This window comes from Xanthomonas arboricola pv. juglandis (genome assembly GCF_001013475.1).
GTDB lineage: Bacteria > Pseudomonadota > Gammaproteobacteria > Xanthomonadales > Xanthomonadaceae > Xanthomonas > Xanthomonas arboricola.
Map to the genome: position 1 here is coordinate 193,111 of NZ_JZEF01000005.1, position 56,356 is coordinate 249,466.

Genomic DNA, 56,356 nt, shown 5'->3' on the forward strand with positions numbered 1-56,356 from the left:
CGGGCCGGCGTACTGCAGCTGCGCACGCTCCAGATCGTCATGCCGGAAGCCGTCGATATCGCCCAGCGCACTGAGCAGGTGCGCGCCCTGCATCGGGCTGAGCAGATCCAGCGGCACGGTCTCTTCCAGCCCGCGATCCTGGAACCACCACTGCAACGGCCGCTGCTGCCTGGCGAAATCCTGCAGGTTGCGCGAGGCCCAGATGCCGTAGCCGGTGACGAACAGCGCGTGGTTGCTGTCGAACGGGTCGATCGCCAGCGCGCCCATCCAGTGCGGCGAGGCCTGTGCGGTCCACGGCGCTGCGCTGTGATCGAACTGCGCGCCCGCCAGCAACGGCGTCCAGCTGCGCCCGCCGTCGACGCTGCGGAACAGCTCATCGCGCGGGCTACGGAGGCGGAAGGTGCTGGCCAGCAGCACCTGTGGCTGTTGCGGATCCACCGCCACCGCGCCCCAGCCGAAGCCATCGCCGCTGGCCGGCTGCGCGATCGGGCTGATCTCGCTCCAGCGCCCCTGCGCCGGGGTGTATTTCCACAGCGCGCCGCCGGCCATCAGGTCCGGCCCGGGCTGGTCGCCGTAGCTCAGATACCACTGCCCATCGCTGCCGCCGGCCATATGACTGGGACGCAGGCCCTTGGGCTGCCCGGCCACCGCCGACCAGCTGCGACCGGCGTCGTCGGAGACATACAGACTGGTCTGCGCGGTGGACACGCCGACATAGATGCGCGGGGTCGGACGGCCCGGGCGGCCGCTGGCGGCATCGAAGACCACAAAGGCGATGCCCACCGCCTGCTCGCGTCCGACATGATTGCGCGCCGTCGCGCCCGCCATTGCCTCGGCGGTAAATGCATCCACCCGCGCCCAGTGCGCGCCGCGATCGTCGCTGCGCCACAGCCCTGCATCGCGTGAGCCCAGCAGCAGCACACGGCCATCGTGCGGGTCCACCGCCAGCCGTTCGCCATTGGAACGGCCCAATTGATTGCCGCCGAGTTTGAACGGCAACTCGGCACGCTCGAAACTGCGGCCGCGATCGAACGAGCGCAGCACCGCGGCATTGCCGGCGCGCTCGTGCATGTAAGTACCTGCGGCCAGATACAGCGCCTGCGGGTCGGCAGGATCGACCGCGAATGCGTCGATCCCCATCAGGTTCCAGTCGTCGGCACCCAACCAATCGGTCAGTGCGATCCACTGCTGCGCACGCGCATCCCAGCGGTACGCACCACCGACATCGGTGCGTGCATACGCAAGGTCGCGCTCGGCGGGATGAAACAGCACACCGGTAACGAATCCGCCACCGCCGATGGCGACGCTGCGCCATTTGTAAGGCCCCTGCACCGCCGGATCGGCGGCCTGCAGCGGCAAAATCGAAAGCGACAACAGCACCAGCAGTGCCAGCCATACACGGACCGGCCACATCGCTGCGGTAACGCGGCGCACAGTAGGCGGATCGATCACAGCGATCATTCCTCCGGCTCCTCTTGCGATCGACGGCCTGCCGTCGATAGGAAAAACACCGGCCCGACGGGCTGCCTGCACAGCTCGCCGGACCGGAGACGCACTTCCTACGGCGCGTTCTACAGGCTGGCCCGCAATGTCAGGCCATACCGACGATCGTTGATCACGAAGTCACGGTAGCGCGACTCGGTGCCCAGATAGCTTTCGCGACGGGTATCGAGCAGATTCACGCCATCGAGCGAAATCGACCACACATCATTGATGTTGAAACGCAGCGAGGCATCCAGCTGGCCGAAGCCCTTGTTGTAGACCGGCAGGTTGCCGGTGCCGTTGCCCGCGGTGGTCACCAGCCAGTCGCTGCGCCAGTTGTAGGCCACACGGCCCTGGAAGCGCGAGGTTTCGTAGCTGAGGATCGCGTTGTAGCTGTTCTTGGACAGGCCTTCCAGCGGCACGGTCAGCGCCTGGCCATTGGTGTCGGTGGCAGTGGGGCTCGGCGCCTCGCTGTCGACATAGGTGTAGTTGGTCTGCAGGCCGAAGCCGCTCAACCAGCCCGGCAGGAAGTCGAAGAACTGCGTATAGCCCAGTTCCGCACCGCGGATCTTGCCGGCATCGCCGTTGACCGGACGGGTGATCTGCCAGACCTGACCGTCGTAGACCTCGTTGAAGACGGCATTGGCGATGAAGCCTTCGACCTTCTTGTAGAACAAGGTGCCGTACATCATCGAGCCCTGGCCGAAGTACCACTCCAGCGCGGTATCGAACTGGTCGGCCTTGACCGCTTCCAGACTGGGGTTGCCCGCGGTACCGGTGAAGGTCGAGGCACCGTTGGAGGTACCGGTGCTCAGGCTCAGGTTCGGGTTGAGCCGGTCGAAGGTGGGGCGGGAGATGCCGCGCGAGGCCGCAAAACGCCACTGCAGCTGATCGCTCAGCATCCAGCGCAGGTTCAAGCTGGGCAGCACGTCGGTATAGGTCTGCTGCGCATCCACCGGGATCAGTCCGCCGCCTTCGCTGTCGGTCCCGGTGCGCACGCCCTGCGAGCCCACCTCGGTCCGCACCACGCGCACGCCGATGTTGCCGTCGAACGGAATCGAGTCGCTGTCCACGCCAAAGCGCAGCACGCCATAGGCCGCGTAGGTCTTCTCGTTCTGCGTATTGATGTTGTTGGGCGCAAACTCCAGCGGGCTGGCACCGAAGGTGGCCAGGGTCTGCTCGTAGTTGGCGACTGCCGAGTCGGCAGCCGTCAGCGTGCGGCCAAAGGTGCTGCTCTCACCGCGGAAGAAGTCGGTGATCGGGTTGGTCACCAGGCCGATGGTCGGGTACTGCGAGAACGGCGTACCCGAGCAATCGTTGATGCACATGAAGCGATAGATATTGCCCTTGGTCTCGGCATCGCGGTCGGTGTAACGCACACCGGCCTTGAAGCTGCGCACGAAGTCGCTGTCGAAGGCCAGGTCCATGTCGGCGCGCCAGGCGAACTCGGTGCCCTCGTTGTCGTCCTTGTTGTCCAGGTGCCAGCGCCAGCCGTCGTAGTTGTTGGCATCGGCCAGATAGCCTTCCGCGCCGCTGGCATCGGTCACCGACAGGCGCGGCAGATCGCCACGGAAGTCGACGTTGAACTGCGGGCTGGTGTCCTGCCCGGTGGCGATGATGTAGCGCGTGCCCTTGGTGGTGGCATCGACGTACTGGAAGTCGGTGCTCAGGGTCAGCTTCTCGTTGACCGTCCACTTGGCACCCAGCGAGTAATCGGTGGTCACCGAATGCCGCTCGGTCAGGCTGGTGTTGGATTCGGTCGGCACGTTCTGGAACGAGCCATTGACGAACTCGTTGCGGTCGTTGACCTGAATGCCCGGCAAGCCCTGCATCGGGTTGGCGCCGGTCAGGGCGAAGAACGAATAATCGTGCCAGCTGAAGTCGTAATCCGAACGCAGCACCTGCGTATAGATCTCGACCGAATCGTTCGGACGCCACTGCATCGCGAACGCACCGGTCTTGCGCTCGCGCTCGCCGATGGTGGTGTTGATGCCGGCACCATGCGGCACCGACACGCCCTGGCCTTCATAGCCCGGCAGATCGGTCTGCGTGTACCACGGCTCGATCGAGATGGTGTCCTGGCGGAACGGGCTCTTCTGCTGCGAGTAATTCACCAGCAGGCCGATCTCGCCGATGCCGGTCTGCCAGCGATCGCTGAACAGGCCCGAAAACGCCGGCTTGCCGTCGTCGGCCAGGTCGTAATAGTTGTACTGGACGCTGCCGGCGATCTTGCGGCCGTCGTAGTCGAACGGCAGGCGCGTGCGCAGGTCGACGGTGCCGCCCAGGCCCCCTTCGATCATGTCGGCCGAGGGATTCTTGTACACGTTGACGCCGCCGAGCAGTTCGGCCGACACGTCCTCGAAGCTCAGGCCACGGCCATCGTTGGCGGTGAAGATGTCACGGCCATTGAGTTCGGTGCGCACCTGGGTCAGGCCGCGGATGGCGATCGAGCTGCCTTCGCCGTAGTTGCGCGAGATCTGGATACCGGAAATGCGCTGCAGCGCCTCGGCGACGTTGTTGTCGGGCAGCTTGCCGATGTCCTCGGCAACGATGGAATCGACGATCTGCTCGGCGTTCTGCTTGACCAGCTGCGCCTTGGTGACGCTGCTGCGCGTGCCGGTGACCTGCACGGTGTCGAGCTGCTGGGTGGTGGCGTCCTGGGCCGGGGCGGCAGTGGTGGTCGCGTCCTGCGCGTAGGCCTGCGCGCTCAACAGCGTGGCCACACTGAGGGCCATCACGGAGCGGCGGAAATCACGGATCGAACGCTGACCCACAGTCCGGCCTGCCGGAATGTGGCGATGTTGCACTGACATGGTGCTCCCTCCCAGGACGCATGTACTTCTAGTTTTTAGCGGGCCGGTGCGCGAACGCCCTGCCCGTCGTTGGTGCTGGCCCGCATCCGCCCACGACCGGTAGGCCGGGCGGGTGCGATGCGTGGTAATCCTGACGAGGCTTACCTAGCGGCTGCGGCCGGAGCATAGGGCGGCGCCGTTGTGCCACACCAATGAAATATTCCTGGAAAGGTATTCGTAAAACCTATAGCAACGCCGACAAACCCGCTGGGTCTGGCATTGCGGATCCGGATGGCCGGATCGGCCAAAGCGGGCTCAAGTCTGCGAGCCCGCACACAGCGGTTTCGTGATGGCCTTCGCTTACCAGTTCATGCGCAGCACCAGCGAATAGCGCCGGTCGTTGACGAACGAGGAGCGCGTATACAGACGCGGATCCACCTCACCGCCTTCGTACGAGGTCGGCCCCATCAGCACCCTGGTCACCGTGTTGGTCAGGTTGTTGGCCTGCACGCCCAGTTGCAGGTGCTCGTTGAAGCGGTAGAAGAACGAGCCGTCGAGCTGGCCGTAGTCGTCGGCCCAGGTCGGCAGACGGGTGGACGCATCGCTGGTGGTCAGCAGGTAACGCGAGCGCCAGTTGTAGGCCAGACGCAGCGACAACGGGCCCTTTTCGTAGATACCGGCCAGGTTGTAGCTGCGCCGCGACAGGCCTTCCAGCGGCAGCTCGACACCGGTGACGGTGGTATTGGTGTACGGGTCGGTGGCGGTGTTGGCGCCGCCCTGGCTGTCGACGAAGGTGAAGTTGGCATTGACGCCGAACCCGCTCAGCCAGCCCGGCAACTGATCGAAGAACTGGGTATAGCCCAGCTCCGCGCCGCGGATGGTGCCCTCGTCCATGTTGTACGGGCGCGTCACCAGCCAGGGGCGGTTGTCGTAGATCTCGCTGCGGGTCTGGGTGGAGAAGTAATCCTTGACCTTCTTGTAGAACAGCGTGGCGTACAGCATGTCGCTGGTGTCGAAATACCACTCCAGCGCGGTGTCGAACTGGTTGGCCACCATCGGCTTGAGATTCGGGTTGCCGGCGGTGCCGACAAAATCGGTCGCCTGGCCGGCGTCGTTGGTTTCCACGTTGAGCAACACATACGGCTGCAACTGGGTGTAGTCCGGGCGCGCCATCGCCTTGGAGGCGGCAAAGCGCCACTGCAGGCTGTCGGTGAAGCGCAGACGCAGGTTCAGGCTGGGCAGCACGTTGGTATAGCTGCCCTGGGAGTCGTTCTCGAAGTACTGCCCGGTATAGCGCGCCTGCAGTTCCGGCGAGACATTGAGCCCGGCCAGGTTCTGGAACTGGCCAAAGCCTTCGGCCTGGGTCTTGGTCTGCACCACGCGGATGCCGATGTTGCCGTCCACCGGCACGCCCCAGGCCTCGTCGTTGCCGAAGTACAGCGCCGCGTAGGCGGCCTGGGTGCGTTCGTGCTGGCGGTTGGTGTCCTGCGGCTGATAGGTGTCCGGCGCCCAGCCGTAGCCGCGCAGCGCCACGATCTGCTGGATCATCTGCGAGGCGGAGCGGTAGTTGTTGACAAGGCTGCTGTTGGGCACCACCAGCGTGGTCGGCACGTTCACCCCGCCACGGAAGAAGTCGGAGAAGGTGAACAACGACGACTGGTCGGTCATGAACTCGGACATATTCGCCAGGCCGTTACTGGTGCCCGGAATGGCGGCCCAGTTGTCGGAGATCACGCCCCAGTTGTAGCCGGAATTCTTGTTGATCTGATTGCGGTCGGTGGCGCGCATGCCGAAGCGCGCAAAGCGCAACCAGCTGCTGTCATCGAAGGTGTATTCCAGATCCACGCGCGTGGACAGCTGCCGCCCGCGGTTCTTGCCCAGATGGTCCATCGCCGCCGCCCAGAAGTAGTTGGACGGGTCCTGGGTAAAGCCCGGATTGGCGATCTGCACGCTGGGATATTTGCCCGACACGTCGTACGACAGGCCCGGCAGATAGGTCGCACTGAACACGGTGAAATCCAGCTGTTCGTTCTCCGACTCCACCAGCTGCATATCGCCCTTGATCTGCAGGTTGTCGTTGAAGAAATGGCTGAAGCCCACCGACATGTCGGTGGTGGTGGTGCGCTGTTCGGAATAGCGGTTGTCGGTATTGAAGCGCACACCATCGCCGGTGAGCACCCCGCGCCACGAGCTGGATACCGGCGAGCCGCGCAGGAAGGCGCCGCGATCGTCGTAGTCGAAGGTGGTGCCCGGTGCCGGCGTGATGCTGTTGTTGCTGTCGTTGAAGAACGCGGCGCGCTCCTGCCAGTTCATCTCGTAGCGCGAGCGCAGGAACTGCGCATAGATCTCGGTGGCATCGCTGGGCTTCCACTGGAACGCCGCCGCGATCCCGTCGCGCTTGCGCTCGAAATCCAGCTGACGCCAGTTCACCCCGCCCGGCACGAACACTTCGCTGCGCCCGCTGCCGGCCAGCACAGCCTCATCGGTCCGCCGCACGTACGGCTCCACCTGGATGCCGTCCGAGCGCGTGGCCAGCTCCGAATGCGCGACATCGATCATGAAGCCCATTTCGCCGATGCCGGTGTTCCAGCGGTCGCTGAACAGGAACGAGGCCGACGGCTTGTACTTCTTGCTCATGTCGCCGTAGTTGTAATCGACATTGCCGCCGACGATCCGGCCCGGATTGTCGAACGGCATGCGCGTACGCAGATTGACCGTGCCGCCCAGCCCGCCTTCGATGATTTCCGCCGAGGGGTTCTTGTAGACGTCCACACCGGCCATCAACTCGGCCGGCACGTCTTCGAAGCTCAGCCCGCGGCCGCTGGCGGCGCTGAAGATGTCGCGCCCATTGAGTTCGCCGCGCACCTGGGTCAGGCCGCGGATCATCACGCCGCTGCCTTCGGCGGAGAAATGGTCCGGATCGCTGCGTGCGGCGAAGTGATCGATGGTCACGCCGCTGACGCGCTGCAGGGTTTCGGTGACGCTGCGGTCGGGCAATGCGCCGATGTCTTCGGCACTGACCGAATCCACGATCTGGCTGGCATCGCGCTTGATTACCTGCGACTTGATCAGGCTGGCGCGCACGCCGCGCACTTCCACCGTGTCCAGATCCACCGCGCTGGTGCCGCCATTGGCGCTGGAGGCGGCCTGCGACGACTGCGCCTGTTGCGCATAGACGGGGGCAGCGAGCAGCAACCCGATGCTGACGGCCATGGCCGAATGACGCAAACGCGGGGTACGACGTGCGTGCACGCCCGTCCCTGCCGAGGCATGGCTTGAAAACTTGTACATCTGAATCCCTCCCAGGACGCAAGACGACTGAAGACTGGTTGTCGCGGCGCCGCGACGCGGCCCGCGTGATCACGGCGGAGCCGGCACGGACGCCTGCCCCTCCCTCTATCTGACGGTTTGCCCGCCGATCACCTGCCCGACTTCACGTGCGCTTCAGCGTGCGATCTGGCTCACAGATATAGGCGCGTGGTCTAGCGCCAGCCAATGAAAAATTCACAGCCTGGTATGCCGTGCCGGAATACAAATGGAAGAGCCCGCTTAACCAGTGGATTCCGGCCCGCGCAGACCGGGGTACAAACGCCGCGCGGTGGTGCGCAGCGCCTGCAGAATGCGCTCGGCTCCGGGCGGCAGGATGTAATCGCGCCGCCGGATGATGCCGAACGACTCCATGCGGACGCCCAGCTCGATCGGCAGCACGGTCAGCAGCTTGGCCTGGATCAGCGGCGCCACCGATTCCACCGGCAAGGCGGTCAGCATGTCGGTGCCACGCAACAGCGTGGAGGTCACCGGCAGCGACGAGGTCTCGATCGCGTTGGTCGGCGTCTGCACGCCGTGCTCCATGAACATCGAATCCAGCCGCGCGCGCAGCACGCTGTCGGCCGGCGGCAGGATCCAGCCGTGCCGCACCAGATCCGCATGCTGCAGGCCGGCCCGGCTGGCCAGCGGGTGGCCGGCACGCGCGATCACCGAATGCGGCTCATCGGCCAGCGGCTCGAACTCCAGCTCGCCCACGCCCTCCGGCCCCAGGATGCGGCCGATCACGATGTCCAGCTGGCCGTCCAGCAACTTGGCCACCAGCGGGCGGCTGTAGTCCATTTCCACCCGCACCAGGATGTCGGGGAACTCGCGCTTGACCTCGGCGATCGCCTGCGGCACCAGGTTGGTGCCCGGATTCACAACGGTGCCAATCGAGGCCTGGCCCATGCGCCCGGCGCGCAACGCGGCGATTTCCTCTTGCGCCCGACCGATCTCCGACATCGCCGCACGCGCACGCCGGATCAGCACATGGCCGTACCAGGTGGGCTCCACCCCGCGGGCATGCCGCTCGAACAGTTTCACCCCCAGCATGTCTTCCATTTCCGCCAGCAGCTTGGAGGCGGCCGGTTGGGTCATGCTGGCGGCCTCGGCCGCGCGCAGCACCGAGCGTTGTTCGTGCAGATGCAGCAGCAGCAGCAGCTGGCGCGTCTTGAGGCGGGCAGCGTTGAACCAGGGAGTGCCGGAATTTGCCATGGGGTATCGCCACGCAGCTGTATTCGTAGGAGGAATAGAATATGCCGAAAATTTCATTTGCAGCACATATCTCCCCGCGCGAGGCTATCGAACGCCGCAGCAGGAGCCCCTACCTCCCGGGCGCGGCCAGAACAGACGTGACCCATCTTCCACGAGATGGCAACACGCACGCCATGATTGCGGAGGTGGACGACGATGACGGCAACTTGCCGGCCAATTGCAGGCCGTTGGAGTGCGCACGCAAGTGCCGCAGCCACCTCGTCGCGACCGCCTGTCGCCCTCCGTGCGCTGCCGTGCAGCGCTGCAACTTCCCCCGACGCTGGCGCCCATCCGGGCGCTGACGGCCGCTTTCCGCTCTATCGCGAGTAACACGATGACCTCAGACACCACCGCCAGCCTGTTCGCCCTGCCGCTGATCGCCATCCTGCGTGGCATCACGCCGGAAGAAACGCTCGACCATGTCGGTGCACTGATCGACGCCGGCTTCGACGCGATCGAGATCCCGCTCAATTCGCCGCGCTGGGCCGAGAGCATCGCCCTGGCCCAGCAGACCTACGGCGAGCGCGCCTGGATCGGCGCCGGCACCGTGCTGCGCAACGACGACGTCGACACCCTGGCCGAGATCGGTGCGCGCTTCATCGTCACCCCGAATACGCGCCCGTCATTGATCCGCCATGCGGTGTCGCGCGGGCTCACCGTGGTCGCCGGTTTTGCCACCGCCAGCGAGGCGTTCGACGCCATCGATGCCGGCGCCACGATCCTGAAGCTGTTCCCCGCAGCCACCTATGGCGCCGCGCATGTGCGCGCGCTGCGCTCGGTGCTGCCCAAGCACATTCCGGTCTACGTGGTCGGCGGCGTCAGCCCGCAGACCCTGGCCGGCTTCCTTGCCCAGGGCGCCGCCGGCGCCGGCATCGGTGGCGAACTGTACAAACCCGCGCAATCGCTCGAAACGACCCAGACGCATGCACGCGCCTTCGTGCACGCTTACCAGGAACTGCAAGGATGAAGATCACCCGCCTCACCACCTACCACGCCGCACCGCGCTGGCTGTTCCTCAAGGTCGAAACCGACGAGGGCATCACCGGCTGGGGAGAGCCGGTCATCGAAGGCCGCGCGCGCTCGGTGGAAGCCGCCGTGCACGAACTGGCCGGCTACGTCATCGGCAAGGATCCGGCGCGCATCAACGACCTGTGGCAGACCATGTACCGCGCCGGTTTCTACCGTGGCGGCGCCATCCTGATGAGCGCCATCGCCGGTATCGACCAGGCCTTGTGGGACATCAAGGGCAAGGCGCTGGGCGTGCCGGTGTACGAGCTGCTGGGCGGGCTGGTGCGCGACCGCATGAAGACCTATCGCTGGGTCGGCGGCGACCGCCCGGGCGCAATCATCCAGCAGATCACCGACTACCGTGCGCTGGGCTTTGACACCTTCAAGTTCAACGGCACCGAGGAAATGAAGCTGATCGACAGCGCCCGCGCGGTCGATGCGGCGGTGGTCAAGGTCGCCGAGATCCGCGAAGCCTTCGGCAACAGCATCGACTTCGGCATCGACTTCCACGGCCGCGTCGGCGCGCCGATGGCCAAGGCGCTGCTGCGCGAGCTGGAGCCGTTCAAGCCGCTGTTCGTCGAAGAACCGGTGCTGGCCGAGCAGGCCGAGTACTACCCGCGCCTGGCCGCGAGCACCTCGATTCCGCTGGCGGCCGGCGAGCGCATGTTCTCGCGCTTCGAATTCAAGAACGTGCTGTGCGCCGGCGGTATCGGCATGGTGCAGCCGGATCTGTCGCATGCCGGCGGCATCACCGAGTGCGTCAAGATCGCCGCGATGGCCGAAGCCTACGATGTCGGCTTCGCCCCGCACTGCCCGCTCGGGCCGATCGCGCTGGCCGCCTGCCTGCACGTGGACTTCGTTTCGCACAACGCGGTGCTGCAGGAACAGAGCATCGGCATCCACTACAACGAAGGCGCCGACCTGCTCGATTACGTCATCAATAAAGACGATTTTCAGTGTATCGATGGCAGTATCGCCGCGCTGCCCAAGCCCGGGCTCGGTGTGGAGATCGACGAAGACATGCTCAAGCGCGCAAACGAAAATCCGCCGGACTGGCGCAACCCGGTCTGGCGTCACAGCGATGGCAGCATCGCCGAATGGTGAGCACGCCCGAACACACCGCCGTGCTGGCGGTCGACAGCCGCTGCACGCATGGCGAAGGCGTGCTGTGGTGTGAGCAACGTGAAGCGCTGTACTGGGTGGACATCAGCGAGAAGCGGCTGTGGCGGCATCATCCGCACAGCGCACACACGCAGTACTGGACGCTGCCGGACCGCCCCGGTTGCCTCGGCCTGATGGACGATGGCCGCGTGCTGATCGCGCTGGCCAAGTCGATCTGCATCGCTGACCCCGACAACGCCGACGCCGACACGCTGCCGCTCGAGCACCTGGCCGATATCGAAGCCGACAACCCGCATACGCGCAGTAACGACGGCCGCGCCGACCGCAACGGCAACCTCGTGTTCGGCACCATGGATGAGCACGACCACAAGGCCGCACGTGGCGCGATGTACCAGTTCTCGCTGCGCCACGGCCTGCGTGCATTGCCGCTGCCGGGCGTGTCGATCCCCAACTCGATCTGCTTCAGCCCCGACGGCCGCACGCTGTATTACTGCGACTCGCTGCGCCCGCAGATCCTGCGCTGCGATTACAACGCCGACACTGCGCAGACCAGCAACGTGCGCGTGTTCACCACGCTGGATCGCGACGATGCCGAGCCGGACGGCTCCATCATCGACAGCGAAGGCCATCTGTGGAATGCGCAATGGCGCGCCTGGCGCGTGGTGCGTTACCGCCCCGACGGCAGCATCGAGCGCATCGTGCAGCTGCCGGTCAAACACCCCACCTGCAGCGCCCTCGGCGGCGCCGCGCTGGACCGCCTGCACGTGATCAGCTCGCGCCTGGACCACAGCGCCGAAGAACTGGCGCGCACGCCGGAAGCCGGCGGTCTGTACGTCTGCGACGTGCCGATCAAGGGCCTGCCCGAGAGCCGGGTGGCCAGCGCATGATCGCCATCGACTGGGGCACCAGCAGCCTGCGTGGCTACCTGCTCGCTGCCGACGGCACGGTGCTGGAGCAACGCCGCGGCAGCGACGGCATCCTGACCTGCCAGGGCCGCTTCGCCGACGTGCTGAGCACGCTGATCGACGGCTGGGACGGCCCGCTGCTGCTGTCGGGCATGATCGGCAGCCGCAATGGCTGGGTCGAGCAGGCCTATCTGCCCTGCCCGGCCGATACCGCCGCCCTGGCGCAGGCGATGCGTAGCTACGCCGACCTGCTGCCCGGACGCACGCTGTGGTTCGTACCCGGCGTAAGCACCGGCGAGCAGCACGGTGTGCCCGATGTCATGCGTGGCGAGGAAACCCAGCTGGTCGGCCTGATCGCCGCACTCGGCGACGGCGAGCACGTCGCCTGCCTGCCCGGCACCCACAGCAAATGGGCGCAGATCGCGCACGGCCAGCTGACCGGTTTCGCCACCGTCATGACCGGCGAGCTGTATGCGGTGCTGCGCCAGCACAGCATCCTGGGCAAGCTGATGCAGGACGACCCTGCGGACCTGGACACCGATGCCTTCGCGCAAGGCGTCGACCGCAGCGCCGCGCCCGGCGGCCTCAGCCACCACCTGTTCGGCGCCCGCACGCTGGGCCTGTTCGACCGCCTCACCGCCACCGCGCTGCCGTCCTACCTCTCGGGCCTGCTGATCGGCCACGAACTGCGCGAGCAGCGCGGCAGTCACGCCACCGTGCACCTGGTCGGCAGCCCCGGCCTGGCGCAGCGCTACGCGCTGGCGCTGGCGCAGCTGGGCGTGCGGACGCAGCTGCATCGGGAAGATCTGGCTGCGACGGGATTGTTCGCGCTGGCCAGGCAGCGCGGCTTGGCCTGACCGGAGACGGTCAGGACCGCGCCGAGCGGCCAGGGCTGGCGGCCGACAAATCCGGGCCAACCCCACACCGGCCACCGGACTGCTTTAGAATTGACAGGCTAAACGCCGGATTCCGCCATGCCTTTTGTTGTCACCGAAAACTGCATCAAGTGCAAATACACCGACTGCGTCGAGGTCTGTCCGGTGGATTGCTTCCACGTCGGCCCGAATTTCCTGGTCATCGACCCGGATGAGTGCATCGACTGCACGCTGTGCGAGCCGGAATGCCCGGCCAATGCGATCTACCCGGAAGACGACGTCCCGGCAGGTCAGGAAGGCTTCGTCGCGCTCAACGCCGAGCTGGCCAAGGCCTGGCCGGTGCTGACCGTGCGCCAGGAGCCGCTGCCCGATGCCGCCGAGTGGGACGGCAAGCCGAACAAGTTGCCGCTGCTGCAACGCTGAGACAGCGCCTGGCAGCATCCAGCCGGGCGATAACGCAGCAACCAAGCGAAAGCACCGCATCAGAATGCAAAACGGGCGCCCGAAGCGCCCGTTCTGCTGTCTGCGATTGCTGCAGCGGCCTCAGCCGCCCAGCTTGCCCTTCAACGCCGTGATGACCGCCACCGGCGCTGCCGCAGTGGCCGGCATGCCGCGCGGATCCACCGCCGACACATAGCTGCCAGCTTCGACCTTCACCACGCGTACCAGGAAGCTGGAGCCTTCGTAGCTGACGTCGTAGGAACCGAGCATCTGCGCCTTGCTGGCGATGGTCAGGCCGGGAATGTCGGCCAGCGCCGCGCCGACCTTGGCGAACACCTCGTCGCGCTCGCCCGGCGTGGTGAAACCGCTGTTGGCGCTGGCGGACGGCGGCGCCGAAGTGTTCTGCTGCGCGCTTGATGCCAGCGTCGGCACCTTCATCGCACCGGAGGTGTCGGGCAGGTTCAGATCCGGCGGCACTTCCAGCGGACGGGCTTCCGGGGCCAGCGCGTAGTCACCGCGTGCGCCCTTGTGGAACCAGCTGCAACCGCTCGTGGCGGCGACGGTGGCGGTCGCCAGCAACGCGAGCGAGAGCACGCGGACGGGGGAAACGGAATGACGCATCGATAGATCTCCTGGGTCAGGCCGCGAGCATTTCGCGGCTGGAAAGCGCTTCCAACGCAACAGCGTCGGCGGCAAGGCGGTCGGCGGCAGGCTGGTGCGCCGCTGAAAGAGGCAGTAACGGCAAACGCAGGCCGTGCCCGATCCCGGCCCGCTGCAGCAGCGCCTTGACCGGGATGGGATTGGATTCGATCCCGCAGAAACTGTGGTACTCGCTCAAGCGTGCGTCCCACGTGGTGGCCGCCTCGCGCTGGCCATCGCGGGCCAGATCGCACAGCCGCCGGTACGCCGACGGCAACGCGTTGGACGCCACCGAAATCAGCCCGTCGGCGCCGGACAGCATCGCCTGCGCGGCGCTGCCATCGTCACCACTGAGTACCACGAAGGACTCGCTGCGCAGCGCCACCAGCGCGGCGACGCGCTCCGGCTCGCTGCGCGCTTCCTTGATGCCGACGATATTCGGATGGCCGACCAGCGCCGCAACCGTCTCCGGCAACAGGTCGCATCCGGTGCGGCCGGGCACGTTGTACAGCACCACCGGCAGCCCGCCGTTGTCGGCAACCGCCTGGAAATGCGCCTGCAGGCCGGCCTGGGTCGGACGCACGTACGGCGGCGTCACCACCAGCGCGTACTGTGCACCCAGCGCCGCGGCGCGGCGCGTCTGCGCGATGGTCTTGGCGGTGCCCGACAGGCCGGTACCGGCCAGCACCGGCACACGTCCGGCCACCTGCGCGACGGCGGCACGCAACAAGGTGTCGTACTCCTCGTCGCTCAATGCCGCAGCCTCGCCGGTGGAGCCGGCGACGACGATTCCCTGCACGCCGCCGTGCAGTTGCTGTTCCAGCAACCGCCGCCAGGCATCCAGGTCGAGTGCGCCGTCCGGACCGAAAGGGGTCGCCAGCGCGGTGATGATGCCGGAAAGGGACAAGATTCTGCTGCTCTTACGTGACAGGAAAGGCCCGCGCGCACGCGGGTTGTGGCCGCCTGCATGTTACTTGCGGCGCGAAACCACGGGCAAGTATGCTGGTCACCGCCAGGGCGCCTGCCCGGGCGGCCATTCAGCCTGATGCAATGCCGGAAGCCCCTTTGACCGACTCGACTCCCCGGCCTTCGCCGACCGAAAACCACCTCCTGATCAACGCCTACACGACGCATCCGGAGTCCCCCCTGTTGCCCGTCACCCGCCGCATCGCCGACAGCGGCTGCAATCTCGTGGACGCCCGCCTGGCCACGGTGGGGCGCGATGTCTCGGTCACCGCCCTGGCCACCGGCTCCTGGGATTCGGTCGCCAAGCTCGAAGCGATGCTGACCAGGCTCGAGCGCGAGGAAGGCCTGAAGCTGGTGTGGTACCGCACCGGCCCCAAGCAGACCCAGTCCAACCTGCTGCCCTACATCGTCGAAGTCATCGCCGCCGACAAGCCGGGCATCCTGTTCCAGCTGGCCGATTTCTTCGACCGCCAGGGCATCACCATCGAGAACCTGCAGAGCACGCGCTACCGCGCCATGCAGACCGGCGCGGAGATGTTCTCGGCGCAGGTGACGATCGGCGTGCCGGCCAACATGCACATCGCCGCGTTGCGCGATGATTTCCTGGAATTCTGTGATCATCTCAATCTCGACGCGATCATGGACCCGATGAAGTTCTAAGGCAGACGTTCCGATGGCCATTGCCCTTTCCGCACTGAAACAGATGTTCGAGCACATCCGCTCCGAGACCGACTGGAATCTCGACGGGCCGTTGCGCTGGGAATATTTCTTCGCCGACCCGGCGCAGCAACCGCTGCAACACCTCGCCGAGCAACTGACCCAGGACGGCTATCGGGTCATCGACATCTTCCTCGGCGAACGCGACGAAGACGATGGCGACGACGAAGAGTCGTACTTCCTGCACGTGGACAAGCTGGAACAGCACACCATCGAGTCGCTGAATCAGCGCAATGCGCAGTTCGATGCGCTTGCCAAACGTTTCCATGTGGCTGCTTATGATGGGATGGACGTCGGCCCGGCTTGACCGCGCCGTACGCCCCTCCACTTAGGGCTGAGCAACGATGACCGACGCTGTATTCGAACTACCTGCTGCAAGCTTCGACCTGCCACTGTCGCTGTCCGGCGGCACCAGTACCACGCTGCGCGGCTACGCCGGCAAGTGGGTGGTGCTGTACTTCTACCCGAAGGACAGCACGCCCGGCTGCACCACCGAAGGCCTGGATTTCAACGCGCTGCTGCCGCAGTTCACCCAGGCCGGCGCGGTCGTGCTGGGCGTCTCGCGCGACTCGGTGAAGTCGCACGACAATTTCTGCGCCAAGCAGGGATTTACCTTCCCACTGGTCAGCGATGGCGACGAGGCCCTGTGCCGCGCCTTCGATGTGATCAAGGAAAAGAACATGTACGGCAAGCAGGTGCTCGGCATCGAGCGCAGCACCTTCCTGCTGTCGCCCGAAGGGGTGGTGGTGCAGGCCTGGCGCAAGGTCAAGGTCGCCGGCCACGCCGACGCCGTGCTGGCCGCGTTGAAGGCGCGCGCCAGACAGTGACGCCCCCTGGTTTCCCGTGTCCTCCATCACCCTGCCCTGCAGGCGTGATGGCTCGCCCCTGCTCCATCACTTGGAAGACCCAATGACCCGAGGCAAGCGCATCTACGTGCTGGACACCAACGTGCTGATGCACGATCCCACCGCGCTGTTCAAATTCGAGGAACACGATGTGTTCCTGCCGATGCAGGTGATCGAGGAACTCGACAACGCCAAGAAGGGCACGTCCGAAGTCAGCCGCAATGCGCGCCAGGTCAGCCGCTTCCTGGACGAACTGCTGGAGAACACCAACGCCGAGCAGATCCAGGCCGGCATCCTGCTCAGCCATCCGCAGGGTATCCAGCTCAAGGGCCAGGCCGCGATCGGCCGGCTGTATTTCCAGATCCATCCGATCGATCCGGGCCGCACCTTCGGCGCGATGATCCCGGACAACAAGATCCTGGCCTCGGTGCTGGCGCTGTGCGAGGAGCATCCGGATGTACCGGTCATCCTGGTGTCCAAGGACATCAATCTGCGCATCAAGGCCTACATCAGCGGCCTGAATGCGGAGGACTACCAGAACGATCGCGCGCTGGACGACTTCAGCCTGCTGTTCACCGGCGCCATCGAGCTGCCGGACAACTTCTGGGAAAAGCACAACCAGGACCTGCGCAGCTGGAACGAGCGTGGCCGCACCCATTACGAGATCGTGCTGGCCGAGGACGAAGACTGGTATCCGAACCAGTACCTGTACCTGCCGGGCGAGGACGAAGTGGAGCTGCGCGTGGCCAAGGTCGGCGGCGGCAAGGCCACGCTGTGCCTGGTCGACGATTTCCGCAGCGGCCAACATGCGGTCTGGGGCATCGTGGCGCGCAACCGCGAGCAGAACTTTGCGCTCAATGCCTTGATGGACCCGGAAATCGACTTCGTCACCCTGCTCGGCACCGCCGGTACCGGCAAGACCCTGCTCGCCCTGGCCGCCGGCCTGGCGCAGACGATGGATCAGCAGCGCTACCGCGAAATCATCATGACCCGCGCCACCGTCAGCGTCGGCGAAGACATCGGCTTCCTGCCCGGCACCGAGGAAGAAAAGATGACGCCGTGGATGGGCGCGCTGACCGACAACCTGGAAGTGCTCACCCACAACCAGGACGGCGGCGCCTGGGGGCGTGCGGCCACCAACGACCTGCTCGCCAGCCGCATCAAGATCCGCTCGATGAACTTCATGCGCGGGCGCACCTTCCTGTCGCGCTACCTGATCCTGGACGAGGCGCAGAACCTCACCCCCAAGCAGATGAAGACGCTGATCACCCGTGCCGGCCCCGGCACCAAGATCGTGTGCCTGGGCAACGTCGAACAGATCGACACGCCCTACCTCACCGAAACCACCTCCGGCCTGACCTATGCGGTGGATCGCTTCAAGGCCTGGCCGCACAGCGCGCATATCACGCTGCGGCGCGGCGAGCGTTCGCGCCTGGCCGACTTCGCCTCGGAGGTGCTGTGATGCACAGGCTGCGCGGCGCGGCGGCGCTCGCCGTGATGGCACTGGCCGGCTGCGCGACCGCGCCGCCGCCAGCGAGCGTGCCGACCAACCTCAAGAACGGGCAGTCCTGGGTCATCACCCGCCAGGGCATCGCCGAGCAGGTGCTGGACACCTGCTCGCGCGACAGCCCGGCGCGGCATCCGGGCCAGGTCACCGGCTACTGGACACCGAGCCAGCAGCAGATCGAGCAGCTCGAATCCAGGCAGGACGCATTGACGCCGACCATCCCCGAGCCGCGCGATTTCGATCGCCAGTACGTGGGCGTGGTGGTCCAGGGCCAGCAGCTGATCTACATCAACGCCTTCAAACTCCCGAACGATCCGCCGGTGAAACCGGCCAAGGAAGCGATCCGGGTGTGCGATGGCGGTAGCGCCTTCTGGGGTGCGCTGTACGATCCGCAAACCGGCGCGTTTTCGCAGATCGCCGTCAACGGCACGCCCTGACCGGCAATGGGAATCCTGCTGCCGCGCTGGGTCTGGATCGGCGCGGTGGCGTTGTCGGGCGTGGCCGGCATGGTCAACGTGGTCGGCTACCTGGGCTCCGAGCATCAGGTGGTCAGCCACCTCACCGGCACCACCAGCCTGCTCGGCGTGGCCCTGGTGCAGAACAGCGCACCGGAGATCGGCTTTCTCTGGGGCATCCTGATCGCGTTCTGCGCAGGCGCCATGCTCAGCGGCCTGATCATCCAGGACGATGTCTTGCGGTTGGGACAGCGCTACGGCGCGGCGCTGCTGCTCGAAGCGCTGCTGTTGCTGGCCGCGATCCCGCTGTTCAAGCTGCACCATGTCGGCGGCGCGCTGGTCGCCGCAGGCGCCTGCGGGCTGCAGAACGCCATGGCCACCACCCTCAGTGGCGCCGCGGTCCGCACCACGCACCTGAGCGGCATGTTCACCGACCTGGGCATCGGCCTGGGGCACCTGCTGCGCGGGCGCCCGCTGCAGGTGCGCCGGCTCACGCTGAGCGGGCTGATCATCGGCGGCTTTCTCGGCGGGAGCATGCTCGGCACCTGGCTGTTCCAGCGCTGGCACTACGACGCGCTCTACCTGCCGGCCGGCCTGACCGGAGTGACCGGTGCCGGCTACGTTGCCTCCCTGCAATGGCGTCGCTGGCGCACGCGCTGATCCGCACATCCGTCAGGCAGCAGTGCAGAATCCCCCCATGACCACGTCCAGCACGCTGTCCGCCCTGACCATCGCCGGCTCCGATTCCGGCGGTGGTGCCGGCATCCAGGCCGACCTCAAGACCTTCGCCGCGCACCGCGTGCACGGCTTGTCGGCGATCGCCGCATTGACCGCGCAGAACACCCGCGCCGTCACTGCCGTGCATATCCCCCCGGTCGCGTTTCTGCGGGCGCAGATCGATGCCTGCTTTGCGGACTTCGAGATTCAGGCGGTCAAGCTCGGCATGCTCGCCAATGCCGAGGTCATCCATTGCGTGGCCGATCTGCTCGAAACCCACCGCCCACCGTTCGTGGTGCTCGACCCGGTGATGGTGTCCACCAGTGGCGCCCGCCTGCTCGAAGACGCCGCGCTGGAGGCCGTGCGCACGCGTCTACTGCCGCTGGCCACGCTGATCACACCCAATACGCCCGAAGCCGAACTGCTGACCGGCCGCCGCATCGACGATGCCGATGCCGCCGAGCACGCCACCGCCGCCCTGCTCGAACTCGGCGCCAATGCGGTGCTGCTCAAGGGCGGTCACCTGCACGAAGGCGCGCGGGTGATCGACCGCTTCGATGACGGCGTCACCCAGGACGTGTTCATGCATCCGCGCCTGCAGGTCGATGCGCATGGCACCGGCTGCAGCCTGTCGGCGGCCATTGCCGCGCAGCTGTGCCAGGGCCTGTCCCTGCTCAACGCCTGCGAAGCGGCCATCGACTACGTTGCGCGCGCCATCCGCCTCGGCCACAGCCCAGGGCACGGCGAGGTGCTGGTGCTGGACCATTTCGGTGCCGCGCCCAGCCCATGAGCGTGCAGGCCAGCACGCTTGCAGCTACCGCAGCGGATGGACATGCCTGGCAGGTGCTGCGCCACGCACCGGCGCGGCCGATCGCCAGCCTGCTGTGGCTGCCGGCACTGGGCGTTGCCGCCCGGCACTACCAGCCGTTCGCGCACGCCCTGGCCGGCGCCGGCATTGCGGTGTACCTGCACGAGTGGCGCGGCAACGGCAGCAGCACCCTGCGCCCCTCGCGCGAGCACGACTGGGGCTATCGCACGCTGCTTGCCGACGATATCCCTGCCAGCCGCGCGCTGCTCGACCTGCATGACCCGCAACTGCCGTGCGTGCTGGGCGGCCACAGTCTCGGCGGCCAACTGGCTTGCTGCCATGCGGCGTTGCAGCCGGCCCGGATTGCGCAGCTGTGGCTGGTCGCCAGCGGCTCGCCGTACTGACGCAATTTCCCGGTGCCGATGCGCTACGGCCTGCCGCTGATCTTCCGGCTGCTGCCATGGCTGGCACGCACGCAAGGCTTGCTGCACGGGCGAACGCTCGGTTTCGGCGGCACCGAGGCGCGCAGCCTGATCGCCGATTGGGCGCAGGTCGGTCGCAGCAATCGCTATCGCGCGGCAGGCACATGGTGGGATCTTGAGCAGGCGCTGGGCCAACTCGATCTGCCGATCAGCGCAGTGACCCTCGCACGCGACCGCTTCGGCCCGCCCGGCGCCTTGCAGGCCTTGCTGCAGAAAATGCCGCAGGCACGTGCCGAACGTGTTGCCTTGGACGATGCGCAACTGGGCGCGCGCAGCGATCACTTCGCATGGATGAAGACGCCTGCCGCCGTGGCCGCTACACTGCGCAGGCGTCTTGGCGATGAGGGTAGCGACAATCGAATGTCACAAAGGGATTGACGAGGACTCCGGGCATCCGCATAATTCCGCTCCTGACGACGCGCCCGTAGCTCAGTTGGATAGAGTACCTGGCTACGAACCAGGCGGTCGGGAGTTCGAATCTCTCCGGGCGCACCATCTTCAGAACAATAAGAGACAGCCTTCAACCGCTGTCTTTTTAGTTACAAGGGTCCGATCGCATTGCGAAGGATCTGCAAGTTAGAAATGCAAGTCAAAACAAGATAATGCGCCCGTAGCTCAGTTGGATAGAGTACCTGGCTACGAACCAGGCGGTCGGGAGTTCGAATCTCTCCGGGCGCACCAATCTTGAAGAAAACGACCAGCTTGCTGGTCTTTTTTTTGCCTGTCGTTCGAGTGCACGGCGTGGCAGCGCTGTTACCACGCAGCGAACGCAAAGCAGCAGGCGCCAAAGACCAGCACGCGCGCCGCAGGACATCGCGTCACTGCGGTCAGGCCATCGCGCCCAGCACATCATCGGTACGGGCAACCACCGCCACCGGCAGCAGCGAGGTCACCGGATGCCCGGCGTCGCGCCATGCATCCAGCCCACCCAGCAACGGCAGCACGTCGCGATATCCGCGCTCGCGCATCCGACCGGCCAACCACGCCGCCGACACCTCGTCCGGACACGCGCAATAAATCACCACACTGCGATCGCGCGGCACGCTGGCCAGGATCTGCGCAAGCTGACGCTCGTCGGCAAACACCGCGCCGGGAATCGTATACGGCTGCAGATCGCGATGGCCCGGCGCACGGATGTCCAGCACCGTCGGCCGTAGCGCTTCGTCGCCATCGAGCAGCAGCACCAACTCGTCCACCGCGATACGCGCGTGCTCCAGCGAACGCAGCAAGGCATGCCGCCGCCACCAACGCCAGCCGACATAGCAGGCCAGCAACACGCCCAGCACGACCACCGCACCGGAGCCCAGATCCGACAGCAACGCGAGCACGTCCTGCACCTGATGCGCGAACAGCGCGCCCAGGCTCAGCCCGACGAACGCCCACAGCGACGCACCCAGGGCGTCGTAGCGCAGGAATGCCGCCGGGCGCACCCGCATCGCACCGGCCATCGGCACCGAAACCATCGACAGACCGGGCATGAACTTGGCCACCGCCAATACCCGCACACCCCAGCGCGAGAAGAACCGCTCGGTCTTCTTCATGCAGGTATCGCGCGACAGCGACAGCCGGCACAGCGACTGCAGGGTGCGATTGCCGAAACGGCGGCCGGCCAGATACCAGGCCAGGTCACCGAGCAGACTCGCCAGCACCGACACTGCCAACGCCATCAATCCGGCCAGCCAGGCGTCACTGCCGCCCTGCAGCGCGTAGCCGGCACCGACCAGCACCAGGGTCGGCAGCGCCGGCACCGGCAAGCCCAGCGACAACGCCAGCACGTTGGCAAAGACCAGCGCCAATCCGTACTGTTCGATCAAGCCTTGCATGCGGCAACCCTGCGCGACGGCGAGGGCCCATTATCCGCCCTTCCTCACGCACGCGACTGCCCGGCGGCGACGGAACGATACGTTTCGGCAAGCGACTGCAACCAGCCATCGAACAGTCCATCGCGGCGCAGTGCGCGCCGCCACCAGCCCAATGCCTCGCCCTCCTCGCCCGGCCGCCATGCCAGGTAGAAGGTTTCATCAGGTTTACGGGGCTCCACCTCCAGCGCGCACAGCCGGCCGTCCTGCAGTGCGCCGCGCGCATACGGCTCGGGCAGAAAGCCGTAGCCGGCGCCGGCCAGCTGCAACTGCAGCTTGGCCTGCATGTCCGGCACGGTGAGCACATCGCGCGCGGAGAGCAGGCCGACCGTGCGTGGCAGCAGACGCCGCGCCGAATCCGCCACCGCGATCGCACGGTGTTCGGCCAGCTCGGCCGCGCCCAGCAGGCCGGCGCCCGCCAGCGGATGCGTGGAGGCCACCGCGAACACGAAGCCCAGCGTGCCGATCGTCTCGGCGACATAGCCACCACCGCTCGGCCCCTCGCCCGCCGCCACGATCAGGTCCACGCGCCGATCCAGCAACGCCTCCCAGCTGCCGGACAAGGATTCGCTCACCACGCGCAGGCGGGTGCTGTCGGCCACCGTGTAGAAGTCCAGGATCTGCGCCTGCAGCAAGTCCACAGGCAGGATCGCATCCAGCCCGATCGCAAAGTCCGACTCCCAACCCGACGCCACCCGCCGCACCCGCACCTCCAGCTCCTGCGCAGCCCGCAGCAGCTGCCGCCCTTCGCGCAGCAGTTCGCGCCCGGCCTGCGTCGGTGTCGCCTTGGGGCCGACCCGCTCAAACAGCTGCACACCCAGATCGTCCTCCAGCTTGGAGACCGTGTAGGAAATCGTCGACGGCACCTTGAACAACACCTTGGACGCGGCCGTGAACGAGCCGCGGCGGTCGATCGCATCCAGGATCTGCAACGCTTCCAGGCTGATTTTCATTGTTCGATTTTTTCGATGATAGCGGCCAAATCTACTCGCTTTTTGACGCCGGCGCGGAGGTAGAGACTAGCCATCAAGCCGCCGGGACACCGATTCGTTCCCTGGCGACACCAACCCTTTCAAGGAGAAGCAGCATGTTGAATGTCCGCAAGAGCGAAACCCGTGGCCGCGCCGAACATGGCTGGCTGTCCTCGCGCCATACCTTCTCCTTCGCCAGTTACCACGACCCGCGCCACATGGGCATCGGCCCGCTGCGGGTGATCAACGAAGACAAGGTGATCCCGGGCGAAGGCTTCGGCACCCACGCCCACCGCGACATGGAGATCATTTCCTACGTGCTGGGCGGCGCACTGGAGCACAAGGACAGCATGGGCACCGGCTCGGTGCTGCACTACGGCGATGTGCAGCGCATGAGCGCCGGCAGCGGCGTCAGCCACAGCGAGTTCAACCACTCCGCCAGCGAACCGGTGCACTTCCTGCAGATCTGGGTGATGCCCGAGCGCAGCGGCATCGAGCCCAGCTACGAGGAGAAGCATTTCGATGCCGACAGCAAGCGCAACCAGCTGCGTCTGATCGCCTCGCCCGGTGGCGAGCACGGCTCGCTGCGCCTGCATCAGGATGCGCGCCTGTATGCCTCGATCCTCGATGGCGAGGTGCGCCTGCAGCAGCCGCTGGCCGACGGCCGCATCGGCTACGTGCAGGTGGCGCGCGGCAGCCTGAGCGTCAATGGCCAGGCGCTGTCGGCCGGTGATGCGCTGCAGATCACCGACGAGCCGGAAATCGTGCTGGCCGATGCACGCGATGCGGAAGTGCTGGTGTTCGACCTGCCGAAGTAAGCGGCACCAGCTCAGCGCGCAGCGTGCCGCCGACAAGCCGGCACGCTGCACACTGGAGATTTGCCGATATCAAAAAGCCCGCTTCCGGCGTAATGCTGTTCACTTAAGCGGAGCAGCCTTCCGATCTACCGGATAGCGGGTCTTCGAGATCTTCACCGTCCTTGGCCGGGTAGGCCTTGGACGGTGATCGAGGAACAGGCTCGCGATGCCTGAGCGAAGCTGGGATAAGCGTCTTCCTGTGGCGGAAGCTGGATTGGCTGCGGCCATCACGATGAGTTGCACTGCGATGTACTGGCAAACCGGTTTGAATCGGATGTCCGAAGGCGTTTTGCCAAACGCCTCCGCTGCCTGACCGGCTTCACGTCGAATGATGTTGTAAGCCAGCAGCAACCCCCAGACCTCCTGGTACACCAAGTCGATCTTCTTGCTACGTAAGGTCGTCGCGTTGTGCTGCATCGAGCTTTTGATGTCGCGCAAACTCAGTTCGATTTCCCATCGCTCCTGGTAAAGCAGTGCGACAGACTTGGTGCTGTAAGTGGTGACAGGCAACGAGGTCAGCACCGACTTTCTCTTCCCCTGATGCAGATAGCTCACTTCACGTACGTCCCAGTGCGTGGGAAGCGCTGGATTGCGTTTTCTGGCCTGCGGCGAGACACGCATGCGCAGTAACCGATCATCAGTGCCATAACGCGTGATTTCCTCAGCCACCAGGCCTTTGCGTGCTGGTGTCAGCCAGTGGCGTGCAGTGCCAGTGTTGGCTAGCGAAAGCAACAGATCAGCGCTCCAGAATCCTTTGTCGAACAAGGTGACCGAATGGTCGGGAATGGAGTGTAGAAACGGCTCGCTCAAGCGAATTTCGCTGCGCCGGTACGGACTGAGCTGGGCATTGAGCAAGACATGCGAGCGTACGTTCATCAGTGCAACCAATCGCAGCATGGGAAATGGTGTCTGACGGTCCGTGCTGGTATTACCGGAACCAAAATGTTCGCGCAGTTCTTCAGTGTCTGGCGTCCGCAGCAGCGCGCCATCCACGGCAAAGACCTGCAATCCCTGCCATTCATCGCCTTTGTAGCGTTCGCATCCCCACTGCGCCCCAGTCGTTGCAAACAGGTGGTGGACCGGGTCGGCGCCCAGTCGCGCGCGCGCCTGACTGACACCGCTGCGAGCCAACAGATCTTCTGAGGCCAGCCCTTGTGCGCAGATGTTCAAACGACGTGCGACCTCGTGCACCGGTTCGTCACGGAACAACGCCATGCCCAGGACAAGCCACAACACCTGATCACTGGGAAGACGCCGACGCCGGATGCTGGCCTTGGAAGACAGTTCCAGCGCGCTGGCCACCCACTCCACCGGAATATTCTGCGTAAACGTGCTCAGGTCGGAGAAGTTGAACAGATCGCCAAGGTCGAACAGCTGCTGTTGAAGGGACACAAAAAATCCGATACCAGAGGTCTGATACCAGATTTTCGGTAACTCAATTGCTTAAGTGAACAGCATTACGCTTCCGGCGGGCTTTTTTTGTGCTCAAGTAACGCTGATTGCAGAACGCCTGCGATGACGCTGCAACGCTTGACGCAACGCATCGCCAACGCCAACGCCGCGCAGTACTGCATCACTGCGCGAGATCACGCGGCCTGCGGCCTGGCAGGCCTGGCAAGCGACTTGCTAGGGGTCTCGCTGCGCACCGCCGCTATGGCGCCATCGCCATCACCATCACCATCACTATCGCCATTGACCAGGGCAAACAGCGCGTCGGCATCGGCTTCCAGCACACGTGCAGAGCGCGCCAGATCGCCGACCATCTGCGCCTGGTCGCGCGCCTGCACACCGACCGATTGCAGCGCGGTGTTGGCGGTGGAAATATCCCGCGCCTGCTCCTGACTGGCAGCGGCAATCTGCTCCACGGTGGCGGTGACCCGCAGCACCGAACCGACCATGTCCTGCATCACCGCCCCGGCCTGCTCGGCCAGGCGCGAACCGTCGCCCACCTGGTCGGTCGCGTTGTCGATCAAGCCACGAATTTCCTTTGCCGAGACACTGCAGCGCTGCGCCAGGCTACGCACCTCGGTCGCCACCACGGCAAATCCACGCCCCTGCTCGCCAGCGCGTGCCGCTTCCACGGCTGCATTCAAGGCCAGAATATTGGTCTGGAACGCGATGCCGTCGATCACCTCGATGATCTGGCCGATACGGTCGGTGGCCGCGCGAATGCCCGCCGTGGTCTTGACCATGTCGGCGATGACGGTGGCGCCGCGCAGCGCCACATCGGCCGATGCCTCGGCCATGCGCTGCGCCGAACCGGCGCTGTCGGAATTGCTGCGCACGGTTTCTGCCAGCTGATCGATGGTGGTCGAGGTCTGCGCCACGGCTGCCGACTGCGTTGACGAGCGGCTCACTAGGTCCTGGTTGCTGACCGAAATATGGTGCGCCTCGCGCTGCACGTTCTGCGCAATGCTCATGGTCTGCTGCATCAACTGACGCATGCGCTCGGCCGAGCGCACCTGATCGGTGACATCGGTGGCGTACTTGACCACCTTGTACGGACGACCGGACACATCCAGGATCGGGTTATAGGACGCCTGGATCCACACCGGACTGCCGTCCTTGCGCAGCCGGCGGTAGCGGCCCGCATCGAATTGCCCACGCGCCAGCTTCGCCCAGAAATGCCGATAGTCTTCGGAGGCACCGTAGTTTGCGTCCACGAAGATGCGGTGATGCTGGCCGATCGCCTCCTCGGCGGAGTACCCCAAAATGGCCAGGAAGTTGTCGTTGGCACTCAACACGCGCCCTTGCAGATCGAACTCGATCACGCCCATCACCTTGTCGATGGCCTGGATGCGACCATCGGCGTCGGCCGAATCGATCACCTGACGGGTCACGTCGGTGGCGTACTTGACCACCTTGTAAGGCCGCCCGTGCTCGTCGAGCACCGGGTTGTAGGACGCCTGGATCCACACCTCGCTGCCGTCCTTGTTGAGGCGCTTGTAGCGCCCCGCGTCGAACGCGCCGCGCCCGAGCTTGTCCCAGAACGCGCGATAGGCCGCCGACTGACGCGTTTGCGCGTCCACGAACATGCCATGGTGCTTGCCGCGAATCTCATCGAGCCGGTAGCCCATCACCGCAAGGAAATTCTCGTTGGCATCGAGCACCGTGCCATCCAGCGAAAACTCGATGACCGCCATGACCTTGTCGATCGCATCGATGCGGCCTTCGAAGTCGGCGGTCTGGCGGACCTGCGCGGTGATGTCGGTGGCGTACTTGACCACCCGATAGGCCTTGCCCGCGCGATCCAGCAACGGATTGTAGGAGGCGTTGATCCATACCTCGCGCCCGTTCTTGTCCAGCCGGCAGAATCGCCCGGCGTTGAAGTCGCCGCGACGCAGCGCCTGCCAGAACTGTCGATAGCTTTCGCTGTCGCGGTCGCTGGGGGTCACGAACATGCGGTGATGCTGACCGACGACTTCGTCCAGCCGGTAGCCCATCAGCGACAGGAAGTTCTGGTTCGCGTGCAGGATGCGGCCATCCAGATCGAACTCGATTACCGCCATCACCCGGTCCACCGCATCGGCCTTGTGCTGCAGCCCACGGCTCAGTGAAGAAAACAGGCGTCCAAGCAGCGGCGGCAGGCGCATCGGGGTGAGATCCGAGAGAGGTGTCACAGCCTTAGCGACCCGTGCCCGGCTTACTTGAATCGCTGCCCGCAGCGCGTTCGTGGCAGTTCAGATGCTGCGGCCCGCACAGCCGCCGGCGTTGCGCCAGCAATGCCAATGCAGACCGTCACTGAACTGCCGGCACAAATGAAAACGCCCGCAAATCAGGGATTTGCGGGCGTCTAGAACACTGGCGGAGCGAGAGGGATTCGAACCCTCGATAGAGTTTTTGACCCTATACTCCCTTAGCAGGGGAGCCCCTTCAGCCGCTCGGGCATCGCTCCAGTTTTTTGCGTCCTGCCGCGGTGTCCGTTGCAGGCCGCGAAGAATACCGGGTAAGAGGGGCTAACGTAAACCCTTTATGACGATCAATTCGAAGAATCGTCGCCCTGATGCGCACCGGAAGCGACCGGCTCATCCCCACGCTGGATCCGCTGATAGATTTCTTCGCGGTGTACAGCAACATCTTTCGGTGCGGTGATGCCGATACGCACCTGATTACCCTTGACGCCGAGTACGGTCACAGTGACCGAGTCGCCGATCATCAAGGTTTCGCCTACCCGGCGAGTGAGGATCAACATTTTGCAAATCTCCTGGAACCGGTGGGTTTCCCACCAGCATCGGCGGCCGACTGACGAGGCGCGCTCTAGGTAAAGGGAATAGACCGGAAATGGTAGCGGGACACCCTGCCAACCAGCAAGGCATACCAGGACAAGTGTTCAGCCCAAGTGTTGCTTGACCCAGGAGGCCACGCCTTCCAGCGCGGTCGCAAGGGCGGGACCATCCTCGCCACCACCCTGGGCGAGATCCGGACGACCGCCGCCCTTGCCTCCGATCTGACTGGCGATATGGCCAAGGAGTTCCCCCGCCTTCACCTTGCCAGTTGGGCTGCCGTTCACGCCGGCCACAAGCGCAACCTTGCCGCCAGCGGCGCCTGCCAACACGATGACCGAGTCGCCCAACTGCTGCTTGAGGCGATCCATCGCATCGCGCAACGCCTTGGCATCGAAGCCCTCCAGACGCACGGCGACCACCTTGACGCCTGCCACATCGACCGCGCCGGAACCCAGGTCTGCAGTTGCGCCGGAGGCCAGCTTGGCCTTGAGCGACTCCAGCTCACGCTCGAGCCGCTTCTGACGTTCGGTGAGCGCGCGAACCTTGTCGACCACCTCGGTGGCATTGCCGCCGAGCAGGCTGGCCGCCTCGAGCAGACGTCGCTCCTCATCGGCGACATGGTCCAGCGCGCCCTGCCCGGTCACCGCCTCGATGCGACGCACGCCCGAGGACACACCGCCTTCGGAAGTGATCTTGAACAAGCCGATGTCGCCGGTGCGGGTGACATGGGTGCCGCCGCAGAGCTCGGTGGAATAGCCGCCCATCTTCAGCACGCGCACGTTCTCGCCGTACTTTTCGCCGAACAGGGCCATCGCGCCGAAATCCAGCGCCTCCTGCATGGCCATGTTGTGCACTTCCACGCTGTGGTTGGTGCGCACTTCGGCGTTGACCTTGCGCTCGATCACGGCGAGCTCTTCGGGCGTGATCGGCTGGAAGTGCGAGAAGTCGAACCGCAAGCGGTCCGGTGCAACCAGCGAGCCCTTCTGCTGCACATGCGTGCCCAGCACCTCGCGCAGGGCCGCATGCAGCAGATGCGTGGCCGAGTGGTTGAGGATGGTCTTGCCGCGACGCTGCACGTCGATGCCTCCTGCCAGCACATCGCCCAATGCCAGCGCACCTTCGGTGATGCGCCCGACATGGCCATGGAACTGGCCGGCAAACTTCTGGGTGTCGGTGATCTCGATGGAGACATCGCTACCGCTCAGCTGGCCGCTATCGCCAACCTGTCCACCGGACTCGGCATAGAACGGCGTCCGGTCGGTGAACACGATGACTTCGTCGCCGGCTTCCGCACGTTCGACCGGGCGGCCCTGCTTGAGCAACGCCACGACCTTGAGCGCATCGGCGTCATAGGCCTCGTAGCCCAGAAACACCGTCGGCGACATGGTGGCGACCAGATCGGCCGGCAATGCGACGCCGCCACCGAACTTGCCGGCGGCACGCGCGGTCTCGCGCTGACGCTCCATGGCGAACTCGAAGCCCTCCATGTCCACGCGCAAGCCGCGCTCGCGTGCGATGTCGGAGGTGAGATCGACCGGGAACCCGTAGGTATCGAAAAGGCGGAACGCATCGGCGCCGGGAATCACTTCCTGCGCGCGCGCGGCGACGTCGTCGAAGATCTTCATGCCGGCGTCCAGCGTTTCGGCAAAACGCTCTTCCTCGGCCAGCAGTGCGCGCGCGACGGTCTCCCGCGCGACCACCAGTTCGGGATAGGCCTCGCCCATCAGCTCGACCAGGGTCGGCACCATCTTGCTGAAGAACGGCTGGCGTACCCCCAGCATCCAGCCGTGACGCAGCGCACGCCGGATGATCCGGCGCAGCACATAGCCGCGGCCTTCGTTGGACGGCAGCACACCGTCGACGATCAGGAACGAACAGGCGCGGATGTGATCGGCGATCACCCGCAGCGACTTGTTCTCCAGATCGGTGACGCCGGTCAGCGCGCTGGCCTTGCCGATCAAGGCCTGGAACAGATCGATCTCGTAGTTGGTATGCACGTGCTGCAGGATCGCAGCCAGGCGCTCCAGGCCCATGCCGGTGTCCACGCACGGCGCCGGCAGCGGCACCAGGGTGCCGTCGGGCTGGCGGTCGAACTGCATGAACACCAGGTTCCAGATCTCGATGAAGCGGTCGCCATCCTCGTCCGGGGAGCCCGGGGGGCCACCGGCGATATGGTCGCCGTGGTCGAAGAAGATCTCGGTGCAAGGACCACACGGGCCGGTATCGGCCATCTGCCAGAAGTTGTCCGACGCGTACGGCGCACCCTTGTTGTCGCCGATGCGCACGATGCGGCTTTCCGGAATACCGATCATGTCGCGCCACAGCGCGAAGGCTTCTTCGTCGGTGTGGTAGACGGTGACCAGCAACCGCTCGGCCGGCAGCTTCCAGACCTGGGTCAGCAGCTCCCAGGCCCAGCTGATGGCGTCCTTCTTGAAGTAGTCGCCGAACGACCAGTTACCCAGCATCTCGAAGAAGGTGTGATGGCGCGCGGTGTAGCCCACCGAATCCAGATCGTTGTGCTTGCCGCCGGCACGCAGGCAGCGCTGTACGTCGGCCGCGCGCAAGTAGCTGCGCTTCTCCGCGCCGAGGAAGACGTCCTTGAACTGGACCATGCCGGAGTTGGTGAACAGCAAGGTCGGGTCGTTGCCCGGCACCAGCGGCGCGGATGGCACGATGGTGTGGCCCTTCCCCTCGAAGAACGCGAGGAAGTCACTACGAATCTGGGAAGTGCTGAATTTGGCAGGTGCGTTCATGTGCTGGCATTGGGCGGGCGGCAGTCCCGGTCACCCAATGAGATGTGGGCGCAGATGAGCGGAACAACCTGAAACCACGAAGGGTAGCAGGCCTGACGCCCTCAGTCCTCAAGGTCGAAGCGCGTGGCGCTACGAATGCTGTTGCCATCGAAACCACGCCGGGCCAGCAGATCGGCGGCCTTGCGCCGTTGCGGCAGATCGGTGGGGCCCTGGTCGCCAAAGCGACGCCGGATCAGATCGCGCGCGTTTTCGGTCCAGTCGCCCTCAAATGTCGCCATTGCGGCGCTGATGGCATCGCTGTCCAGGCCATGGGTTCCGAGCTCGGCGCGGATATGCAGTGGGCCGTAGCCCGAGCCTGCGCGATTGCGCACGACCGAGGCCGCAAAACGGGTGTCGTCCTGCCACCCCTCGTCAGCCAGGCGCTCCACGGCCGCCTGTGCAGCGTCCGGCTCGATACCGCGTGCCAGCAGCTTGCGGTTCAATTCCTTGCGCGAATGCTCGCGCCGCACCAGCAATCCCAGTGCGCGTTGGACCGGCGTCTGTTCCTTGAACCGGCGTCCCCGCTTTGGCGCGGGCTGTTGCTCGTCCATCGTGGGTGTCCCGAGTACCAAAACCACACAGCATCAATGCGCCGTCCATGGCGCCTGCCCTCCTGGCCTTCAATAGATCTACCGCGGGAAGCGACGGCACTGACTCCGCCGTCCCCGCGATAGAAAACCTGCCACAGCCATTAGTGCTGCCGTTCTGCCATCAGGCGGACGCGGCCGGCAGGGGGAACCGGGGATGGCCCACGCGGACGTCCCGGTTCGCGCTGCCGCCGAGACACCGGCCTGATGACGGCTGGGCTCGCACTGCCTGGCTGCTGTTATTCCTTCTCGACGTCGTCGCCGGCTTCGCGCGGCGCTTCGGCCGGCTGGAACTTCTCGCGCAGCTCGGCTTCCAGCCGCACCGCAACCTGCGGGTTGTCGCGCAGATAGCCACGCGCGTTGTCCTTGCCCTGCCCAATGCGTTCTTCGCCGTAGCTGTACCAGGCGCCGGCTTTCTCGACCAGCTTGGCTTCCACGCCCATGTCGATCAGCTCACCCTCGCGGCTGATGCCTTCGCCGTAGAGGATTTCGGTCACGACCTGCTTGAACGGAGGCGCCAGCTTGTTCTTGACCACCTTGATCTTGGTCTGGTTGCCGATGATTTCGTCGCCCTTTTTGATCGCGCCGATACGACGGATGTCCAGACGCACCGATGCATAGAATTTCAGCGCGTTGCCGCCGGTGGTCACTTCCGGGCTCTGGCCCGGCATCATCACGCCGATCTTGTGGCGCAGCTGGTTAATGAAGACCACCAGCGTGTTGGAACGCTTGATGTTGCCGGTCAGCTTGCGCAGCGCCTGACTCATCAGGCGGGCCTGCAGGCCCGGCAGCTGGTCACCCATTTCGCCTTCGATTTCCGCCTTCGGGGTCAGCGCGGCGACCGAGTCGACCACCACGATGTCCACCGAACCGGAACGCACCAACATGTCGGCGATTTCCAGCGCCTGTTCGCCGGTATCCGGCTGCGACAGCAGCAGGTCGTCGACATTGACGCCCAGCTTGGCGGCGTAGATCGGGTCCAGCGCATGCTCGGCGTCGATGAAGGCAGCGGTGCCACCCTTCTTCTGGCACTCGGCAATCGCCTGCAGGGTCAGGGTGGTCTTGCCCGACGATTCCGGACCGTAGATCTCCACCACGCGGCCCTTGGGCAGGCCGCCGATCCCCAGTGCGATGTCCAACATCAGCGAGCCGGTCGGAATGACTTCGACGGCCTCGATCACACGGTCGCCCATGCGCATCACCGAGCCCTTGCCGAATTGCTTCTCGATCTGGCTCAGTGCGGCGGAAAGGGCGCGCTTCTTGTTCTCATCCATCTGGGTGATCCTTGTCAGTGATTTCGGTGTAGGGCTAATGTAGCGGCGGTGTATCGCACAGACTGAGACTGGCTGCGACACACTCAGATTAGGGAGGCGGCCATGGCAATGGCAGCGGGAAATCCTGCGGCACCGGCTCGGGATAACGCCAGTGAGGCCATCGGCGCAGTACTCAACGATTCGGCCTCAACAGCCCGCAGTACAGGCCCTCGATCGCGAAATCCTGATCCGGCAACACTTCGATCGGCGCGTAGTCCGGATTGCGCGGCAGCAGGCGGATGCGGTCCTTGCCGATCTTCAACAGCTTGACCGTGATCTCCTCATCGATGCGCGCCACCACGATCTGCCCCGAGCGCGCGTCGCGGGTGCGGTGCACCCCGATCAGGTCGCCGTTGAAGATGCCTTCATCGCGCATCGAGTCGCCCTGCACCTTGAGCAGATAGTCCGGCGACGGCGAAAAGAACACCCGGTCCAGCACCACGAAGTCGTCCGAGCCGATATCCGCGCCGATCGGCAGGCCTGCGGCCACGCGTCCCAGCACCGGCAGACGCAGCACATCGTCGCGCATCGGCTCGTTTGCAGCGGCAGGCGGGGTGCGCGGCTGGGCGCCCTGCCCGGCCAGACGAATGCCGCGGGCCTGGCCGGGGACGCGACGGATCGCACCGGCCTGCTCCAATGCCTCAAGATGGTATTGCGCGCCGCGCACACCCTTGAAGCCGAAGGCGCGGGCGATCTCGGTCTGCGAGGGCGGTACGCCGTCGGCATCGATGCGCTCGGCGATCAAGGCCAGGATTGCTTGCTGGGTATCGGTCAGGTCCATGGTTAGTAGTATTACTACTAACTGACGCCTGCGCAATAGCCGTGTCGTGCGCCATGCGCAGTCCAGCAATCGGGGGTCAGCATGTGCCGCGTCTAGCGGCGGCTGCGCCAGATGGAGAACAGGATCCAGACGCCGCACAGGGCTGCACCGATAAACCCGCCGACGCCCAACGCGAGCAACCAGCGGCTGGCACTGCCGCCGACACTGTTCATGACGATCGACGAGCCGATCACCAGCGCGGCAGTCACGATCCCCATGGTGAGCCGGTTGGCCGCGCGATCGACCTGCTCGCCGAACTCGCGCAATGCACGCGTTTCGATCTGCAGTTGCAGCTTGCCGCGCCGTGCGGCCTGCAGCAGCCGTTTGAGATCGCGTGGCAGATCGCCGATCAGGTCGATCGCGCCGGTCACGGTGCGACGGCTGCGCCGCAGCATTGCGCTGGGTGCATAACGCTGCAGCACAACGCGTTCGAGATACGGGCGCGCCTCGGTGGCCATGTCGAAATCCGGATCGAGCTGGCGCCCCATGCCTTCGAGCGTGAGGAACGCCTTGATCATCAGCGCCAGATCCGACGGCAGGGTCAGCCCGTGATCGCGCAGGATCGAGGTCACATCGCCCAGCATCGCGCCGATGCGCAGTTCCTTCAGCGGCACCCCGCGGTACTCGTCGACGAAGGCACCGATATCCTGCTGCAGCCGCGACTCATCGACCTCCAGGCTGGTACCGGCCCATTCCAGCAGTACGTCGATGACCGCTTCGGCGTCGTAGCTGACCATGCCATGCAGCAGTTGCGCGACCTGGAAGCGGCGCTGCTCGGAAACGCGCCCGACCATGCCGAAATCGATGACGGCGATGCGCCCGTCGCGCAGATAAAAGATATTGCCCGGATGCGGGTCGGCGTGGAAACAGCCATCCTGCAGCACCATCTTCAGCACGATCCCGGCGCCGGTGCGTGCGAGCGCCTTGCGGTCCAGGCCGGCCGCATCCACGGCGACCAGATCCCGCCCCGGGATGCCGTCGATGAATTCCTGCACGTTGAGCGATTCGCAGGTCCACTGCCAATAGACGGACGGCACCACCACCTGGGGGTCGTTGACGAAATTGGCTGCGATGCGCTCGGCATTGCGGCACTCGGCGGCGAAATCGAGCTCGCGCCGCAGGGAGACGGTGAATTGCTGCACCACTTCGGCGGGGCGATAACGCTTGAGATCGGGCGCACGCGTTTCCACAATTTCCGCCAGGCGTGCCAGCAGGCGCAGATCCGCATCGATGACATCGCCGATGCCGGGGCGGCGGATCTTCAGCACCACCGGTGTGCCATCGGCCAGCCAGGCGCGATGCGTCTGCGCCAGCGATGCCGCAGCCAGAGGCTGTTCGTCCAGCCGTGCGAACACGCTTTCCGGCTCCGCGCCCAATGCTGCGACCAGTTGCGGGCGGATCTGTTCGAACGGCAACGCAGGCACTGCGTTCTGCAGCTCGCTCAGCTCTTCGATCCACTCCGGCGGCAGCAGGTCCACACGCGTGGCCAGCACCTGCCCCAGCTTGACGAAGGTCGGCCCGAGTTCCTCGAGCGCGCGCCGCACCCGCGTCGCGGCGGACATGCGCAGGCGGCCCTCGGCGTTATGCCAGTGCAGCAGCTTGCCGGCACGGTCGAGCACGTCGGCCAGCCCGATGCGCCGCACCACATCGCCGAATCCGTAACGGATCAGCACCGCAGCGATTTCCTGCAGCCGCCCCAGGTCCCGAACGGTGCCGAGCGCTTCCCACATCAGCACACCGCCTGCGATTGCGCTGCGGCAACGGGCCGCATGGCGTTAACGTGCATCGCTGCATGTGTGCGCTCCTTGCAAACGCCTGTTGACCATGCACGACCACGCGCAACGGCTGTGGCTGCATGATCGCTCGCGCGCAGGACGGCGCGGTGGCCGGCCGCCGCAGGCCTCGGCTGCCGCGCGCCTGCGCGCCGATCATCCAGCAATGCCAGGACAGCGCCCGCAGATCGGCGCAGCAACGACAACGACAACGCATGAGCAAAAAGCGGAAGCATCGGCACGCAGGTTGGAAACGAGACCTCGTTTGTAGCCGATCTGCACGTGCCTGTCGCGTCATGAATACCTGCGGGCTTAGCCGAGGTTGCGCTTGCGCATGCATCTTGCTGCCTTGGCACTGCCGTGCTTGGGCCTTCGAGACCTAATACCGCAACCGCAAGGTGAGCCCATACGTGCGCGGCGCACCCAGAAATGCATTCCACGAACCCGCCTGTAGCGGCGCATCGATGACGATCTGGCGATAGGTTTCGTTGCCGAGATTTTCTGCCCACGCTTCCAGCATCCAGCGCTTGTCGTCGGCGCCGATGCCCAGCCGTGCATTGAGCACCGCATAGCCCGGTTGCGCCTTCTGCGGATCCAGATCGGAGCCGGCGTTGTACTCGGAAACATACTTCGCGCCGACATTGAACCGGCCGGTCATGCGATTGCCGAGCGCGTGCTCGTAGCTGACCGAAAGATTGGCCGACCAGCGTGGCGCAAAGCTCAGACGACTGCCCGGCAGCAGTGCCAGATCGGCGTCCGGCAGCGGATCGTCGCCATACGCGGTATCCGTGTAGCTGAGCCCGCCCTGCACCATCAGGCCGGGCATGGCGCCCTGCCACAGCAGTTCGGCATCGATGCCGCGCGACACCACGCTGGGAATGGCGCGCACCACGAAGCTGGTCCCGAGGAAATTGTTGAGCTGAAAGTCGCTGAAGTCCTGATAGAACAGCGCGGCATTGAGCAGCAGGTTGCCACCGAGCCAGCTGGTCTTGGCGCCGAGCTCGTAACTGTCGACGAATTCGCCGGGAAACGCGGTGTCGTCCACCGGCAGGATGCCTTGCACGCCGCTGGACAAACCATCGGAGGACTGCACGCGATCCAGGTTGAAACCGCCGGCCTTGTAGCCGCGTGCGGCGGACACATAGGTCATCACCGCATCGCTCCAGCGGTACGCCAGCTTCGCCGTTCCCGACCATTCGCGCTCGGTGCGGCGTTGCTCGGTGCGACGGCCGGCATGGGCGACGTTGGCCCAGGGCAGACAGGTGAAACCGACCACTTGTGGTGCGATTGTCGGCGCTGCCGACGCAGGCACGCCACGCGCGACCAGCGCGGCCCCGATACGCCGCAATGCGGCCGGATCGAGCTGACCGTTGGCCGCGAAGTAACTGGCGCACGCCGGGCTTCCATCGGGATTTTCGAACCTCGACTGCAATACCTTGTGCTCGTAGGTGTAGCGCAGCCCAACCACCACATCCAATGCATCGGTGGCATGCCAGGTGTTGTTGGTGAACAGCGCGGCACTGGTGCCATCCTGCCGAAAGCGATCGTGGCTACCCTGGCCGCGAAACAGCGTGCCGGCCGGCAAGCCGGTGGCATCCGCGAGAAAGCGCGTTGCATCCGCACGGGTGGCCAGCGCCGGATCAACCCGTGCAAGCAACACGCTGGACAGATACGGCTCGTAGGCACTGCCGAAGCGATAGGACTCGTTGCGATGCAGGGTTTCGTCGGCGTAGAACGCACCGACCATCCAGTCCAGACGCTCGCCCGATCCGGCTAGGCGCAGTTCCTGGCTGAAGGTCTTGAACCGGGTCAGCATCTCGTCCTCGCGCGGCGCGCGGTAGAGGATGTCGGCCGCACTGTAGTCGAAGTCCAGGCCGTTGATGGATGTCCAGTCGCGCAATGCGGTGATCGAGGTCAGCACCGCCTTGCCCAGCCACGGCGTGGTCCAATCCAGCTGCGCCGACACACCCTTGTCCTGGATATCCTGCGCGGTGCTGCGATTGCTGTAGGCACGCCTGCCTTGCGGGTCTGCACGCGCAATCGTGCCCTGCCCGCCTGGTGCCAGCGCATCGATCAGTGCTGCGGTCGGCCCACGTTCGGTGGTGACGGTGACGCAGCAGTTTTCCTCGCGGCGGGTGTAGTCGGCAGCCAGATTGATGTCCAGGTCGGCGCCGGGTTCCCATAACCACTGCACGCGCGCAGTGCGCAGGTTCTGATCCCCGTCGTCGCTGGCGGTGCGCGGGCCGGCCCCGGTGACCACCTGTTCGAAGCCGTCGCGACGCCGCCTGGCCGCATAGACGCGCAAGGCACTGGTGTCGCCCAGCGCATCGTTGAAGGCGCCGGCAATCCCGAGCGCGCCATAGTTGCCCACGGTGATCTCGGCATCGGCGCTGCGGGTAAAACTGGGCCGACGCGTCACCACGTTGATGACGCCGGCCGAGGTGTTCTTGCCGAACACGGTGCCTTGCGGCCCCTTCAACACCTCGATGCGCTCAAGCTCGCCGAGGTCGGCAAAGCCCACGCCGTTGCGTGCGCGCGCCACCCCATCGATGACCACACCGACCGAGGATTCGAGCCCGGCGTTGTCGCCCACCGTGCCGATGCCGCGAATGCGCGCGGTGGTCTGCGCAGCGCTCTGACTGCTGGTCACGATCAAGCCGGGCACCAGCACCTGCAGTTCCTTGATGTCGTGCACGCCGCTGTCCTGCAGCAGTTGCTCGGGCAATACCGAGACCAGCACCGGCACGTTCTGCAGCGATTCCTCGCGCTTTTGCGCAGTCACCTTCAGGGCCGCCAGCGTTGCCGGCTCGTTGCGCTGTTGCTGCGTGGCCGTTTGCGCATGCAGCGGCGATGCCTGTGCGGCGGCGAAGAGCACCAGCGCGAGCCCGGTGCTGCGTTGCTGTTGCATGCGCATGCCTGTCCCCCGACAAAGAGCCCGCGATGCACTGCGGCGAGCGCCGCAGGTCGCGTGAGGCCACACCTTAGCGAGTGAACGGGGTTGGACAACACCGCTGGCAGAAGCTGCGCAGCGCGCAGCGAACGCACTGCGGTGAAAGCTGCATTGCAGCCATGCATGAACTGCGCAATCGCTGGCTGTCGGAGACAATCAACGCGGCCAGCGTCGCACTGCGTGCAGCATAGGCGCGCGCGCGACTTCTTCCTTACGGAGACTAGAGCAGTGCGCTCAAGCCCTGCAGCGCGGCAACCACGGTCTGACGCCGCACTGCATCGCGATCGCCAGCGAACTGGAACAACTGCGCAGTGGCATAGCCGCCGCGCCGCTTCCAGCCAATCCATACCGTGCCGACCGGCTTGTCCTCACTGCCGCCACCCGGGCCGGCGATGCCGGTCACCGCCACCGCGATGCTCGCACCGGAATTGACCAGCGCACCCGACACCATTTCGATCACCGTTTCGCGGCTGACCGCACCATGCACTTCCAGCGTCTGCGGCCGCACCCCCAGCAAGGCCTGCTTGGCCTCGTAGCTGTAGGCGGCCATGCCGCAATCGAACCAGTGCGAGGACCCCGCCACATCGGTGACCGCCTTGGCGATCCAGCCACCGGTACAGCTCTCGGCAGTGACCAGGCGCTCGCGCGCGGCAAGCAGCTGTTGACCGAGGCGTTCGGCCAGCTGGTGCAGTTCGGAATCGGCGGACATGGACATGGGCACGGCGAGTAAAGGAGCAACCGACGTTTTAGCCGAATTTGCCGCGCCTGTCTGCGCTGGCGCCCAATCCGCGCCGGTGACGACGTGGCCGAGGTTCAGTGGCGGTGTGCAGCCGATGGCAGCGGCCATCGGCTGCGCTGGCGACAGGATCACAAGGATAGCGGCGGCCGGCAGACGTTCTTACGCCCGCACCACTGCTGCAGACACGCATTCGGTCGTGCCAGCAAACAGGACGCCACGGCCGAAGCGGCGCGATCGCCGCAGCGCTGGCACCCATCAGCCTGCCCCGACAACGGCGATCTGCACGGCCGGCACAAGCCGACCCTGCAGCGCCGATCACGACTCCCAGTCTTCGCGACGATCGGGCAGCATCGCGCGCAGTGGCGCACCGTCGTCGCCGGCAGCCAGGCGCTCTGCCTCGACCATCGGCAGGTCGACGTCCAGCAACCAGCCGTCCTCGTCGGACTCCTCGCCGCGCACCACTTCCAGTTGATGCAACTTCGAGCGCAGACGGCCGGCCGACGGCGGCAACCGCAGTTGCCCGGTCACATGGCGCAGGTCCAGTCGCTGCCCGAGCGCATGCTGCAGTTCCTGCAGCCCGCGTCCGTCGCGCGCGGAGACCCACACGCGCTCGCGCCGCGCCTGGTCGGGAATGCCGTCCTGCGCATCGTGACGCACCTGCGCGCCTTCGATCTTGTCGATCTTGTTGAACACCAGCAGCTGCGGCAGATCGCCCGCACCCACCGCATGCAGCACTTCATCGACCTGCTGGATGCGTTCCTCGCGCAGCGGGTCGGCCGCATCGACGATATGCAACAGCAGATCGGCGTCGCGCGCCTCGGACAAGGTCGAACGGAACGCGGCGACCAGTTGGTGCGGCAGGTCGCGCACGAAGCCGACCGTGTCGGCCAGGATCGCACTGCCACCGGGCAGCGCGATACGGCGCACGGTGGGATCGAGCGTGGCGAACAACTGGTCGGCAACGTAGGCCTCCGCACCGGTCAAGGCGTTGAACAGCGTGGATTTGCCGGCATTGGTGTAACCGACCAACGCAATCCGCGGCAGTTCGCTGCGCATGCGCGCGCGCCGCATCTGGGTGCGCTGCACCTCGACCTTTTCCAGCCGCTGCTGCAACTGCTCCACCCGCTTCTGCAGCAGGCGACGGTCGGTTTCCAGCTGGGTTTCGCCAGGGCCGCGCAGGCCGATCGAACCACCGCGCTGACGCTCCAGGTGGGTCCAGCCGCGGACCAGCCGGGTGGCCATATGCCGCAACTGGGCCAGCTCCACCTGCAACTTGCCCTCGTGGCTGCGTGCCCGCTGCGCGAAGATGTCCAGGATCAGGCCAGTGCGGTCGATCACGCGCCGCTCCAGATAGCGCTCCAGATTGCGCTCCTGGCCCGGCGACAAGGTGTGGTTGACCAACACCAGATCCGCGCCGGTGGCCTCGGCAGCGGCCTTGATCTCTTCCAGCTTGCCGCTGCCGATCAGGGTCGACGGGTTCGGTTTGTCGATGCGCGCGGTGAGCGTGGCCGCCACCGTGGCGCCCGCCGACTTTGCAAGGTCGGCGAACTCCTCCAGCACATCCTCTTCGGCAGGCCCACCGGAGTGGGTCTGAATCAACAACGCGTGTTCACCCTTGCGTGAGCGATCAAACACGCACTACTCCATTACTGCTCGACGTCGTCATCTTCCGCCTGGTTGCCTTCATTGGATTGCACATACCCACCACCTGGTCCCACGCGCACATTGCGCGCCGGCACGACCGTGGAGATGGCGTGCTTGTAGACCATCTGACTCACGGTATTGCGCAGCAGGACCACGAACTGGTCGAACGACTCGATCGTGCCCTGCAGCTTGATGCCGTTGACCAGATACACAGAGACCGGCACCCGCTCGCGCCGCAGCGCGTTGAGGAATGGATCCTGTAAAGATTGCCCCTTAGCCATCGAAAACTCCTCTTCATTATTGTTCTTATAGTCCCGGTCGACACCTGCCATCCCCAGCCGGCCCCGGAAACGGGATGTTACACGCCTGAAGCCTGCCGTACAGCGGGACGTTGACCGAGGAAGCCGACAAGTGCGCTTTCCAATCGTTGGCCGTCATGCTCCGGGTCGAACCAGCGCGCGTCGAGCTCGCCACGCAGCCAGGTGAGTTGCCGCTTGGCCAGTTGACGGGTGGCCTGCACCGCCTTGTCGCGGAAATCGGCCAGGCGACCGGCCCCATCCAGATACTCCCAGGCCTGGCGGTACCCCACCGCGCGCACCGCGGGCAGATCCAGCGGCGCGGCGACCGCACGCAGTTGCGGCAGTGCCCGCAGACGTTCCACCTCGGCCAGGAAATCCTGCGCCAGCATCGTGTCCAGGCGCTGTTCGATGCGTGCATGCAGCACCGCGCGCTCGCGCGGCGCCAGCACCACCTTCAGCACCCGCACCGGCAAGCGCTGGCCCGGCGGCAGCGCCTGCCAGTAGCTGATCGGCCTGCCGCTGATGCGGTAGACCTCCAGGGCGCGCTGGATCCGCTGCGGATCGGTGGTATGGATCCGCGCCGCCGCGACCGGGTCGACGTCCGCCAGTCGTGCGTGCATCCGGGCCCAGCCAAGTTCGCCGGCTTCGGCTGCGATCGCCGCGCGCACCGCCGGGTCGGCCTCGGGCAACTGCGACAGCCCTTCCAGCAAGGCGCGGAAGTACAGCCCGGTGCCGCCGGCCAGAATCGGCAGCTTGCCGCGCGCCACGATTTGCTCGATCGCCTGCCGCGCATCGCTGGCGAATTCCGCCGCCGAATAGATCTGCCAGGGCTCGCGCAGATCGATCAGGTGATGCGGCATCGCCGCGCGCATCGCCGCATCCGGCTTGGCCGCGCCGATGTCCAGGCCGCGATACACCAGCGCCGAATCGACGCTGACGATCTCGCCGTTCCAGCGCTGCGCGGCGTCCAGTGCCAGCGCGGTCTTGCCGCTGGCGGTCGGCCCCATCAGCGCAATCGCCAGCGGGCGGCGGTCGGCCGGCATCAGTCCTCGTCCGGCCAGCGAATGCCCGGTGCCGCCGGCGCGCTCACGCGCGGCAGCGGAATCGCCGCCATCGCGCTCCACACCTTCAGGGCATCCACGGTGGCGGCCACATCATGCACGCGCAGCAACATCGCGCCGCGCTGGGCGGCGATCAGATGCGCGGCGACCGAGCCGTATACGCGCTCAGCGGCGACCTGGCGCCCGGTTAGCTCGCCGATGCTGCGCTTGCGCGACAGCCCCGCCAGCACCGGCAGGCCAAACTCCTGCAGGCGCTGCAACTGCGCCAGCACGGTCAAATTATGCGTGGTGGTCTTGTCAAAGCCGAAACCCGGGTCGAGGATCAAGCGGCGCTTGTCGATCCCGGCCATTTCGGCCGCGAAGATGCGCTCGGCCAGGAAGCGATGCACCTCGGCCACCACGTCGTCATAGTGCGGCGCGTCCTGCATCGCATGCGGCGCGCTGCGTGCATGCATCAACACCACCGGCACCCGCAAGTCGGCTGCTGAATCCAGCGCGCCCGGCGAGCGCAGCGCATGCACGTCGTTGATCATGCCGGCGCCGGCCGCGACCGCCGCGCGCATCACCTCCGGCTTGTAGGTATCCACACTGATCGGCACGGTGGTTTGCTGCGCCAATGCCTGGATCACCGGGATCACGCGCTGCAGTTCCTCCTCCAGCGATACCGGCGTGGCACCGGGACGGGTGGATTCACCACCGATATCCAGCACCGTAGCGCCTTGCTCGACCAGACCCAGGCCATGCGCGATGGCGGCCTCGCAACTTGCGTGCTGGCCGCCGTCGGAAAATGAGTCCGGCGTGACATTGACGATCCCCATCACCTGCGGCGCATCCAGTCGCAGCTCGCGACCGGCGCAATCCAGCTTGAGGGCGGTGTCGAACATCGATGGTGTCTCCTTGGATGGTTGCGATGAGCGCCGACAGGGCGATGCGGCGCTATAACGCATCAAGGCCGGGAATCGCTTCCCGGCCTTGACGAATGCTGCTGCAGCTGACCGATGCGTTGGGTTACAGCTGCTCGGCCGGCCCGGCAATCGGCGGCAACGGACGCGGGCTACCCTTGTCATTGTTGTTGCCACCGTCCTTGTCGGACTTGCCCCAGCCTGCCGGCGGCGGCGGCTCGCGGCCTTCCATGATGGCGTCGATCTGCGGCACGTCGATGGTCTCGTACTGCAGCAGCAGCTGCGACATCGCATGCAGCTTGTCCAGGTTCTCGGTGAGGATCGCCTTGGTCTTGCTGTAGGCCTTGTCCAGGATCGAGCGCACCACTTCGTCGATCATGCGCGCGGTCTCGTCGGAGACGTTCTTGTGCTGAGTGACCGAACGCCCCAGGAACACCTCGTCTTCTTCCTCGCCGTAGGCCACCGGGCCGAGCTCGTCGGATAGGCCCCACTTGGTCACCATGTTGCGCGCCATCTTGGTCGCACGCTCGATGTCATTGGACGCACCGGTGGTGACCTTGTCGCCGCCGAAGATCAGCTCTTCGGCAACGCGGCCGCCGTACAGCGAGCACAGCTGCGACTCGATCGCCACGCGGTTCATCGAGTAGCGGTCGCCTTCCGGCAAATACATCGTCACGCCCAGGGCGCGACCGCGCGGAATGATCGTGACCTTGTAGACCGGGTCATGCTCGGGCACCAGACGGCCGACGATGGCGTGGCCTGCCTCGTGATAGGCGGTGAGCGTCTTCTCGTCCTCGCTCATGGCCATCGAGCGGCGCTCGGCACCCATCAGGATCTTGTCGCGGGCACGGTCGAAGTGGTCCATGCGGACTTCCTTCTCGCTGCCACGCGCGGCAAACAACGCCGCCTCGTTACACAGGTTGGCCAGATCGGCACCGGAGAAGCCCGGCGTACCGCGTGCGATGACCATCGGCACCACGTCGTCGGCCAGCGGCAGCTTGCGCATGTGCACGCGCAGGATCTGCTCGCGGCCCTTGACGTCCGGCAGGCCGACCACGACCTGACGGTCGAAACGGCCCGGACGCAGCAGCGCCGGATCCAGCACGTCGGGACGGTTGGTCGCTGCTATCACGATCACGCCTTCGCCGCCTTCGAAACCATCCATCTCGACCAGCAACTGGTTCAGGGTCTGCTCGCGCTCGTCATGCCCGCCGCCGAGACCGGCGCCGCGATGACGGCCCACCGCATCGATTTCGTCGATGAAGATGATGCACGGCGCATGCTTCTTGGCCTGCTCGAACATGTCGCGTACGCGGCTGGCACCCACGCCGACGAACATTTCCACGAAGTCCGAGCCGGAAATGCTGAAGAACGGCACCTTGGCTTCGCCAGCGATCGCCTTGGCGAGCAGCGTCTTACCGGTACCCGGCGGGCCCACCATCAGCACGCCGCGCGGAATCTTGCCGCCCAGCTTGGTGAACTTGGTCGGGTCGCGCAGGAAATCGACCAGTTCGCCGACTTCTTCCTTGGCCTCGTCGCAGCCGGCAACGTCGGCAAAGGTGATCTTGACCTGGTCCTCGCCCTGCAGCTTGGCGCGCGACTTGCCGAAGCTCATCGCACCCTTGGCACCGCCGCCACCGCCCTGCATCTGGCGCATGATGAACAGCCAGAAGCCGATGATCAGGATGACCGGCAGGAAGTTGAGCACCAGCGACCAGAAGCCAGGCCCGGTGGAGGGCTTCTGGCGGGTCATTTCGATGTTCTTGCTATACAGCACGTCAACCAGCTTGTCGTCGCGCGGGCCGTAAACGGTGGCTTCGCTGCCGTCGGTGCGCTTGAAGCGGATCGCGTTGACCGCCAGGTTGGTCTCGTCGGTGTAGTCCACCGATTTAACACGGCCTGAGTCCACTTCCTTCAGGAACTGGGTGTAGGTGATCGAGTCGGGGCCGACACCGCCCGCCATCCGCGGCGAAAAGCTCTGGAAGACGACCATCAGCACAACCGCGACGACCACCCACAGCAGCAGATTCTTGGTCAAGTCGTTCATCCTCATTGGCTCCGGTGCCCTCTACTCTTCAATTCTTGAAACACGGTGGTCATTGGCAGCTTACTTGATCTGGGCACGCTTGCCCTGACCGAGCGCATAAACTTCCGGGGAGCGCTTGCGCGAGGCCGCCGGCTTGCGAATCGTCACCTTGTCATAGCGGCGGCGAAGCTCACGAATGTAGTCGTCGGACCCGACACCCTGGAACAGCTTGATCAAGAACGCCCCGCCCGGTTTGAGGTGGGTGTCGGCAAATTCCATCGCCAGTTCCGCCAGGTGCATCATCCGCGGTTGGTCGACCGCATCCATGCCACTCTTATTGGGGGCCATATCGGACAGCACAAGGTCCACCGGCACATCGCCCAGCATCGCCTCGAATTCCGATAGGACGGTTTGCTCCCTGAAGTCGCCGTGAAGGAACTCCACGCCGGCCAGCGGCGGCATCTCCAGGATATCCAGCGCCACCACCCTGCCGCTGTCGCCCATGGACTTGCGCACCTGCTGCGACCAGCCGCCCGGCGCCGCGCCCAGGTCGACCACCACCATGCCCGGCTTGAGCAGGCGGTCGCGCTGGAGCAGTTCTTCCAGCTTGTAGGCCGCACGCGAGCGCATGCCTTCGGCCTGCGCCTTCTTGACGAACGGATCGGCGAAGTGTTCCTTGAGCCAGCGCTGGCTGCTTTTACTACGGGAAGGCATCGGCAAAGGGGTCTGAACGGGTCGCCATGATACCCTGAACACCCTTTGCTTCCCTTTGATCCTGCATGTCCATTGTTCTCACCTCCGCCCAGAACCGTTTCCTGCGCGGCCAGGCCCACGATCTCAAGGCACTGCTGCAAACCGGCGGCAAAGGGGTCACGCCGGCATTTCTGGCCGAACTCGAGGAAGTGCTCGAGCGCCACGAACTGATCAAGGTGAAGGTGACATCGAAGGATCGCGAGGCCCGTGACGCCATGATCGCCGAACTGACCGAGAAGACCGGCAGCGCGCTGGTGCAGCGGATCGGCCATGTCGCCATCCTGTACCGCCCCAGCAAGGAAAAGCGTCAGATCGTGCTGCCGCGCGGCTGACCCGACGAGTTCGACATGCCTTTAAGCCAGGAACACCCCGACTACACCTATGCGCTGCGCGCGGCCGATGGCCGCCATGCCAAGGTCAACGACCAGATTCTGCAGCGCAGCTTCATCCTGATGCCCGACGAGCTGGTGGAAGGCTGGCCGGTCTCCGGCCTGGAACAACTCCAGGTCGCGCATATGGACGCGGTGCTGGCGCTCGCCCCGGCGGTGATCCTGCTCGGCACCGGCGAGCGGCAGCAGTTCCCGAAGACGGACGTGCTGGCAGCGTGCCTGACCCGCGGCATCGGCCTGGAAGCGATGACCAATGCGGCCGCGGCGCGCACCTACAACGTGCTGGCCAGCGAAGGCCGCCGGGTGGCACTGGCGATGATTCTGGAAGGCCGGGATTAGGGAGTCGGGATTGGGGATTTGCAACTGCAGGCTGGAGCAGATGTCGCTCTCATGCCAGCGGCAGTAGCGACACCTCAAACAATTTCCCAGCCACTGTCAGCGTCTTGTAAGTAGCGCTGACAGCCCAGCGCCGTTGCCGTTGCGAATCCCAAATCCCGAATCCCGATTCACTTTTTAGGCAGATACAGCAACGGATCCACCGGCTTGCCGTTGTAGCGGATCTCGAAGTGCAGCATGTCGCGGGCGGCGCCGCTGCGGCCCATCTCGGCGATCTGCTGGCCGGCCTTGACGCTCTGGCCTTCGTTGAGCAGGCGCTTGCGGTTGTGTCCGTAGGCGGACAGCCACTGGTCGTTGTGCTTGATGATGATCAGCTCGCCGTAGCCGACCAGGCCGGCGCCGGAGTACACCACCACACCGTCGGCCGCGGCACGTACCGCCTGCCCGCTGGCGCCGGCGATATCCACGCCCTGCTTGGTGGTCTCGCCGCTGACGAAGGTGCCGACCACCACGCCATCGGCCGGCCAGCGCCACGGAAATCCGCTGCTGACCGGTGCTGCGATCGGGGCACTCGGGCGCGGCGGAACCACCGTGCCGGCGCTGGAGCTGCTGCCGCCCGGCCTGCTGGCTCCGGGCGGATAGAGCTTAAGGGTCTGGCCGGGATAGATGGTGTTCGGCGAGGACAGGCCATTCCAGGCCGCCAGATCCGGCGCGGTGATATTGGTGCGGCGCGAGATGGCGTACAGCGTGTCGCCGCGCTGCACGGTGATGGTCGCACCCGGGCGCGGCACCGACGGACGCGGCGCCGCGGACGGACGCGCGGACGCCGAACCACCGCCGGCTCCGGGCGAGCGCACTACCGTGGCGCTGCTGCAGGCGCCCAGCCCGACGGCGACTGCGAGCAGGACTGCTGTCTTACGTACCGAATTCATCTGCAACTTGCTCATCCGTTGGTTGTCTTCCACACCAGCCAGCCTGCTCCCACCGCCAGGACGGCCATGGCCACCCAGCCCAGCGGCTCGATCCAGCGATGCAACGCGGCCTCGGCACGCGCCCCACCCAGCCGGATCGCGCCGGCCACCAGATACACGCGCTTGCCGCGCCCCACCAGCATGCTGGCGATGAAGGGCAGGATCGGCACGCCGACCACGCCCGAGGCCCAGGTAAAGATCTTCAAAGGAATCGGGGTGAAGCCCACCAGCACCAGCGCCCAGAAGGCCTTCCACGGTGAATCGGCGACCAGCGTGCGCAGCGTCTCGATCTGCGCCTGGATCTTGGCGCTCCAGCCCAGCCATTCGATCAGCGGCTGCAATGCGGCGAAGGCGAAATGGCCCAGCAGATAACCGACCAGCGCACCGCAGACCGAGCCGATCAGGCTCAGGGTAGCGAACCACAATGCGCGCCTGGGTTCGGCCAGCGACATCGGTGCCAGCATCACCTCCGGCGGCACCGGGAAGATGAAACCTTCCACAAAACTGAGGCCGGTCAGCAGCGCCGGAGCGCGGCGATTGCGCGACCAACGAATGGCCACGTCGTACAACGGCCCGAAGATCTTCATCGAGAAACTCTCATGGATTCAATCCAGCATGCCCGACAACAGCGGGACGAACGTGACCGGCGCCAGAACCTGCTGCTCGATCGCGCCGTCGGCAGCGCGCGTGAGTTGCACCAGTGACTGCGACGAGGCGCCACCGACCGGCGCGACCAGCCGCCCGCCGACCGCCAACTGATCGACCAGCGCGTCGACCAGGGCCGGGGCGGCGGCGGTGACCACGATGGCATCGTAGGGGCCATGTTCGGGCCAGCCGATGCGGCCGTCGTCGTGCTTGCTGCGCACATTCATGCCCAGATGGCGGAAGCGCTTGCGCGCCTGCCGCAGCAGGTCGCCGATGCGCTCGACGGTGTACACCTCCAGCCCCAGCGCGGCGAGGATCGCGCCCTGGTAGCCGGAGCCGGTGCCCACTTCGAGCACTTTAGTCGGGCCGACCTGCAGCACCGCCTCGGTCATGCGCGCGACCACCCAGGGCTGCGAGATGGTCTGGCCGTGGCCGATCGGCAGGGCGGTGTCTTCGTAGGCACGCGAAGCCAGCGCTTCGTCGATGAACAAATGGCGCGGCACGGTGCGCACCGCGTTGAGCGTCGCTTCGTCCTGGATGCCGGCCTCGCGCAGGCGCTCGACCAGCCGGTCGCGCACGCGTTGCGAGGTCATGCCGATCCCGACCGATTCCGGTTGCAGACGCAGCCTCGGCGTCATGCCGGCGTATCCAGCGCGGCGGTCAGGCCGCCCACCCAGCCGGCCACCGTCTCCAGCGCCTGATAACGGGTCAGGTCGACATGGATCGGGGTGATCGAGATATGCCCGGTGCGCACGGCATGGAAGTCGGTGCCGGCACCGGCGTCCTGCTCCGGCCCGGCCGGGCCGATCCAGTACACGGTGCGGCCGCGCGGGTCGCGCTGCGGCACGCAGTGCTCGGACCGGTGGCGGTTGCCCAGCCGGGTGACCTCGAAACCGAGCACCTCCGACCAGGCCAGGTCCGGCACGTTGACGTTGAGGATGGTATCGGCGGGCAACGGGTCGGACTTCAGCCGTGCCACGATCTCCACCGCGGCGCGCGCGGCGGTTTCGTAGTGATGCGCTTCGTGATTGTGCGTCACCAGCGAGACCGCCACCGCCGGCAGGCCGAGGAAACGGCCTTCCATCGCGGCGGACACGGTGCCCGAATAGATCACGTCGTCGCCCAGATTGGCCGAGTTGTTGATGCCGGAGACCACGATATCCGGGTCGTAATCGAGCATGCCGGTCAGCGCCAGATGCACGCAGTCGGTGGGCGTGCCGGCAACCGCGCAGGTCTGCGCGTCGATGCGGCGGGTGCGGATCGGCACATCCAGCGTCAGCGAATTGCTGGCGCCGGAGCGGTCGCGGTCGGGCGCGACCACCATCACTTCATGACCGGCATGGCGCAGCGCCTCGGCCAAAATCTGGATGCCGGGGGCGTCGACACCGTCGTCGTTGCTAACCAGTACGCGCATGGGACTCCTCGGAAAACCGGGTCATGATACCGGATGCGTCCGCGCCCTTCGCGCTTGATCTTCGCTTGCGCCTGAGGTTGGGCAGGTTAGGCTGTGAGCATGTCGCATCCTGAAGACGAAGACGACGGCGCGCTGTTCCGCGCAGCGATCGGCGCGGTCAAGCCGATTCGTGAAGTCGCCCCACCGGCCAATGCCAAGCCGCGCCCCAAGCCCCGCGCGCGCATGGCCGAGCGCGACGATGCGGAAGCGCACACCGAATTCGCGCGTCTGCTGCGCGACAGTGCGCCGCTGGAGGCGGGCGATACCGCCAGCTACCGGCGCGAGAATCTTCCCACCCGATTGTTTCAACGGCTCAAGCGCGGTCAGTTCTCGATCCAGGACGAACTGGACCTGCATGGCGCCACCGCCGCGCAGGCCGAATCCCTGCTGCGGCAGTTCCTGCTGGGAGCGCATGCGCACGACCATGGCTGCGTGCGCATCATCCACGGCAAGGGGCTGCAGTCGGACAATGGCGCGCCGGTGTTGAAAAACCTGATGGATCGCCTGCTGCGTCAGCGCAACGATGTACTTGCGTTTCATTCCGCGCCGGCTACACAAGGTGGCACCGGAGCATTGCTGGTGTTGCTGGCACGGCGTTAGCGCCGATTGGGCGACGGGTCGCTGGTGCAGGCATCCGCTTGCGCAAAGGACGCGTTAATGGGCAGGCCTGTCGCGGCCAGGTCCGCTCCTACGGGAGTGATGCGTTTTGCCAGTTGATCGGCTGCGGCTGGTCCTGCGTGTGGGGGTCGGCACGCCGGGTTGTCGTTGGCGCCATGCCGGGCGGCCAACGACAACCGAGCAGGCCTAGGCGTCGGAACGCAGGCCGGGGTTGAGACGGCCGGCGTCGCTGACCTCGCCCAGCTCCCACAGCACCGCGGTGGCGTAGCAGCCCGGCGGCAGTGCGAATTCGATCTGCAGGCTGTCCGCATCCAGCCAGCGATACTCCAGCTGTTGCGGACGCAAGCGCAGTGCGCGGCGCTCCTGCTTCAAGCCCGCGGCCTCCAGGCCTTGTCGCAGCACCTCCGATTGCGGATCGGACAACGCGCCCTGCTCCATCGCCGCGGCCTGCCCGGTCGAACGCAGCTCACCGGCGCCCCACAACGGCCCGCTGGGATGGATATCGAAACGCGCCAGGCGCTCTGCCAGTACATCGGTGAACGGCTCGGGGCCGAACACGCTGCGCGAGCCATCCAACATCCACGCCTCGCCATCCAGTGCGGCGTCCCAGTTGCCCTGCTCCACGCGAGTGGTGAGCACCCGATTGAACAACGCCGAGCGCGCCGCCGACAGCAGCATCGAGCGTTGGTCGTTGCGCAGCCGCCGCCTGGATGCCGGCGCCGCCGACAAGGTGCCGTCGGCATTGGACACATAACCGAACATCGCCAGCGCGGAGGCCACGTTGCCGCCGTCGCGGCCGAAACGCTGTTCGCCAAACCAGTTCGGGATACCGCGCGCGGCGATCGCCTGCAGGCGCTGTTCGATCGCCGCGCGCTCGCCCAGCACCTGGCGCAACGTCAACACGAAACGATTGCCCAGCAGTGCGCCGCGTTGCAGCTTGCGGTTGTGCCAGGTGCTGGCGATGACCTGCATCTCATCGTCGTCGAGCGCGGCGAGTTCCGGCGCGATGCGCTTGGGCAGATGCACGCTGAAGCGCTGCGTGGTCACCGCATGGCGGTCCTTCAGCCCGGCGTAGCTGACCCCCATCTCGGCGATCCCGGCCCACTGCGCGAGTTTTTTCGCGATATAGGCGGTGTTCTGCCCACGCTTGCGGATGGTGAGCAACAGGTGCTCGCCCTCGCCGGTGGGCTCGAAGGCCGGCAGCTCATCGACCTGAAAATCGTCGGGCGTGCTGCGCATTGCCGCGCCGAGGACCGCAGCGCCATGCGCGCGCGGCAGAACAGAGGTGTCGCTCATGCTGTGATTTACCTTCGCGCCGACAGGTCGTGCGCTATGTGCCGAATGCCTCGGCGCGGTGGTGTCGCGGTGCGACGCCAAGACGAGCCCGGCGCAGGTAACCGCGATCTGGAGCGGCTGGAACACCTGGCCGGCAGTGGTCGGATGCGTGTGGACGGTAGGCTCAGCACTGCAGGGTATGCGGGATGATCGCCATGCCCGGCACCGTCCGCGCCACCGACGGTGCGCGCAGGCGTTTGTCAGTCGCGGTCAGCCGGCGATCTTGCCGAGCAAGACCGCCGCTTGGGCGGCGATGCCCTCGCTGCGGCCGGTGAAGCCGAGTTTTTCGCTGGTGGTGGCCTTGACGCTGACCGCATCGAGTTCGATCGCCAGCAGGCCGGCAATACGCTCGCGCATCGCCGGCGCATGCGGGCCGATCTTGGGACGCTCGCAGATCACGGTGACATCGGCATTGCCGACCCGCCAGCCACGCTCGCGCAGCAAGTGATCGCAATGCTGCAGGAACTGCGCGCTGTCGGCATCCTTCCAGCGCGCGTCGGACGGCGGAAAGTGCTGACCGATATCGCCCAGCGCCAGCGCGCCCAGCATCGCATCGCACAGCGCGTGCAACACCACGTCGCCATCGCTGTGCGCGAGCACGCCGTGGCTGTGCGCGACGCGCACGCCGCCCAGCATCACGTGGTCGCCCGCACCGAACGCGTGCACGTCATAGCCCTGACCGATTCGAAAATTGAAAGACATGGTAATCCGTGGTGATTAGGGAGCGTCGGCGTCGTGGTGGGCACCAGCGGACAGCGCATCGGCGTGGCCAACGACCGCCCCGGCGCGCGGGTCGGCTGCAGGCGACAAGGCATCCACCGCCACGCCGCGGCGCGCCAGTTCGAATTCGAAGCGCGCCAGATCCGTTGGCGTGGTCACCTTGAAGTTGTCTTCGGCACCTTCCACCAACAACGGGCGCAATCCCAGCCGCTCTATCGCCATCGCCTCGTCGGTCACGTCCACCCCGGCCGCCGACGCCTCGGTGAGGCCACGGATCAGTTGATGGCGACGGAACAGCTGCGGGGTCAGCGCACGCCACAGTCGCTCGCGTGGCTCGGTGGCATCGATGCCGCCATCGTCGCCGGCACGCTTGAGCGTGTCGCGCACCGGCGCAGCCAGGATCGCGCCAACCGGATCGCCGCGGCCGATTTCCAGCAGACGCTCCAGATCGGCCAGCGCCAGATTGGGCCGCGCGGCATCGTGCACCAGCACAAAGTCATCGGCCCGCACGCTCTCCGGCAGGGCCAGCAATCCGGCCAGTACCGATGCCGCACGTGTCCCGCCGCCGACGCAGGTCAGCACCGGCTTGTCCTGCACCGAAGTCCAGCCCGGCCAATCCGCATCGTCGGGCGCGATGGCCACCACGATGCCGGCCACCACCGGATGCGCGGCAAGCGCCGCCAGCGTGTAGGCCATCAGCGGTTGCCCGGCAGCGGACAGATATTGCTTGGGGGTCTGCCCACCAAAGCGCGTGCCGCGCCCGGCGGCCGGCACGATCGCCCAGATCGAACCGGTCATGGCTGTTCCGCCGGAGCGTCAGGCTCGACGGGAGCAGCGGACGGCGCGGCCACTGCGGGCGGCAGCGGCGGTGCATCCTCGACCACGCGATAGAACGTCTCGCCCGGTTTGATCATGCCCAGTTCGCTGCGCGCGCGCTCTTCGATTGCCGCCTCGCCGTCCTTCAAATCCTTCACCTCTGCTGCCAACGCCTGGTTGCGTTGGCGCAGACCTTCGTTGTCCTGTGTCTGATGCGCGACCTGGGCTTCCAGCATCATCACTTCGCCGGAATTCCCAGGCCCGAACCAGAAGCGGTACTGCAGCCAAGCCAGCAGCACCGCCAGCACCAGCAGTAGCCAGCGCCAGTTGCGCACGGCTTAGCGCTTGAGCGAAACGAACGCGTCGCGGCCGGCGTAACGTGCGCCGGAGCCCAGCGCCTGCTCGATGCGCAGCAACTGGTTGTACTTGGCGACGCGGTCGCTGCGGCACAGCGAGCCGGTCTTGATCTGCGTGGCGGTGGTGGCCACGGCGATGTCGGCGATGGTGGTGTCTTCGGTTTCGCCCGAGCGGTGCGAGACGATCGAGGCATAGTTGGCCGCATGCGCCATCGCAATGGCTTCCAGCGTCTCGGTCAGCGTGCCGATCTGGTTGACCTTGATCAGGATCGCGTTGGCGGTGCCCGAGTCGATGCCCTGCTTGAAGATCTTCGGGTTGGTGACGAACAGATCGTCGCCGACCAGCTGCACCTTCTTGCCGACGCGGTCAGTGAGCAGCTTCCAGCCGGCCCAGTCATCCTCGGCCAGGCCGTCTTCGATGCTGATGATCGGGTACTGCGCGACCCAGTCGGCCAGGAAGTCGACGAACTGCTCGCTGGTCAGGCGCTTGTTCTCGCCGACCAGGTTGTACTTGCCGTTGTCGTAGAACTCGCTGGAGGCCACGTCCAGGCCCAGCAGCACGTCTTCGCCCGCGGTGTAGCCGGCCTTGCCGATCGCCTCGAGGATGGTGTCCAGCGCTTCGACATTGCTGCGGAAGTCCGGCGCAAAGCCGCCTTCGTCGCCCACCGCCGTGCTCAGGCCATGGCCCTTGAGCACCGACTTGAGCGCGTGGAAGATTTCGGTGCCGGCACGCAGCGCTTCGGAGAACGAGCTGCAGCCGACCGGCAGCACCATGAACTCCTGGAAGTCGACGTTGTTGTCGGCATGCGCGCCGCCGTTGATGATGTTCATCATCGGCACCGGCAGTGCCACGTCGGACTCGGTGATGGTGGACAGGTACTGCCACAGCGGCTGCTTGCGCGAGGCGGCCACGGCATGCGCGGCGGCCAGAGAAACACCCAGCAGCGCATTCGCGCCCAGGCGCCCCTTGTTCTCGGTGCCGTCCAGGTCGATCAGGCGGCGGTCCAGGCCCTGCTGGTCGGCCGCGTCGAAGCCCTTGAGCGTCTCGGCGATGGTGCCGTTGACGTTCTGCACCGCATGCAGCACGCCCTTGCCCAGGTAGCGGGTCTTGTCGCCATCGCGCAGTTCCACCGCTTCCTTGGTGCCGGTCGAGGCGCCCGAGGGCACGGCGGCGCGGCCGAACGAGCCGTCGTCCAGCGTGACTTCGGCCTCCAGCGTGGGATTGCCGCGGGAGTCGAGGATTTCGCGGGCGAGGATCTTGGCGATAGTGGTCATAGGTCGATCGGTTACCAGTAAGGGGGAAGTACACCGGAAACAAGCTGTCGGATTATCGCCGCAGGACTGCGGCTTGCCAAATGGCGTGATCGCGCGGCCGCCGCGCTGGAGCCACATCCGCGCGCCGCAACCGTGCGTGGCCGCCGCTGCGGACAGCGCAGTGCAGTTGGTTCAGCTGCAGCCGCACGCGGCATCGTTCAACGCGTGCCGGCACATTGCGCATCCGCACCTGCAGCGATAAGGGACCACGCAGCAGCGGCCGCGTGCTCCACTGCATCGCCTGATCAGACGCCTTGCTCGAGAAAGCCGTGACGCTTGGTGATGCTGTCCAGCGCCAGCAGCGTCTCCAGCAAGGCTTCCATCTTGTCCAGCGGCCAGGCGTTGGGGCCGTCCGACAAGGCCTTGGACGGATCCGGATGGGTTTCGGCAAACAGGCCGGAAATGCCCACCGCCACCGCCGCGCGCGCCAGCACCGGCACGAACTCGCGCTGGCCGCCGGAACTGCTGCCCTGCCCGCCCGGCAACTGCACAGAATGGGTGGCATCGAACACCACCGGGCAGCCGGTGTCGCGCATCACGCTCAGCGAGCGCATGTCGCTGACCAGATTGTTGTAGCCGAACGAGGCGCCACGCTCGCAGACCATGATCTGCTCGTTGCCGGTCGACTTGGCCTTGTCGACCACCGGCTTCATGTCCCACGGCGCCAGGAACTGGCCCTTCTTGATGTTGACCGGCTTGCCGGCGGCGCAGACGTTCTTGATGAAATCGGTCTGGCGCACCAGGAAGGCCGGGGTCTGCAGCACGTCGACGACGGCGGCGACCTCGTTCATCGGGGTGTATTCGTGCACGTCGGTCAGCACCGGCACGCCGATCTGCTGCTTTACCGCAGCCAGCACCTTCAGGCCCTCTTCCAGGCCCGGGCCGCGAAAGCTCGTACCGGAGGTGCGGTTGGCCTTGTCGAAGCTCGACTTGAAGATGAAGTTGATCCCCAGCTTGCCGGTGATCTCCTTGAGCTTGCCGGCCACGTCGAGCTGCAGCTGCATCGACTCGATCACGCAGGGGCCGGCGATCAGGAACAACGGCTGATCCAGGCCAACGTCAAAGTCACACAGTTTCATCAGGTCACCTATTGATTAAAGCCCCTCTCCCGTCGGGAGAGGAGTTGGTGTGCGGGTACGGTTGCGAAGCGCTGCTGACGTGCGATGGTTTGCCCTGGCTGACGCGTGGCGACGCGTCCGTCATGGCTGCCATCTTCCGGTGCGTTGCGACGCCCCTCATCCGGCGCTGCGCGCCAGCTTCTCCCGACGGGAGAAGGAGTGGCTCAGGCACGCGCTTCCTTCAGCAGTTTTCCGCCCGCCTTCTTCTCGCGCGCAGCGCGCACGAAGCCAATGAACAGCGGATGCCCGTCGCGCGGGGTGGACAGGAATTCCGGATGCGCCTGGCAGGCCAGGAACCACGGGTGCGCATCGCGCGGCAGCTCCACCATCTCCACCAGGGTGTCGTCCATCGACTTGCCAGAGATCACCAGGCCGGCGTCTTCCAGCTGGGTG

Annotated in this window: 51 protein-coding genes, 3 tRNA genes and 1 pseudogene (2 of these 55 running past the window's edge); 19 read left to right on the top strand and 36 right to left on the bottom strand. The window is 65.8% G+C overall.

Annotation, left to right across the window (positions count from 1 at the left end; all coding sequences use genetic code 11):
* The 4 genes from XARJCFBP2528_RS17980 to XARJCFBP2528_RS17995 form a co-directional block, all read right to left on the bottom strand.
* On the bottom strand, positions 1-1,461 hold the 5' portion of the coding sequence (locus XARJCFBP2528_RS17980) for a beta propeller repeat protein (RefSeq protein ID WP_026064490.1). It extends 801 nt beyond the left edge of the window; only the first 1,461 of its 2,262 coding nucleotides appear in the window; it begins with the start codon at positions 1,459-1,461; the stop codon falls past the left edge of the window.
* A gap of 110 nt (positions 1,462-1,571) precedes the next feature.
* A complete protein-coding gene (locus XARJCFBP2528_RS17985) occupies positions 1,572-4,295 on the bottom strand; it encodes a TonB-dependent receptor (RefSeq protein WP_026064491.1) in 2,724 nt (907 codons plus the stop codon).
* Positions 4,296-4,634: 339 nt separating this feature from the next.
* On the bottom strand, positions 4,635-7,565 hold the full coding sequence (locus XARJCFBP2528_RS17990; RefSeq protein ID WP_026064492.1) for a TonB-dependent receptor: 2,931 nt from the start codon (positions 7,563-7,565) through the stop codon (positions 4,635-4,637).
* A gap of 258 nt (positions 7,566-7,823) precedes the next feature.
* Positions 7,824-8,795, bottom strand: coding sequence for a LysR family transcriptional regulator (locus XARJCFBP2528_RS17995; protein ID WP_016903232.1), 972 nt, complete (start codon positions 8,793-8,795; stop codon positions 7,824-7,826).
* A 373-nt stretch (positions 8,796-9,168) separates the two neighbouring features.
* Between XARJCFBP2528_RS17995 and XARJCFBP2528_RS18000 the strand changes: the two genes are divergently transcribed.
* From XARJCFBP2528_RS18000 to fdxA, 5 genes are all read left to right on the top strand, one after another.
* Positions 9,169-9,801 carry a 2-dehydro-3-deoxy-6-phosphogalactonate aldolase gene (locus XARJCFBP2528_RS18000; RefSeq protein ID WP_016903233.1) on the top strand — a complete coding sequence of 211 codons (633 nt, stop codon included), beginning with the start codon at positions 9,169-9,171 and terminating at the stop codon, positions 9,799-9,801.
* Entirely contained in the window at positions 9,798-10,946 is a 1,149-nt protein-coding gene (gene dgoD / locus XARJCFBP2528_RS18005; RefSeq protein WP_016903234.1) for a galactonate dehydratase, read from the top strand. The genes XARJCFBP2528_RS18000 and dgoD overlap by 4 nt, the downstream gene beginning before the upstream one ends.
* Entirely contained in the window at positions 10,940-11,851 is a 912-nt protein-coding gene (locus XARJCFBP2528_RS18010; protein WP_016903235.1) for an SMP-30/gluconolactonase/LRE family protein, read from the top strand. The genes dgoD and XARJCFBP2528_RS18010 overlap by 7 nt, the downstream gene beginning before the upstream one ends.
* Entirely contained in the window at positions 11,848-12,726 is an 879-nt protein-coding gene (locus tag XARJCFBP2528_RS18015) for a 2-dehydro-3-deoxygalactonokinase (protein WP_016903236.1), read from the top strand. Before XARJCFBP2528_RS18010 ends, XARJCFBP2528_RS18015 begins: the two co-directional genes overlap by 4 nt.
* A gap of 117 nt (positions 12,727-12,843) precedes the next feature.
* Positions 12,844-13,167 (top strand): ferredoxin FdxA, encoded by a 324-nt coding sequence (gene fdxA / locus XARJCFBP2528_RS18020; RefSeq protein WP_006453280.1) that lies wholly within the window; start codon positions 12,844-12,846, stop codon positions 13,165-13,167.
* Between the two features lie 120 nt (positions 13,168-13,287).
* Here fdxA and XARJCFBP2528_RS18025 read toward each other — a convergent pair whose 3' ends face one another.
* A complete protein-coding gene (locus tag XARJCFBP2528_RS18025; protein WP_026064956.1) occupies positions 13,288-13,806 on the bottom strand; it encodes a hypothetical protein in 519 nt (172 codons plus the stop codon).
* Positions 13,807-13,822: 16 nt separating this feature from the next.
* Positions 13,823-14,731: a 4-hydroxy-tetrahydrodipicolinate synthase gene (gene dapA, locus XARJCFBP2528_RS18030; protein WP_016905099.1), complete on the bottom strand. Its 909-nt coding sequence runs from the start codon at positions 14,729-14,731 to the stop codon at positions 13,823-13,825.
* Between the two features lie 92 nt (positions 14,732-14,823).
* On the opposite strand from dapA, the gene XARJCFBP2528_RS18035 reads away from it, so the two are divergent.
* The 10 genes and pseudogenes from XARJCFBP2528_RS18035 to XARJCFBP2528_RS18085 all read left to right on the top strand — a co-directional run bounded on the left by XARJCFBP2528_RS18035 (position 14,824) and on the right by XARJCFBP2528_RS18085 (position 21,002).
* Positions 14,824-15,450, top strand: a complete 627-nt coding sequence (locus XARJCFBP2528_RS18035) for a glycine cleavage system transcriptional repressor (protein WP_002813792.1) — start codon at positions 14,824-14,826, stop codon at positions 15,448-15,450.
* Between the two features lie 13 nt (positions 15,451-15,463).
* The gene (locus XARJCFBP2528_RS18040; protein ID WP_026064883.1) at positions 15,464-15,814 is read left to right on the top strand and encodes a ribonuclease E inhibitor RraB; all 351 of its coding nucleotides are present in this window, start codon (positions 15,464-15,466) and stop codon (positions 15,812-15,814) included.
* Positions 15,815-15,851: 37 nt separating this feature from the next.
* Positions 15,852-16,334 carry a peroxiredoxin gene (locus tag XARJCFBP2528_RS18045; RefSeq protein ID WP_016904784.1) on the top strand — a complete coding sequence of 161 codons (483 nt, stop codon included), beginning with the start codon at positions 15,852-15,854 and terminating at the stop codon, positions 16,332-16,334.
* An 82-nt stretch (positions 16,335-16,416) separates the two neighbouring features.
* Positions 16,417-17,814 carry a PhoH family protein gene (locus tag XARJCFBP2528_RS18050; protein ID WP_016904785.1) on the top strand — a complete coding sequence of 466 codons (1,398 nt, stop codon included), beginning with the start codon at positions 16,417-16,419 and terminating at the stop codon, positions 17,812-17,814.
* Positions 17,814-18,296, top strand: a complete 483-nt coding sequence (locus XARJCFBP2528_RS18055) for a hypothetical protein (protein ID WP_016904786.1) — start codon at positions 17,814-17,816, stop codon at positions 18,294-18,296. Before XARJCFBP2528_RS18050 ends, XARJCFBP2528_RS18055 begins: the two co-directional genes overlap by 1 nt.
* Before the next feature lie 6 nt (positions 18,297-18,302).
* Entirely contained in the window at positions 18,303-18,974 is a 672-nt protein-coding gene (locus tag XARJCFBP2528_RS18060) for a YoaK family protein (RefSeq protein ID WP_016904787.1), read from the top strand.
* 37 nt (positions 18,975-19,011) lie between these two features.
* Entirely contained in the window at positions 19,012-19,821 is an 810-nt protein-coding gene (thiD, locus tag XARJCFBP2528_RS18065; protein ID WP_016904788.1) for a bifunctional hydroxymethylpyrimidine kinase/phosphomethylpyrimidine kinase, read from the top strand.
* Positions 19,818-20,699, top strand: a pseudogene (locus tag XARJCFBP2528_RS22880) (alpha/beta hydrolase family protein). The gene thiD and the pseudogene XARJCFBP2528_RS22880 overlap by 4 nt, the downstream one beginning before the upstream one ends.
* A gap of 40 nt (positions 20,700-20,739) precedes the next feature.
* A tRNA-Arg gene (locus tag XARJCFBP2528_RS18080) sits at positions 20,740-20,816 on the top strand.
* Positions 20,817-20,925: 109 nt separating this feature from the next.
* A tRNA-Arg gene (locus XARJCFBP2528_RS18085) sits at positions 20,926-21,002 on the top strand.
* Between the two features lie 146 nt (positions 21,003-21,148).
* On the opposite strand, the gene XARJCFBP2528_RS18090 is transcribed toward XARJCFBP2528_RS18085, so the two are convergent.
* Positions 21,149-22,144 carry a DedA family protein/thiosulfate sulfurtransferase GlpE gene (locus tag XARJCFBP2528_RS18090; protein WP_016905010.1) on the bottom strand — a complete coding sequence of 332 codons (996 nt, stop codon included), beginning with the start codon at positions 22,142-22,144 and terminating at the stop codon, positions 21,149-21,151.
* A gap of 44 nt (positions 22,145-22,188) precedes the next feature.
* The gene (locus XARJCFBP2528_RS18095) at positions 22,189-23,133 is read right to left on the bottom strand and encodes a LysR family transcriptional regulator (RefSeq protein ID WP_016905009.1); all 945 of its coding nucleotides are present in this window, start codon (positions 23,131-23,133) and stop codon (positions 22,189-22,191) included.
* A 134-nt stretch (positions 23,134-23,267) separates the two neighbouring features.
* On the opposite strand from XARJCFBP2528_RS18095, the gene XARJCFBP2528_RS18100 reads away from it, so the two are divergent.
* Positions 23,268-23,969, top strand: coding sequence for a pirin family protein (locus XARJCFBP2528_RS18100; RefSeq protein WP_016905008.1), 702 nt, complete (start codon positions 23,268-23,270; stop codon positions 23,967-23,969).
* Between the two features lie 99 nt (positions 23,970-24,068).
* Here XARJCFBP2528_RS18100 and XARJCFBP2528_RS18105 read toward each other — a convergent pair whose 3' ends face one another.
* The 17 genes from XARJCFBP2528_RS18105 to rlmE all read right to left on the bottom strand — a co-directional run bounded on the left by XARJCFBP2528_RS18105 (position 24,069) and on the right by rlmE (position 45,853).
* Entirely contained in the window at positions 24,069-25,400 is a 1,332-nt protein-coding gene (locus XARJCFBP2528_RS18105) for an IS4 family transposase (protein WP_080959819.1), read from the bottom strand.
* A gap of 194 nt (positions 25,401-25,594) precedes the next feature.
* The gene (locus XARJCFBP2528_RS18110; protein ID WP_026064760.1) at positions 25,595-27,574 is read right to left on the bottom strand and encodes a methyl-accepting chemotaxis protein; all 1,980 of its coding nucleotides are present in this window, start codon (positions 27,572-27,574) and stop codon (positions 25,595-25,597) included.
* 236 nt (positions 27,575-27,810) lie between these two features.
* Positions 27,811-27,903, bottom strand: a tRNA-Ser gene (locus XARJCFBP2528_RS18115).
* 84 nt (positions 27,904-27,987) lie between these two features.
* Positions 27,988-28,200 (bottom strand): carbon storage regulator CsrA, encoded by a 213-nt coding sequence (gene csrA, locus XARJCFBP2528_RS18120; protein ID WP_024939585.1) that lies wholly within the window; start codon positions 28,198-28,200, stop codon positions 27,988-27,990.
* 138 nt (positions 28,201-28,338) lie between these two features.
* Positions 28,339-30,987 (bottom strand): alanine--tRNA ligase, encoded by a 2,649-nt coding sequence (gene alaS, locus XARJCFBP2528_RS18125; protein ID WP_016904267.1) that lies wholly within the window; start codon positions 30,985-30,987, stop codon positions 28,339-28,341.
* A gap of 101 nt (positions 30,988-31,088) precedes the next feature.
* Entirely contained in the window at positions 31,089-31,577 is a 489-nt protein-coding gene (gene recX / locus XARJCFBP2528_RS18130; protein WP_016904266.1) for a recombination regulator RecX, read from the bottom strand.
* Between the two features lie 275 nt (positions 31,578-31,852).
* Positions 31,853-32,887, bottom strand: a complete 1,035-nt coding sequence (recA, locus tag XARJCFBP2528_RS18135) for a recombinase RecA (RefSeq protein ID WP_016904265.1) — start codon at positions 32,885-32,887, stop codon at positions 31,853-31,855.
* A 172-nt stretch (positions 32,888-33,059) separates the two neighbouring features.
* Positions 33,060-33,707 (bottom strand): transcriptional repressor LexA, encoded by a 648-nt coding sequence (gene lexA / locus XARJCFBP2528_RS18140; protein WP_016904264.1) that lies wholly within the window; start codon positions 33,705-33,707, stop codon positions 33,060-33,062.
* A 92-nt stretch (positions 33,708-33,799) separates the two neighbouring features.
* On the bottom strand, positions 33,800-35,476 hold the full coding sequence (gene ubiB, locus XARJCFBP2528_RS18145; RefSeq protein ID WP_016904263.1) for a 2-polyprenylphenol 6-hydroxylase: 1,677 nt from the start codon (positions 35,474-35,476) through the stop codon (positions 33,800-33,802).
* 421 nt (positions 35,477-35,897) lie between these two features.
* On the bottom strand, positions 35,898-38,426 hold the full coding sequence (locus XARJCFBP2528_RS18150) for a TonB-dependent receptor (RefSeq protein ID WP_230673815.1): 2,529 nt from the start codon (positions 38,424-38,426) through the stop codon (positions 35,898-35,900).
* Positions 38,427-38,688: 262 nt separating this feature from the next.
* Positions 38,689-39,183 carry a CinA family protein gene (locus XARJCFBP2528_RS18155; RefSeq protein WP_026064896.1) on the bottom strand — a complete coding sequence of 165 codons (495 nt, stop codon included), beginning with the start codon at positions 39,181-39,183 and terminating at the stop codon, positions 38,689-38,691.
* A 339-nt stretch (positions 39,184-39,522) separates the two neighbouring features.
* Positions 39,523-40,842 carry a ribosome rescue GTPase HflX gene (hflX, locus tag XARJCFBP2528_RS18160; RefSeq protein ID WP_026064897.1) on the bottom strand — a complete coding sequence of 440 codons (1,320 nt, stop codon included), beginning with the start codon at positions 40,840-40,842 and terminating at the stop codon, positions 39,523-39,525.
* An 11-nt stretch (positions 40,843-40,853) separates the two neighbouring features.
* Positions 40,854-41,132 (bottom strand): RNA chaperone Hfq, encoded by a 279-nt coding sequence (gene hfq / locus XARJCFBP2528_RS18165; protein WP_005915027.1) that lies wholly within the window; start codon positions 41,130-41,132, stop codon positions 40,854-40,856.
* 77 nt (positions 41,133-41,209) lie between these two features.
* The gene (miaA, locus tag XARJCFBP2528_RS18170; protein WP_016904845.1) at positions 41,210-42,193 is read right to left on the bottom strand and encodes a tRNA (adenosine(37)-N6)-dimethylallyltransferase MiaA; all 984 of its coding nucleotides are present in this window, start codon (positions 42,191-42,193) and stop codon (positions 41,210-41,212) included.
* Positions 42,193-43,095 (bottom strand): dihydropteroate synthase, encoded by a 903-nt coding sequence (gene folP, locus XARJCFBP2528_RS18175; RefSeq protein ID WP_039812491.1) that lies wholly within the window; start codon positions 43,093-43,095, stop codon positions 42,193-42,195. Before folP ends, miaA begins: the two co-directional genes overlap by 1 nt.
* A gap of 124 nt (positions 43,096-43,219) precedes the next feature.
* The gene (gene ftsH, locus XARJCFBP2528_RS18180; protein WP_016904004.1) at positions 43,220-45,160 is read right to left on the bottom strand and encodes an ATP-dependent zinc metalloprotease FtsH; all 1,941 of its coding nucleotides are present in this window, start codon (positions 45,158-45,160) and stop codon (positions 43,220-43,222) included.
* 60 nt (positions 45,161-45,220) lie between these two features.
* Positions 45,221-45,853: a 23S rRNA (uridine(2552)-2'-O)-methyltransferase RlmE gene (rlmE, locus tag XARJCFBP2528_RS18185; RefSeq protein WP_016904005.1), complete on the bottom strand. Its 633-nt coding sequence runs from the start codon at positions 45,851-45,853 to the stop codon at positions 45,221-45,223.
* A 65-nt stretch (positions 45,854-45,918) separates the two neighbouring features.
* Between rlmE and yhbY the strand changes: the two genes are divergently transcribed.
* Positions 45,919-46,224 (top strand): ribosome assembly RNA-binding protein YhbY, encoded by a 306-nt coding sequence (gene yhbY / locus XARJCFBP2528_RS18190; RefSeq protein ID WP_016904006.1) that lies wholly within the window; start codon positions 45,919-45,921, stop codon positions 46,222-46,224.
* Positions 46,225-46,239: 15 nt separating this feature from the next.
* Positions 46,240-46,620: an Mth938-like domain-containing protein gene (locus tag XARJCFBP2528_RS18195; protein WP_016904007.1), complete on the top strand. Its 381-nt coding sequence runs from the start codon at positions 46,240-46,242 to the stop codon at positions 46,618-46,620.
* 167 nt (positions 46,621-46,787) lie between these two features.
* Here XARJCFBP2528_RS18195 and XARJCFBP2528_RS18200 read toward each other — a convergent pair whose 3' ends face one another.
* Genes XARJCFBP2528_RS18200 through surE form a run of 4 tightly spaced genes read right to left on the bottom strand, consistent with a single transcriptional unit; the run spans position 46,788 to position 49,647 of the window.
* A complete protein-coding gene (locus XARJCFBP2528_RS18200; protein ID WP_016904008.1) occupies positions 46,788-47,564 on the bottom strand; it encodes a peptidoglycan DD-metalloendopeptidase family protein in 777 nt (258 codons plus the stop codon).
* The gene (locus tag XARJCFBP2528_RS18205; protein ID WP_016904009.1) at positions 47,561-48,175 is read right to left on the bottom strand and encodes a YqaA family protein; all 615 of its coding nucleotides are present in this window, start codon (positions 48,173-48,175) and stop codon (positions 47,561-47,563) included. The genes XARJCFBP2528_RS18200 and XARJCFBP2528_RS18205 overlap by 4 nt, the downstream gene beginning before the upstream one ends.
* An 18-nt stretch (positions 48,176-48,193) precedes the next feature.
* On the bottom strand, positions 48,194-48,871 hold the full coding sequence (locus tag XARJCFBP2528_RS18210) for a protein-L-isoaspartate(D-aspartate) O-methyltransferase (protein WP_016904010.1): 678 nt from the start codon (positions 48,869-48,871) through the stop codon (positions 48,194-48,196).
* Positions 48,868-49,647 (bottom strand): 5'/3'-nucleotidase SurE, encoded by a 780-nt coding sequence (surE, locus tag XARJCFBP2528_RS18215; protein WP_016904011.1) that lies wholly within the window; start codon positions 49,645-49,647, stop codon positions 48,868-48,870. The genes XARJCFBP2528_RS18210 and surE overlap by 4 nt, the downstream gene beginning before the upstream one ends.
* Before the next feature lie 99 nt (positions 49,648-49,746).
* On the opposite strand from surE, the gene XARJCFBP2528_RS18220 reads away from it, so the two are divergent.
* Positions 49,747-50,286: a Smr/MutS family protein gene (locus tag XARJCFBP2528_RS18220; RefSeq protein ID WP_016904012.1), complete on the top strand. Its 540-nt coding sequence runs from the start codon at positions 49,747-49,749 to the stop codon at positions 50,284-50,286.
* Positions 50,287-50,490: 204 nt separating this feature from the next.
* Here the strand turns inward: XARJCFBP2528_RS18220 and truD are convergent, their stop codons facing one another.
* From truD to pyrG, 7 genes are all read right to left on the bottom strand, one after another.
* Positions 50,491-51,600, bottom strand: coding sequence for a tRNA pseudouridine(13) synthase TruD (truD, locus tag XARJCFBP2528_RS18225; RefSeq protein WP_016904013.1), 1,110 nt, complete (start codon positions 51,598-51,600; stop codon positions 50,491-50,493).
* Positions 51,601-51,849: 249 nt separating this feature from the next.
* Complete coding sequence (gene ispF, locus XARJCFBP2528_RS18230; RefSeq protein ID WP_016904014.1) at positions 51,850-52,341, bottom strand: 2-C-methyl-D-erythritol 2,4-cyclodiphosphate synthase; 492 nt, start codon at positions 52,339-52,341, stop codon at positions 51,850-51,852.
* Positions 52,342-52,356: 15 nt separating this feature from the next.
* Positions 52,357-53,157: a 2-C-methyl-D-erythritol 4-phosphate cytidylyltransferase gene (ispD, locus tag XARJCFBP2528_RS18235; RefSeq protein WP_016904015.1), complete on the bottom strand. Its 801-nt coding sequence runs from the start codon at positions 53,155-53,157 to the stop codon at positions 52,357-52,359.
* On the bottom strand, positions 53,154-53,510 hold the full coding sequence (ftsB, locus tag XARJCFBP2528_RS18240; RefSeq protein ID WP_016904016.1) for a cell division protein FtsB: 357 nt from the start codon (positions 53,508-53,510) through the stop codon (positions 53,154-53,156). Before ftsB ends, ispD begins: the two co-directional genes overlap by 4 nt.
* Positions 53,511-53,513: 3 nt before the next feature.
* Entirely contained in the window at positions 53,514-54,806 is a 1,293-nt protein-coding gene (gene eno / locus XARJCFBP2528_RS18245; RefSeq protein ID WP_016904017.1) for a phosphopyruvate hydratase, read from the bottom strand.
* 284 nt (positions 54,807-55,090) lie between these two features.
* Complete coding sequence (kdsA, locus tag XARJCFBP2528_RS18250; protein WP_016904019.1) at positions 55,091-55,924, bottom strand: 3-deoxy-8-phosphooctulonate synthase; 834 nt, start codon at positions 55,922-55,924, stop codon at positions 55,091-55,093.
* Between the two features lie 203 nt (positions 55,925-56,127).
* On the bottom strand, positions 56,128-56,356 hold the 3' end of the coding sequence (gene pyrG, locus XARJCFBP2528_RS18255; RefSeq protein WP_047124976.1) for a CTP synthase. 1,436 nt of this gene lie beyond the right edge of the window; only the last 229 of its 1,665 coding nucleotides appear in the window; the start codon falls outside the window, past its right edge — the gene reads right to left on this strand; the stop codon is at positions 56,128-56,130.

Excerpts from the sequence above, each read along its gene's own strand:
- XARJCFBP2528_RS17985 (WP_026064491.1), bottom strand. The coding sequence starts at position 4,295 with ATGTCAGTGCAACATCGCCACATTCCGGCAGGCCGGACTGTGGGTCAG.
- XARJCFBP2528_RS17990 (WP_026064492.1), bottom strand. The coding sequence starts at position 7,565 with ATGTACAAGTTTTCAAGCCATGCCTCGGCAGGGACGGGCGTGCACGCA.
- XARJCFBP2528_RS17995 (WP_016903232.1), bottom strand. The coding sequence starts at position 8,795 with ATGGCAAATTCCGGCACTCCCTGGTTCAACGCTGCCCGCCTCAAGACG.
- XARJCFBP2528_RS18000 (WP_016903233.1), top strand. The coding sequence starts at position 9,169 with ATGACCTCAGACACCACCGCCAGCCTGTTCGCCCTGCCGCTGATCGCC.
- dgoD (WP_016903234.1), top strand. The coding sequence starts at position 9,798 with ATGAAGATCACCCGCCTCACCACCTACCACGCCGCACCGCGCTGGCTG.
- XARJCFBP2528_RS18010 (WP_016903235.1), top strand. The coding sequence starts at position 10,940 with ATGGTGAGCACGCCCGAACACACCGCCGTGCTGGCGGTCGACAGCCGC.
- XARJCFBP2528_RS18015 (WP_016903236.1), top strand. The coding sequence starts at position 11,848 with ATGATCGCCATCGACTGGGGCACCAGCAGCCTGCGTGGCTACCTGCTC.
- fdxA (WP_006453280.1), top strand. The coding sequence starts at position 12,844 with ATGCCTTTTGTTGTCACCGAAAACTGCATCAAGTGCAAATACACCGAC.
- XARJCFBP2528_RS18025 (WP_026064956.1), bottom strand. The coding sequence starts at position 13,806 with ATGCGTCATTCCGTTTCCCCCGTCCGCGTGCTCTCGCTCGCGTTGCTG.
- XARJCFBP2528_RS18035 (WP_002813792.1), top strand. The coding sequence starts at position 14,824 with ATGCTGGTCACCGCCAGGGCGCCTGCCCGGGCGGCCATTCAGCCTGAT.
- XARJCFBP2528_RS18040 (WP_026064883.1), top strand. The coding sequence starts at position 15,464 with ATGGCCATTGCCCTTTCCGCACTGAAACAGATGTTCGAGCACATCCGC.
- XARJCFBP2528_RS18045 (WP_016904784.1), top strand. The coding sequence starts at position 15,852 with ATGACCGACGCTGTATTCGAACTACCTGCTGCAAGCTTCGACCTGCCA.
- XARJCFBP2528_RS18050 (WP_016904785.1), top strand. The coding sequence starts at position 16,417 with ATGACCCGAGGCAAGCGCATCTACGTGCTGGACACCAACGTGCTGATG.
- XARJCFBP2528_RS18055 (WP_016904786.1), top strand. The coding sequence starts at position 17,814 with ATGCACAGGCTGCGCGGCGCGGCGGCGCTCGCCGTGATGGCACTGGCC.
- XARJCFBP2528_RS18060 (WP_016904787.1), top strand. The coding sequence starts at position 18,303 with ATGGGAATCCTGCTGCCGCGCTGGGTCTGGATCGGCGCGGTGGCGTTG.
- thiD (WP_016904788.1), top strand. The coding sequence starts at position 19,012 with ATGACCACGTCCAGCACGCTGTCCGCCCTGACCATCGCCGGCTCCGAT.
- XARJCFBP2528_RS18090 (WP_016905010.1), bottom strand. The coding sequence starts at position 22,144 with ATGCAAGGCTTGATCGAACAGTACGGATTGGCGCTGGTCTTTGCCAAC.
- XARJCFBP2528_RS18095 (WP_016905009.1), bottom strand. The coding sequence starts at position 23,133 with ATGAAAATCAGCCTGGAAGCGTTGCAGATCCTGGATGCGATCGACCGC.
- XARJCFBP2528_RS18100 (WP_016905008.1), top strand. The coding sequence starts at position 23,268 with ATGTTGAATGTCCGCAAGAGCGAAACCCGTGGCCGCGCCGAACATGGC.
- csrA (WP_024939585.1), bottom strand. The coding sequence starts at position 28,200 with ATGTTGATCCTCACTCGCCGGGTAGGCGAAACCTTGATGATCGGCGAC.
- alaS (WP_016904267.1), bottom strand. The coding sequence starts at position 30,987 with ATGAACGCACCTGCCAAATTCAGCACTTCCCAGATTCGTAGTGACTTC.
- recX (WP_016904266.1), bottom strand. The coding sequence starts at position 31,577 with ATGGACGAGCAACAGCCCGCGCCAAAGCGGGGACGCCGGTTCAAGGAA.
- recA (WP_016904265.1), bottom strand. The coding sequence starts at position 32,887 with ATGGATGAGAACAAGAAGCGCGCCCTTTCCGCCGCACTGAGCCAGATC.
- lexA (WP_016904264.1), bottom strand. The coding sequence starts at position 33,707 with ATGGACCTGACCGATACCCAGCAAGCAATCCTGGCCTTGATCGCCGAG.
- ubiB (WP_016904263.1), bottom strand. The coding sequence starts at position 35,476 with ATGTGGGAAGCGCTCGGCACCGTTCGGGACCTGGGGCGGCTGCAGGAA.
- XARJCFBP2528_RS18150 (WP_230673815.1), bottom strand. The coding sequence starts at position 38,426 with ATGCAACAGCAACGCAGCACCGGGCTCGCGCTGGTGCTCTTCGCCGCC.
- XARJCFBP2528_RS18155 (WP_026064896.1), bottom strand. The coding sequence starts at position 39,183 with ATGTCCATGTCCGCCGATTCCGAACTGCACCAGCTGGCCGAACGCCTC.
- hfq (WP_005915027.1), bottom strand. The coding sequence starts at position 41,132 with ATGGCTAAGGGGCAATCTTTACAGGATCCATTCCTCAACGCGCTGCGG.
- miaA (WP_016904845.1), bottom strand. The coding sequence starts at position 42,193 with ATGCCGGCCGACCGCCGCCCGCTGGCGATTGCGCTGATGGGGCCGACC.
- folP (WP_039812491.1), bottom strand. The coding sequence starts at position 43,095 with ATGTTCGACACCGCCCTCAAGCTGGATTGCGCCGGTCGCGAGCTGCGA.
- ftsH (WP_016904004.1), bottom strand. The coding sequence starts at position 45,160 with ATGAACGACTTGACCAAGAATCTGCTGCTGTGGGTGGTCGTCGCGGTT.
- rlmE (WP_016904005.1), bottom strand. The coding sequence starts at position 45,853 with ATGCCTTCCCGTAGTAAAAGCAGCCAGCGCTGGCTCAAGGAACACTTC.
- yhbY (WP_016904006.1), top strand. The coding sequence starts at position 45,919 with ATGTCCATTGTTCTCACCTCCGCCCAGAACCGTTTCCTGCGCGGCCAG.
- XARJCFBP2528_RS18195 (WP_016904007.1), top strand. The coding sequence starts at position 46,240 with ATGCCTTTAAGCCAGGAACACCCCGACTACACCTATGCGCTGCGCGCG.
- XARJCFBP2528_RS18200 (WP_016904008.1), bottom strand. The coding sequence starts at position 47,564 with ATGAGCAAGTTGCAGATGAATTCGGTACGTAAGACAGCAGTCCTGCTC.
- XARJCFBP2528_RS18205 (WP_016904009.1), bottom strand. The coding sequence starts at position 48,175 with ATGAAGATCTTCGGGCCGTTGTACGACGTGGCCATTCGTTGGTCGCGC.
- XARJCFBP2528_RS18210 (WP_016904010.1), bottom strand. The coding sequence starts at position 48,871 with ATGACGCCGAGGCTGCGTCTGCAACCGGAATCGGTCGGGATCGGCATG.
- surE (WP_016904011.1), bottom strand. The coding sequence starts at position 49,647 with ATGCGCGTACTGGTTAGCAACGACGACGGTGTCGACGCCCCCGGCATC.
- XARJCFBP2528_RS18220 (WP_016904012.1), top strand. The coding sequence starts at position 49,747 with ATGTCGCATCCTGAAGACGAAGACGACGGCGCGCTGTTCCGCGCAGCG.
- truD (WP_016904013.1), bottom strand. The coding sequence starts at position 51,600 with ATGAGCGACACCTCTGTTCTGCCGCGCGCGCATGGCGCTGCGGTCCTC.
- ispF (WP_016904014.1), bottom strand. The coding sequence starts at position 52,341 with ATGTCTTTCAATTTTCGAATCGGTCAGGGCTATGACGTGCACGCGTTC.
- ispD (WP_016904015.1), bottom strand. The coding sequence starts at position 53,157 with ATGACCGGTTCGATCTGGGCGATCGTGCCGGCCGCCGGGCGCGGCACG.
- eno (WP_016904017.1), bottom strand. The coding sequence starts at position 54,806 with ATGACCACTATCGCCAAGATCCTCGCCCGCGAAATCCTCGACTCCCGC.
- kdsA (WP_016904019.1), bottom strand. The coding sequence starts at position 55,924 with ATGAAACTGTGTGACTTTGACGTTGGCCTGGATCAGCCGTTGTTCCTG.